This is a genomic window from Paenibacillus alba (assembly GCF_013204855.1).
In the GTDB taxonomy this organism is placed as follows: domain Bacteria; phylum Bacillota; class Bacilli; order Paenibacillales; family NBRC-103111; genus Paenibacillus_E; species Paenibacillus_E alba.
On record NZ_JABMKZ010000021.1, the window covers coordinates 57,672 to 115,342 of the forward strand.

Sequence of the window (57,671 nt, forward strand, 5' to 3'; positions counted from 1 at the left end):
GGTATACGAGGCACGGTCATTGTGAAATCGTTGTGCCAGTTCCAACTTCAAATCACCATATATTTTAGCGTCCTCAGGATGAGTTCTCAAATAATCCCGAAAAATAATATGACGTTGATATTGGTCGTTTTCTACCGTGCATACGTACAGGTGATGCCAAGTTATGCCAGCTGGAGGAATAAAAGCCTCTCACCCTGCAGCTCCTAAATCGCCTTCATGTACGTACCCAAGTGTGGCAAGCCCTAGAATTGCAGTCTGGACGTCTGCCTGCTTAGATACAATAACGTCGATATCAACAATTGGTTTAGCTGCTAATCCTGGAACGGCCGTGCTCCCGACGTGCTCTATTCTGACATTGAGATCGCTTAAAACCGGAAGTACGAAGTCTCGTAACTGCTCAAACAACAGAACCCAACTTGGATCGTATTCTACAACTACTACACTGGAACCCATAGAAATCCTCATCGTTTTCCTTCACCCAGTAAACCTATATAATTTCCAGCTTCTCTTACGGTGAATCCATATATTTTTTGAGCTTTTCTAATTGATTTTCGTTTTTTTCCTTGAGCTACAAGTTTTTGGAGATCTTCGTCCAAAGGATTTCTTAACCCCATCTCTTTTACTATACTACGCAACAAATCATTTGTGGCTATTTGCCGTATTAAGACTATACTAACTATTGCGGATACCGAAATAATGATAACAATACTCCAAACCATTCCAAATAAAGAGTCCAGATGATCCACCTCCACTAAATAGTAATATGTAGATTCGAGTTTTTATTGCAGCGCTCCTAAGATGTCTTGGATAAAAATGTATTATAGCATAAAATACTTCTATGAATTCTTGGAAATACCTTTCCTCTCTACGTATCAATATATTTATGATAAGCTGCCCATACATAGAAGAGGCTGTCCCATAAGCCGAATTTTAGTAGGTAAGCGTCGATAGATGATGGGGTTGATTACTTTCATGTGGACTGAAGGGGCTTCAAGATCAGATCCGTTCACCCGAGTGTAAAAGCCTGCGAAAATACAGGAATTTCCGGGCGAATGCGATTAAAAAGTGGAAATGCCTGCAATTGTGCAGGCATCTTTATCTTTTTCAGCCGTAAATTCAGAAAAAGCCTCAAAAGCCTGCACAATTGCAGGAATTTAATAGTTCTGGCTATTCCAAGAGCAAAAAAGATGCATAATTGCAGGTTTAGAGAAAGAAACTGGAGCTAGAGTCAGAGAAAGTAGGAGGCTAATCAAGAGATTATCAGGACCCGTAACAGCTATGTGAAATAGATCCGGACGCCATATTCATACGCATGAAAGAAGATCACACGCAGAACGGGCATAACAGCAGTTTATGTCAGGTTACAATGTACAATCCGAGCTGCCGGTAATGGAATAGTAAAAGTAAGTTTGGTATAGGCACGATCGAGCCTCTCCGAATCCCAATCAAAAAGCAAAAAAGCTGTCCCTCAAGTAGGTTTATCTACTTATGAGACAGTCCCTTATCTTCCTTTTTCCGTCTCGGCTTCCCACTTGGTTATTTCCTCCCGAACACGGGGCGCTACCTCCGTTCCTAGCAGTTCAATGGCTCTCATCACTTGAGCATGCGGCATCGTGCTTAACGGAACATACAGCATAAAGCGTGTAACCCCTACGTTTTTGCGAAGGTGAATGATCTTCTGAGCAACCGTATCGGGATCGCCGACATACAGGGCTCCTTCAAAACTGCGCGCAGCATCGTAGCTTGAACGATCATAATGCGCCCAGCCCCGCTCTTTGCCTAATCTATTCATACCGGCCATGGTAGAAGGAAAAAATGTATCTGCAGCGCGTTCAGTATTCTCTCCAACAAATCCTATCGAGTGCGCCCCAACCTTAAGCCGCGATTCATCATGACCAGCGTGCGCAGCCGCTTTCTTATATAGCTGCACGAGCGGTGCAAAATCCGTCGGTTTTCCACCAATTATCGCCAACATCAGCGGCAGTCCTAACAGACCTGCACGGATAGCAGACTCCTGTCTGCCCCCGCTGCCAACCCATATCGGTAAAGGATTTTGAACGGGCCGTGGATACACGCCCAAATTGTTAATCGCTGGCCGATGCCCGCCTTTCCAGGTTACTTTTTCCGACTCTCGTATTTTAAGGAGCAATTCCAAATGTTCTTCAAACAGCTCATCATAGTCATTCAAGTCATAGCCAAACAGTGGAAAAGATTCAATAAAGGAACCCCGACCCGCTATAATCTCCGCACGTCCATTTGAAATACCATCGAGCGTAGCAAAATCCTGAAAAACGCGCACTGGATCAGCTGAAGAAAGCACCGTCACTGCACTGGTCAGTCGAATCCGTTTCGTCTGTGATGCAGCCGCAGACAGCACAAGTGCTGGTGAAGATGCTGCATAGTCCTTCCGATGATGCTCACCTATGCCAAACACATCAAGTCCCACTTGATCAGCAAGCACAATTTCCTCGACAACTTCACGCAATCGCTGTGCGTGACTCATCACTTCACCAGTCTGAATATCCGGCTTTGTTTCTACAAACGAAGTAATACCTATTTCCATGGCCATCTCTCCTATTCAAATTTTAATAACTGCGCGGTTGGTCATAGCCCAAAACAGAAGAGCTAAAGCACTAACGGAAGCCCCGAGCAAACATACTCCGTTCCAGCCATAGTGTGCATAGATATGGGTCGAAGCGATGGAACCGGAAGCACTTCCTATAGAATAGAAAACCATGTACCCGGCAGCTAGCCGACTGCGCGCCTCCGTACCTAATGAGAAGATCATACTTTGATTAGTGACATGCACGGCCTGAACTGCCAAATCTAGAAGAACAATTCCAATGACCAATGCGAGCAACGACTGTTCCGTACGGCTGATCAGCAACCATGATATCAATAATAAGATCAAAGCTATGCCCGTCGTCCTCTGTCCGTAACCTCGATCGGCTAGCTTGCCCGCTCTTGCTGCAGCTAACGCTCCGACAACTCCCACGAGACCAAACGCTCCAATTGCAGTGTGTGAAAGAGATAATGGCGGCGCGCTAAGAGGGAGTACCAATGGCGTCCACAAAATGCTGAAAGCAGCAAAAATAAGCAGAGCCAGAACAGCTCGGATGCGTAATAACCGTTCTTTTACGAGCAGCATAAGCACCGACCTAAGCAACTGGGGATAGGACAGCGACGTTCCCTTACGCTCAACATTCGGCATCACCCTAAATAACGCACAAACCATAAGAAACATCAACGCGGCGGAGACCAAATATACGGAACGCCACCCCGCAAAATCTGTTAATATTCCTGAAATGGATCGAGCAAGAAGGATGCCAATCACAATTCCGCTCGTTATCCTGCCAACGACACGTCCACGTTCAGCAGGTGCAGCCATCGTCGCCGCGAACGCCACAAAAGTCTGAGCCACAACGGAAAGTAGTCCCACTAATGCCATACCTGCGAATAATACCGTGCTGGATGATGCAGTGCCAACAATAACCAAAGCGATCATGGCTAAGAGCATCTGACCGATTATCAGCCGGCGCTGGTTCAGTAAATCTCCAAGCGGCACAAGCATTAACAGCCCTACTGCATAAAAGATCTGAGTAATGGTAATGAGAATGCCAATGGATGAATGCTCAATACCGAACTCACTCGACAGATTATCGAGTATTGGCTGTGCGAAGTAGATATTGGCAACAGACATCCCGCAGGCAACCGCAAACAATAGGGTCACATAGCGAGTCATAGAAGAACTAACTTTAACCTCCTCCATTTTGTACACACCTTACCTCTCTTAAATTTTGACATCGATTATTTATCGTACCGATCGGTACAAATAATGCCTGGTAAATATAACGTATAGAAACGTTTGATGTCAATGATAAAAATAAATACAATGAGTTGAATCTTCAGAAACCATCCTTCCTAGTTAGAATGAGCTAGAATTATATTTGACAATACAAACGGTAAACTATATAATTTATCATACTTATCGGTACGTTAAAATCAAGGCATTTACATCTGATCGGAATTTAAAATGAATAGTTACGAGAGGTATTGCTTATGGGACGAACCCGCGAATTTGACGAAGAAAAAGTATTAGATGCAGCTATGCAACTATTTTGGGAGAAGGGGTATGAGGCAACTTCATTAAGCGATTTAACATCCAGAATGGGAATTCAGAAACCAAGTATTTACTCAGCTTTTGGAGACAAAAAAGAATTGTTCGAAGCCGCGCTGCGCAAATATATGATGTCCCGGGCTTCACATGTCCGAACCAAATTGCAAAAAAATCCATCTGTAAAAGAAGCATTTCGCGCTTTTTTTGAAGGAGTGATCGCTGAGGAATATACGGAGAATCGCAGTCGAGGATGCTTTTGCATCAATACGATGGTCGAACTTGCGCCTCATGATGAAAAATTTGAAATTCTTACAAGGGAACATCAAATGTATCTATCGGTCATCTTTCAAGAAGCCATTGAACGAGGTATACAATCAGGAGAGCTTGCAATCGGTGTGAATGCGAAGGCTTTATCACAGGCGCTAATCGTTTCGTTAATTGGACTAACCGTAATCATGAAATCTCGTCCAGAGCGATCGTTTGTTGATAATTCGTTAGAGGTGACACTCACATTGCTTAAGTAAGAGGAATAGTGACAGAGGAGCTATGCTATTCGAACATACGAGAGAAGAATTAGTGATATGATTTCAAGTGGTCCAGGTGTCGAGCGCTTCTTTATCAATAGGCGTTATTGCAATACTGCTCGTAGCTTAATTCAATGAGCAGGCCACCGCAGCGCCTGCTCATCCATCTGTATGACTCAATCGTTCTGCGTTTAATCATGTATAGAGTGGACCCATGCTTCTTTCTTACATTTTACAATTATAAATGGTACGGGTGGTTTATTTTTCATGTCCTTACTTGGCTCGTCAATTTCTGAAAACTCTACCAGTCCATATTTTTCAAATTCTTGTGTTATGGAGTCAGAATCATAAAAAAACAATTTCACGCCTTCCATCATCTCGAAATAGTCTTTATCCAATTGTTTGCCCTTTCCAAACATTGGGGCTTTTTTTGAAACAGCTGTAAAAATCATATATCCATTAGGCTTTAACTGATTATAGCAATCTTTAATAAACTTCTCTCTCTCACGATTATTCAATAAGTGAATAAGTGCATAGCAAAATATACCGTCATAGAGTTTGTTTTCAAAAGGCATATCCGTTACTGAACCATGAAAAATACGAATATCAATCCCGTTTTGCCTCGCCAAATCAATCGCTGTTTGTGAAATCTCAATACCCGTTACTTTTATTCCATTGTCAATAAAAACCTTTGCATTTCTGCCATATCCAATACCCGGCACCAGGATATCCTTAACATTCCTTTCAAGGAAAAAGTCCTTTGTCACGATTGCGGAGTCTGTTGGTGCATATCCCCACATCCATTGTTTCTCTATAAAACTTGATTCCCAGAATTCCGTCATTTCTTTATCTCCTTTATGGGGTCCCGCCAAATCGAGAGTGTTCAGTTGCATGCTGACGGACGACTATCTTCATCATGCCGCCCCTTCATTTTCTGTTTCCGGCGATTTCGCCTTGCGGAGGAACAACCCGATAACGAGGGCAACGAGCGCGATGACAACGCCGACCCAGAACGCGTTGTTTATGCCGTTTGCAAGCCCTCTGACTATTTCTGCTGGAGACTGCGGGTCGCTCGATCCTCTCAAGTAATTTTTCTGTCCACCCGACATGAGACTGATGTACAGGGCAGTGCCGATCGCACCGGCTACCTGCTGCAGCGTGTTCAAGATCGCCGTCCCGTGCGGGTACAGATGGCGCGGCAACTGGTTGAGCCCAGCCGTCTGTGCAGGCATCATCACCAGCGAGACACCGATCATCATCGCGATGTACACGGCGACGAGAAAGCCGGTACCCGTCGTTTCGTCGAACCGAGTTAACAGCCACAACGAGACGACTACAATAACAAGTCCGGGGATGACAAGAATGGGCAGTCCGAATTTATCGAACAGCTTGCCCGAGACCGGAGCCATGATCCCATTCGCAATCCCCCCGGGAAGCAGGATCAAGCCAGACTTGAATGCCGTCAACAACAGCACTCCCTGCATAAACATCGGAAGCAGGATCGCCGACGAGAAAAACGTCATCATAAGCATGAAGAGCAGCACCGCGACAAGCGCGAACATCGGATACCGGAATGCCCGTAAATCCATGACGGGCTCCTTTAGCAGCAGCTGCCGCAAAACGAACAATATCAAAGCGATACCACTTGCCACAATCGTCCAGATCACCTCCGGCTCTGACCAGCCGTGTTCCCCAGCTTTGCTGAACCCATAGACGATTCCACCGAAGCCGATCGTCGAGAGCCCGATGGACAACAGGTCCACTCGCGGTTTCGTGATATCCGACACATTCTTCAGGACGGCGGCTCCGACGATAATGGAGATCAGTGCCAATGGCAACACAAGATAGAACAGCCAGCGCCACGATAGCCCGTCAACGATCAAACCAGAAAGGGTCGGGCCAATCGCCGGCGCGAACATGACGACGAGCCCGAACATCCCCATCGCGACTCCCCGCTTTTCCGGCGGATACATCACCATGATCGTGTTCATCGCAAGCGGCAGCAGTATGCCAGTGCCTATCGCCTGAATAATTCGCCCGACCAGCAGCACGCCGAATTCCAGCGCCACTGCCGAGGTGATCGTGCCGACGAAGAACAAGCTCATCGCCGCCAGAAACATCTGCCTAGTTGTAAACCATTGCTGCAAAACCGCCGTCACTGGAACAAGCACGCCGACGACGAGCATGAAGGCGGTAGCCAGCCACTGAACCGTTGCCGCGGACACTCCGAACGATTTCATCAGTTCGGGGAGAGCATTTCCCATTAACGTCTCGTTTAAAGCGGCAACGAACATTCCAATGATAAGGGCAAACATGATCGAACCCCGCTTGAGGTTTTTCAAGTCGATCGATGTTGACGCCGCGTTTGCCTCAGACATGTTCATTCGGTTTCCTCCAAGCCTCTGCATTCAGTTCATTGTTCATGGCGGCGGCGGCCAATGCGCCCATAGAGGCAGCTGCAATAGCCTGATGCATTCGCGATGCCGCATCTCCGGCGCTATAGACGCCCGGAATGTTCGTTTTGCCCATGTTATCGATAGCAACCGTTCCCATTTCCGTGATGTGGCAACCGATGGCTCGCGGTAAGTCAGATCCTATAACCAAATCTGGCTTGAAAAAGATCCCTCGACATGGAATCGTCGTACCATCTTCAAGAACGACTTGCCTCACGATCCCGTCGCTTGCATCGATGCGCTGAATTGGCGAGTCGAACATAGGTACTTGATGAAGCTGGAGCTCCTCACGCTGAGCATCCGTCAGCTCGTCAGGACCGTTCGTGCAGATCGTAAAGCGGTTCGTCCAACCGGATATCACTGGAGCGAAATGCATGAGTTCTTCCCCTTTGTTAATGATGACAAGCGGCTCGTCTCTTAATTCCCAGCCATCGCAATACGGGCAGACGAATGCGCTTTTCCCATAAACCTCCGCAAGTCCAGGAATGTCCAGTGGCCGATCTCTCATTCCGAGGGCAAATAATAGTTTTTTGCATGTAAAGGTATTTCCAAGCGCAGTCGCGATTTGAAAATGTCCGTCCGTTCCCGCAATCGACACAACTGTATCCGCCACGAAAAACACGGAGGGATAGGCGCTAATCTCTTCCTTCGCAATTTGCCGGAATTCACTTGGGCTTACTCCATCGCGGGTGAGAAATCCGTGAGTCTTGCGTGTCACCGCGTTGCGAGGACGACCTTCATCAATCACTGCTACATTTTTTCGCGCCCTACCCAGCACTAGAGCGGCGTTCAACCCTGCGGGTCCTCCGCCAATAATTACTGCATCAAGTTGTTGATTTTTCATCATTATTATCATCCTCTATAGATCTATGTTATCCATAATTAAAGTGCAAGAAGCATATCACTTCTTGTTTACCTCATGATTGCAGCGCTTGAAAGCTTCATCCATTACCCACTGGATCGTGTGCTCCCGCAAATATTGGTGCAGATGCTGCTCGGCGCCGTCCATCACCTTCTCAACCAAACATCCGATCTTTTTTGGACGTTCATGCTCCTGTGGTACATCGCCAGCTTCCGCTAACAACTGATGCTGCTGCGAATTCGAATTCGAGCATTCGAACAAATGCTGTCTTCCTTCAATTACTTGAATCACATCAAGAAAAGTAATCTCTTCCGCCGGTCGTGCCAGCTCATAACCGCCGTTCACCCCCGGTACCGCCCGTACGATACCATCCTGCCTTAACTTGGACATGATTTTGGATAAATAGCTTTCAGAAACGCCAAGTGTCACAGATAATTCCTTGATTCCAACATTGTTGTGACGATCCGACTGTCCCAAATGAAGTAAAGCGTGTAGAGCGTAATCTGTACTTTTAGAGTACTGCATGGTTTCCTCCTCCCTTCCTAAGACTCTTTTAAATATGGACCCATGATGTCCATGATAAATGATTCAACTTCAATTTGCAATGATTTTTAATCAACTTGTCACGGTTCAATCGAAAATAGAGGCTGGTTTGCTGGCATAAAAAGAATCGGCTCCTTTCATACGGGCAATATGTCGAAATTTTATACTCATTTGTAAAACTCCTTCTATTTCGGATACGCATTATTTCTCTATTGAAACAGTTGTTTCCTTTTAGTTGGCAGCGAGCGCATGTTTGATTTTCTTGATATTGGTGTAAACCTTTGTTGTACGATGGTCAGCGGCACAGAACACTAGCATATAGAAAGTCCTTTCGTGAATAACTCGCTCAATGAAATGGGAATCGTATACCATGGACTGACTTAAATGGAGAGGGAGTGAGCTAGAGATGGGAACCATGACAGAGGTCGGCAGCTCGAACCCGCAGACTGGAACAGCTCAAAAAACACTTGGCCAGTATTTGTTCGATTGCCTGAAGCTGGAGGGCATTACGGAAATTTTTGGCGTTGCCGGCGACTATAATTTCACGCTATTGGATACGCTCGAACGTTATAACGGCATCCGTTTTACTAGTGGACGGAACGAATTGAACTCAGGTTATGCGGCGGATGGCTACGCAAGAATTAAAGGTCTGTCTGCTCTTATTACGACTTTCGGGGTCGGGGAGCTCAGTGCCTGCAATGCGATAGCGGGAGCTAACAGCGAACATGTACCCCTGATTCACATCGTAGGTGCGCCGCCCGAGAAGGATCAAAAGGAACACAAGCTGATGCATCACACGCTAATGAATGGAAATTTTGACGTCTTCCACCAAGTGTATAAGCAGATTACGGCTTATACCGCTGTGCTGACGCCTGAAAACGCCGAGATTGAAATTCCTGCGGCGATACGCATTGCGAAGGAAAAGAAAAAGCCGGTATACCTGGTTGTGGCGGATGATTTAGTGACCAAGCCGATCCTTGCACATAGAGAGTCGGTACCGCTGCTTCCAACGTCCAATCTGAAAACCCTTCAGGCAGCAACGGAACATGTCCGCCAGCTGCTGGAGCGGGCCCATCGGCCGGTCATTCTGGTTGATGTCAAAACAATGCGTTTCGGCCTCGAGAAAGCGGTTCGACATTTGGCCGACGCCTTGAACATACCTGTTGCGACAATGATGTTCGGAAAGGGCGCATTCGACGAAACCCATCCGAATTATATCGGGATGTATGGAGGCTCTTTCGGAAGTTCTGAGGTCCAAACCAAGGTAGAAACTGCCGATTGTGTCATTGCGATAGGCATGGTATTGGCGGACAATAACACCGCGAACTTCACTGCGAAGCTGAACCCACTGGTGACAGTCGATATTCAACCGGACATGGTCAAGATCGCAGAAGCGGAATACCCAAATGTGTTGGCGGTCGACATGCTGCTTGCGGTGCAGAAGGTTGGGTACAAAGGCCAAGGTTTGGCAGGAAAAGCGACATTCCCTTACGACCAAATAACTGGCGGTACGGATGAGCTATTAACTGCTGCTATTTATTATCCTCGTTTTCAGCAGATGCTGAAAGAGGGGGATATTGTGATCGCTGAGACCGGCACGTTTTACAATGGGATGGCACAAGTGAGACTGCCGCGCAATGTAACGTATATTGCTCAAGGAGGCTGGGAGGCCATCGGTTATGCGACCCCCTCTGCATATGGTGCCAGTATCGCAGCGCCGGATCGACGCGTGTTGTTATTTACAGGTGACGGCTCGTTGCAGTTGACAGCCCAAGAGATCAGCTCCATGCTCTATTATGGATGCAAGCCCATTATCTTCGTCTTGAACAACGATGGGTATACGATCGAGAAATATTTAAATGTCAAAACAGAGAATCAGCTATATAACAAAATTCCGCGCTGGTCATACACCAAGCTGGCCGAGGCTTTTGGAGGCGATGCGTTTTCCGTGACTGTCCGAACCTCTGGCGAGCTTGACCAAGCCATAGCCCAAGCTGATAAGGAACGAGCCGGGAGACTCTGTATCATTGAAATGATCGCCGCGGATCCTATGGACGCACCGGAGAATATGCGCCGGATGCGCAACTATTTGGAGATGCAAGAGAAGCAGCGAAGCCAGAATTAGAAGCAGCGGGAATCTCCAACGCTTTCACCAACCGGAACAGCGGCGGATGCCCTAGTCGCGGGTATCAGATTATTAAATCAGTTATTTTAGCAGCTTCTACGCCAATCAGAGTCCTGATTTTCCATAAGCCTATGCATAGCGCAAGAGAACCTGCAAAAGTGCAGGAATTTCCCGGTGAATTCGGTTCTAAAGTGGAAATGCCTGCAATTGTGCAGGCATTTTCATCTTTTCCAGCCTCTGATCCAAAAAAAACCTGAAAAACCTGCACAAACGCAGGAATTTCATCCTTGAGACTACTCCAAGAGCAAAAAAGATGCACAATTGCAGGTTTATAAAAAGCAACTGGAGCTTGAGCGGGACTGCATCAAGGATAACCCTGCTACCAACTATATTTTCCAGAAAACTGCCGAATTTCAATAAAAAGGAACTGTCTCAAGCAGATTTACCTACTTATGGGACAGCTCCTTCTTTGCAATCTTCCTTCCACTACTTAATCACTTTTACAATCATCGTATCGCTGGATTTGGCCATAATTCTGGCTTGTAAATAACGCTCGATAAGCTATGGGTACTTTCTATCTATCTTCTCCGTCTAAGTTGCATTAACCGGTTTCTTAGCTACATTGACTTTCGGTTCCTCTTCTGCCTGACCTACACGTTTAATGAAGAAGGAAAGCACCAAGCCAACAACGCCGATGCCAATAATAACAAGATAAGAATCATTAATTCCCTGAATAGACGCTTCTTTGATAAGTTCCTTGGAAGCAGTCGCTGTTTGGCTTGCCGTCATCAGGTCCACGAGATGAGATTTGGTTCTGGTCGTCATAACCGTAACCAGTAGTGCCGTGCCTACGCCGCCTGCCACTTGTTTGATGGTATTGGAAATTGCGGTACCATGCGCATTCAGCCTTGAAGGCAATTGATTGAGGCCCGCCGTGGTGATTGGCATCAAGAATAGCGCCATCCCGAAGCGGCGTCCTGTGGACATTAGCACTAAATACGTATAACTGGTAGAATCCGTCAAATTGATGAACCCCAGTGTGGTTACGATTGTTATAGCCATACCAACAATGGACAACCACTTCGCTCCAAACTTATCAAACAGCTTGCCAGCCACTGGCATCATGATGCCCATGAGCAGCGCCCCAGGGAGCATAAGAATACCGGACTCCAACGCGGTATATCCGCGAGCATTTTGCAAATATAGCGGAAGCAGCATCATATCCGCATACATGACCATCGTAACTGCAATGTTGATTAACGTTGTCAGGGTAAACATATTGTACTTGAAAGCTCTGAGATCAAGCAGCGGGCTTTCGATAACTAGTTGACGCCATGTAAACAAAATTAATGCGACTACACCTACGATAATAGATACGATTACTTCCGCGCTTGACCAGCCTTTGCCACCAGCACTGCTGAAGCCGTAAAGAAGGAAACCGAATCCGATTGTTGAAAGAACGGCGCCCCATGCATCAATTTTGGGATATTGACGTTCAGAGACATTTTTCAAATAAATAAAAGCAACGGCAATAACAATGACAACAAAAGGAATGATGCCATAGAAAAGGGTACGCCATGAATAATGCTCCAAAATATAGCCAGCAACAGCAGGTCCAACAGCAGGGGCAAAAATGATAGCCAACCCAACCATCCCCATAGCTGCTCCACGCTTATCAGGCGGATAGATCGTCAGAATGACATTCATGAGAAGCGGCATTAATATTCCAGCTCCAGCTGCTTGAATTAAACGGCCAGTCAATAACAATTCAAAGCCTGGCGCCACGGCTGAAACAATGGTTCCAATGAGGAAAATAAGCATAGATGCTTGGAAAAGCTCACGCGTCGTAAAGCGTTGCATCAGGAACGCTGTGATCGGAATTAAGACACCGTTAACTAGCATATAACCCGTGGTCAGCCACTGGCCAGTCGAAGCGGTAATATCAAATTCGACCATGAGCTTCGGTAAGGCAACACTCATAATCGTCTGATTCAGAACGGCAATGAATGCTCCCAAAATCATAACAAACAACAAAGGACCTTTCTTAATGGAACTGCTATCAAATACTACGCTTTTACTCATTTCACTCACTTATTCCTTTCAAATCAATTTCAATCTAATAGACAATGTGTTGTATAATAAACTTAATGTAAATAGTATTATAGTCATCTATCCTAATGTTCACAAGTAACAGCTTTTTTATAAATGTTTATTAGATGACAGTTTCTACGGATATGTAGTCTATCTCACACATAATCTACAAATCTTGAGGAAGTTGTCGCAAATCCTATTTAAGGAAGAAGGAAGTGATTGCTCAATGTCAACAAAATCACAACGGATAGACCCGCGTGTACTTCGTACGCGTCAATTGATTCGGGATGCATTCATAGAGTTACTTCAGGAGCTGGAACTGGAGAAAATAACCGTGAATCGCATCGCGGAGCGAGCGACGATTAATCGTGTCACCTTCTATCTTCATTATCGAGATATTTCAGATATGATCGAACAATTGGCTGATGATATGATTAACGAAATCCACGCCATCTTGAAAGAGGCTCCGGACCCGCCCGATTTTAACATTGAAATCCTCATTAAAATGCTTGAGCATATCGAGGGAAATTCGAAGTTTTATAAGGTTCTGCTCGCTTCCAAACGTATTCCCGTATTTACGGAACGACTCATGAAGCTGATCGCTGATTTTATGTCCAGTCGAATAAACAAGCTAGAGGAATCCTTAACTTTGAACGTTCAAAAAGATATCGCGATCTGGTACGGCTCCTCCGCCATCATTGGTACGATTGTTTTCTGGCTTCGCAATGATTTACCTTATAAGCCGGTTTTTTTGGCTGCACAGCTTTCAGAATTGCTCCATATCCCAGAGTCCCCATCTCGTTAAATCCAATCAAGAATAGTCCACAAACAAAAAAAGAGCTTCCGTGAGGCAAGCTCTTTCACCATCGTTTTATTTACATACCATCAAAATCCCTCGATTTCACCGCCAAATCATTTCCACATGATTCTCCGTTTCCCTGCCCGCTCAAATGCTTTTTCACCTTAATAAGCTCTATACCCGCAAGCAGCACAATGCCAATTCCGTGTGTATCATTAAGCTGCCAGCTTAACTGGTCTTTATAGTAATAGGAATTAAAGGAGTAGCCCGAACCGCGGCAAACGCCGTATACATTTCCATTTTTATCAATGCATGACCGGGTCAAGCCTTCCCAGCCCTTCAACACCGCTTCTACATACGTTTCCGAATCCTCTAACCAACCAAATCGAATACCGCGGGCGAAGGCATATATGAACATGGACGTGCAGGATGCTTCTTCATAAGACGCTGGGTCCGTCAGAACCTGGTGCCATAGACCATGAGTACCCTGCAATTGCCGGTAGCCCTCACACAGCTCGCAGAAAAACTTCAGTAGCTCTGGACGATGTTCATGTTTCTCTGGCATCACAGCAAGCAGTTCTGTCAATGAAAACAGCACCCAGCCATTTCCTCTTCCCCATGGAACGCTATTCCCTTTTTGAAATTTAAAATCGTAAACATGGTGCATAATTTTAAGCTCTGGAATAAAAAGTAGTTGTTTATAGAGGAGAAATTGCATCGCCGCATCATTCAAATAGCTGCTTTCTCCCGTAAGTTCATAGTACTTGCTAAGAAAAGGCGTACTCATATACAAATCGTCACACCATACCGTGTCTTTCATAAAATCAGTCGTTCCTCGCATTCTGTACAAGGCTCCATCCGCTAATCGGCTCTGCTCCATCGTGATGTATTGAGCAATCCGAGTGGCCGCCGAGCTGACGCCAATCAGCTGCCTCGCTTTATTGGCCTCCAGCATAGCTGCTCCGAAGGAGCCGCAATCGTCTAAACTGTCGATTAGCGCCAGTTGATGATTCATCCCCGGAGAACCGTACTGCTTTCGATCCCACAGGCTATAGGCATGGAATGAGGTGCATAACTCGATATGATCCATGGCATAGCTCGTGAAATAGGAATTCTCAAGCTGCAATCCCGTCTTCAAAATACCATAAAGCGTCACGCCTAACGGATAGTTCCACTTGCCATAGATCGCATTCTCTAAATAAGGCCGCACCCACGCTGCAGGTAAATCCACACGCCAGAAAGTTTGCTCTAGGTCTGTTCCTATTAATGTGTCCATACGTATAATCTCAGATGCCTGTGGCGCACTTTCTACTAGGAATGTCCCTGCATATAGCCAATGATCGGACATGCCTTCTACCTGGCAAGGCTTGCTCAACTTTACATTTACGTATTTATTTTCTGTGGCCAGCTCCATCGTAAATCCCCATGCCGGATTCACACATGCTGAGCGAATAACGATATCGTGCGTCCCGAAAGCAATCGGCAAAGCAAGAACAAACGAACCTGCCTTTTGTCTCTCCTCATGAACCAGTTTGCCGTCAAGATAGATCGTCAGAGGGCCGTTATGCGCAACGTTCCAGTGAACAGATTGCTCGTTCGGGCTTCTGCTCTCCAGCTTTGTCCAAGCATATGCGATGCTTTCAGGTTGATGTCCGAAGATTCGAGCGAAACATCCCAGGCTCATCTCCTCTGGCGACCACACCGCCTTTGGGTGCCACTGGCCGAAAAGTGCATCGGTTTCCTCACCAGGCAGGAGGCTCCAAACGACAGCTTGAGGCTCGCTGTACACCCAGCCCTCCTGACCTTGGCGCTCCGACGTTGGGGCTAGAATGTGCATAGGGAACCCCTTCACGCTTCCAGTTCCGAATTGGCCTCCGCAGCCTGTCTCTGTTTTCACGAATTCAAGAAGGATGTGATTCCAGCCTTTGTGAAGCTTGGAGCGGAAATGTTGGATGCGTTCGGGGAATACATCATCATTAAGGTTCGATGCAAATTGCAGCGATTGGTTAAGAAACACGCGTACGGGGCTGAAACAGCTCACACTAAACGGAAGTTCGGCTTCCACGTCGCTCCATAGCTTTCCCCATACGTAGACATATTGCCCGTTCTCAAGCTCCGGCCATCTATGGACCAAGTTCATTTCATACCTGTAATCTTCGCCGCGCCTGAAGCCATTCGTCGCATGTATGCGATAAATAGGCCGATGCTTCGGATGAGAGCCGATGAATCGTCCTGCAACGGCTGCCAATATCTCTTCCTCATGATCGACTTTGCCTGCTATAGATTCGTTTTTGTGGAAATATGGATAATCTTTCATAGCTTCCTCCATTTACAACATAATCTCCCCGCCAGGATACAGCGTTGAGCTGGACAAGCGTTTGGGCTGAGGCAGAGGGCTGCCTGCAATTTTTGCTTTCAGATCCATAGGCTGGCTAGCATAAATGGCGGCAGTTTCATCATTGTAAATGATCACTTGCTCCGTCTCGCCGCCGATTAAAGCGGCATGCACGGCATAGCCCTCGGTTGGAAATTCAACAACGGCATTCATATGACCGTCATATAACGTTGGGAATACACCGCCTCCGCGGCGATAAGCGAGAATATAATCCGCGGAATCCTTCTCCCAATCCCGAAGAGTCTCAATAATGGTCAGCCAACCGTCTGTGGCGCGGTCTTCTTTCCAAAGCTCTTTCCCGTCGCTTTCCAGTAGGAAAAGCGCATCCTTGCCTTTCAAGCCTTTGCCATCATCCTCGCGGATAAGGCGATCCAAGCCAGCAATTTGCAAGCCCGGCAAATCGCTCCGAAACCTCCCTAACGCGATATGCTGTGACTCTATGGAGCCTTCATAACGCCACAGCTCCTTCCCCCAGCGATCATACATAACGGTGACGCTGCCGCCGATAACAAGCTCCGGCTCGCCATCCCCATTCACATCGCCGATCCAAATGCAATCGGCATGATCATCCAGATCATGACAGCTCCATAACCGGCTTCCATCGTGATCAAGCAGATCGTATCCAGCCATGACTTCATCGAACCCGTCTCCATCCAAATCATACACCCAAGGAAAATGCCCTGGATTTCCTTCATGGGTCCATAGCAGATTGAACTTACGGTCAAGCGCCCACATCTTGTGATAGCGGTCCTTGAGAATGATATCGCTTGCCGAGCTTCCTCCTGTCAGATTAGCCACGATGATACAGTCATGGGCGTGGGGACTGGGCAGAACATGAGCCGCTTTCACTTGTCCATTCCGTCCATCCAGAATTAAAAACCGATCATCCATGATGCACACAACCTCCAGCAGGCCGTCCCCGTCAATGTCGACGATTTGGGCTGGATAGTCAGAGCCTGGACCACCCGCTTCCGAGCTTGGCTCGCCTGTCTGCCAGAGCAGATTTCCTTCCAGATCGAATGCGGTCAGACACTGCACTTGATGTGGAATGTAGCGCACATCCTGTCTATTGTCGGGCTGCACCATAAGCAGCTCCATACGGCCGTCTCCGTTCAGGTCGCCTAGTAACATTTTGCAGCGTTTGCCCGCAGCTTGCGTATCCATTTTTCCTATCAGAAATGGTTCCTTGAGTGTTTGCTTCATTTCCAATCCCTCCAAATCTCAGCTATACGCTAGCCGCCTGAGCATTTACTTTCAGTGACATCGTAATCCAGTTTGAGACTGCGTTCAATCGAACATTTTTGCCCGTTTTGACCAGGGCTTTGCATTTTTTTTCCGACTTGCCACTTTCTTGCGCAAACAACGAAAAAAGAGGAAATGACGATAGCTTGCTTCGTCATTTCCTCTTGTTAGTTCAACTTCTTTTGCTCCCCGCTTTTCACTTCCACCACTTGATCATCTGCGCGCAGCCAAACGCTCAAGGCTGAAGGATTATAAACGAAATCCAAGCCAGCGGAAAATTTAAGCTGCTCGAAAGCTTTTGTATAATCAACAATTTCGATATTTGTCGCATACCAGATATCCGAGTTGCCGCCGGCATACGCGCAAAATTTTTCTATCAAATCCCAGTTGTTATCAGTATCAAATTCATAGCTGTGTCCCCAAACATACATGAGGTATAGATATTGGGTCTTATTCAAATGAACAAATGTTTCTGCCTGTTTCATCAGATCGACATTATGATGACAGGTAGGCTGCCATTCCAGCCAATCATGCGGCATTCCGAAGTGCCCAGTCCCTGAAACAACTCTCGCATACTCAATGCCAAGGCCAGGCAGCAAATCTTTAATCCGGTTGTTGTAGGAGCCATTCGGATAGGACATCCCTCTTACAGTGTATCCCATGATCCGCTCCAGATTTTTACGGTCTTCCATGACCTCATGAATGATTTGTTCGTTCGGACAACGGGCAATAGTAGGATGCGTCAGGGTATGTGCCGAAACCTCATGTCCTTCATAATGCGACAGAATCTCATCTTCGGACAAACGGTCGGGACTATCGAATAATCCTGAATTGATATGGAAAGTCCCCTTGATCCCATTCCGGTTGAAAATATCCACCAGCCTTTTGTCCGCATTCCTTCCGTCATCATAGCTCATCGTCAGAGCTTTATGCCGTCCCCTTGGATAACACATTAATATTTTCGCCAAATTCGATTCCTCCCCTTTTCCAGCCATCTAAATAATACCATTTCATTCATGGCTCTGGAAGAAAATCTGCAATGAATTCCAGTGCAATCATTGTATTCAGCGACCACTGCGCAGCCTCGTTTGTATTTATCCAATCAATTTCCTTGAGCGTATCGATATGGGTAACCAGAGCTGCCTCCTTCTGCAGATCAACAAGGGCGAACGGGTTCGCAAGCAGGATAGACCAACATGTCCGAGCCGTTTCCTCGTCTTTCCTATAATAGGCGCCATATGCCGCGATTGCAGCACTGAGTACAGGATGTTCGAAGTGATTCGTGTTGATACTGCCATTAGTCAGCTTATCTTTGTCTTCCTGCGACAGATTGTAATACACCCCGAACTCGGCCAGCATGTCTTCCCACTCTTGATCCTTCAGCATAGCTGCCAGCTCAAACCATACTTGGGGAGCACCCATGCTAATTGCCAAATGGCGGCCCCAGTTGTCGTCGCCCATTGGGCTCAGAACTCCAGTTTTGGGATCATAGCCATAAGTAGGACCCGAAATCAATCTATACTTGGCTCGTTTGATAGATGCGATCCCCACTAAGATTTTATCTCGATAGGCCGTGTCTTCAAAGCGCTCCCAACGGGTCATCCAGTTAGAGCTAAAGGCTGCCCAGTCTGGGCCTACCCGAACATGCGTCGGATGCTCGTCTTTGGGGAAATAGGCCCTCATCGGATCTATATTCACAGTTGTATAATCCGAATCTCTCACTTCGTTCATCATATCGCCAAGCCGCTCATCGACCGTCAAATAGTAATAGTAACGGTGCAGTCCTGCCATCGCGATCCGAGCTTCTTTGCAGCCGCAGCCCCAATGTACAACATTATGTCTGGATCCTAGCCCAGCATATTCGCCGAAATGATACACATCCACCTCGCTTGTGTGCCTGGTCATTGCCTCTGCCATCCGGAAAATATCCGCTCTGCCGGTGCGGAGAAACTGCGTCCATAACCACATATTCGGCGCCAGCTCCGTATTTTGCCAAGCGCAGCCGCCCAAATCGTAGTTCCATACATGCCTCACAGGGTCATAGCTGTGCATGTAATCACCGTAATCCCAGAAGCCGTACCATTTCCGCTGCTCCGTTTCCTCTTGGTAGAACGTGATGATGCCATCCAGCCGATTTTCCAATTGCTGTTTGATGGCGCTGCTCCGGTCCGGCAAGCTCCAGTAGCCGAAAGCCCTTGACCTGTGATAATAAGCCGGTTCGCAAACCAATAAGGAAGGATTTTGAGATTGTTCCTGCATGCAGCGAAGAAGGTCGTCATCCGGTGTTTCCTTCGTACACCATAAGGTCATTTCACTCGTGTTGGCAATGCCATACGGAGTCGCACGCAGCTCTTCCGCTCCTTCATAGGAGGATTCTACATGCGTTTGTGTATCATAATGACGAAGATCCATCGGACCGCCATCTGGCGACCAGAACCATACCGTGAACGCTGCCTCCGATTCGGCTATGCCATGCACCTCAAAGCCGGAAGGGTGCTTCTGCCAGAAATTGCGCAAGCCCGCAGCCAAGCCACCTCCGTCTCCGCCAACGTAGCCCAAGCCCCCAGCGCGCCGCCCGTCTACAATCTTCACCCAGCTGCATCCTGCTTGGGTTCGCTTCCATAGCCGATAATGCTCGGACGAATCCTGCACCAGCTTAAAGCTGCCCCACGTTGCCGAGTCATCCAGCAACCCAAGAAAATAGGCATCTTCTTGAGCATCGAAGCTAACGGCTTCACCACGCGTCTGGCGCTCAAACAGCTCCCGATATTTCCCCTTTGTCCGCCTTGTATGCAGCGTTTTCGGCGATTCGCTGAAGCAGCCGCGATCTCCCGCAAACCGCACATGCCGATTGTAGTGAGCCCCTCTCATCGGGACGATAAAGCGAATCCCCAGACCTTTCAAGCTATCTTCATGTGGATTGCCATCATAGTGAAACGTATGTACAAGTCGAATGGAGTCCATGCCGGCATAGACATATAAGCGCAGCGAAAAAGGAAGCCATTCACGTGTGCCTTCCATGGCCCGCTGTCTGCCATCCAGCTTGACGACTGCCCGGACTGGTCCTTGCTGTTCAATAACAGCTTGATAGATCCGGCTCTCGAAAGCTTCCTCTCGAATCGTTCTTATCCCGGATACATCGCTGACATCTTCCTTCAAGCAGATTAAATCACCACCGCTGCATATTTCTGCGCCATGACGAGTGATGCTTCTAAGCAGCTGCCCCTGTTTGCCCAGCGTGCATATCACGATGCCTGTATTCAGCGTAATCGTATCGTCGGTTTCAGTGACCACAACGCGATGTTCCGAAGCTGGTCCCTTCCCTTTGTCGACGGAATATCCGTCTGCCGCACCTTGAAGATTTGCCGCCGCATGTGCAGACCATTTGACACTACCGTCGGGCCAGAAGGCTGTTGGCCAGCTTTGCAAAGGTATAGCTTGATTCCCATCCAAGCTGTTCAGCCGCAGGGGTTCCTCACGCTGAAGCTCGCCTTCCCTCCACGGTATCCCCCAAGTTACGCCAACCGGCATAGCTGCTTCTTTCGTTAACCAACGCAAAGCAATTACCGTTTCTGAAGCCAACTGATTCATCTCCTCTCGCAAGATAGTCACATTGTAGAGAGGAATAAGCTTGCCGGCAATGCAACATTTTTGGTTCGCAAAGGAGGACCCTTTGTACTTTTTCAAACGCTTTGCACATTGTTGTTTACGAGGTTCGGCTAAGCTCCCGGTAGCGGGTCGGCGTCATTCCCTCCAGCTTTTTGAAAATCCGGTTAAAATAGCTGTGCTGGTAGCCGACCTGCTCGGCAACATCGTTGATTTTCATGACAGACTCGCGCAGCAGCTCCTTGGCTTTATCCATGCGCAGCTCGGTCAAGTAATCAATAAAGTTTTTCCCGGTTACTTGCTTAAAGGATTTGCTTAGGAAAAATATATTGGTCCCTGTATGCTCCGCGCAATTCTCGAGGGAGATATCCTTCATATAATTTTGCTGCAAATAAATCATGGCTTCCTCGATAATTCGTTTCACTTGCGCATCGGTTCGTCCAGACAGCTCATTCAGAAAAGGAGTTAGCACCTTTTCCTGGAACCATTCCAAAATCCGTTTCGGCTCTCTGATTTGCGAAAGCTGCTCATACAGATTCGCGCCCTTGAACAACCGGTTCGGGTTGATACCCGATACCATAATGGCGTGCTGAACGTTGCCAAGCAGGTGCAGCATGCCCTGTTGTACATCAATTCCCTTTGCTCCTTTGCAGGATAAGGCATGGAGGAAAGATGTCAATAATTGTTGCGCATCGTCTTCTCTACCCGTCCGCAGCGCTTGAACAAGCTCTCTTTCCAGTGTAAAAGGATACTGGGGCTCCGCTTCCGACTCGCCCTCCAGAGTATCCTTTTGCATATCAATGATTTGGTTGGCAAACTCAATATTGCGATAGCTGACTGCTTGTTTAACTCTTTCGAAAGCGAGAGGAACTTCAGAAATATGCGCAATGGGACGACTGATCGCCAATGTGATACGCATTTTCAGAATGCGATTGATAGACTGCATTAGTTCTTCGCTGAAAGCCTGACATGCTTCCGAATAGGTTTGATTCTCCGGAATGATGAGAACGATCCCGGCTGTCAGATCATGAAAGTTGAGCGTGTTGCTCTGTTCGAAATGCTGGGAAGCCAGTTCCTCCATCATGTTAATCGCTGCAAACGTAATAAGTCCTTCATCCCCATCCCGAAAATTCCCTTCCATAGTCGTCATTCCGATTAACTGAGCATAGAGGACAATAAAATAACGCTCCCTAACATCCCACTTGAACCGCTCCATCCGGCGCAGCAAATCCTCATCCGAGAAAGCTGTCAAATAACCTTGTAGCAGCTGATGCAGAAAGCTGTCCTTTACATGTGGAAGCTGTTCCGCAAGCTTCGTGTTCAGCTCTAAACTTTCGTTATGCAAATTACGCCATACAGGCAAATAGATGCGCCGCGAAGCCAGCCAGGATAGAAAGGCTGCCAACAACAAAGCAACGAGACTTACCATGATAATCAGTTTGGAAATAACAAGAACAGGCGAGGTTATGCTTGTAATCGGAGATGCGGATACGAACATCCAATCTTCCGCAATGCGGGACAAGCTTCCAAAAGAAACCGTGTACGTGGATTTTTCCCAATCAAAAAAGAACGAACCTTTACTTGTACCTAATGAATTGATCTTTTCCCTAAGCGCTAGGACAAAAGGCGAAGTGGAAGCGCTTCCACTTGTTGAGACAAAAAGATCCCCCGATGTTTGCAGCATAAACGTTTCTCCGTCGTTATAAGGTGTCATCGTTTTCAGAAGATCGGCTATTTTCTCCTTGTCGAATTGAAAGAGAAGTACGCCAAACGGATGCAAGCTTCCGCCGGGAATGTGATGAACGAGGGTTAAATCTTGGGTGTCGGCACGTTTGGTATCGAGCGTCCATTGTGTCCAGTACGTTACGTTATTACGCGCAATCAGTGGTTCATAGATGTCCGATGACGCGCGCTCATCAAGCACGGAATATTCGGGATTAAACAAAACGGAACTCTTTCCGCCTACATAAAGCTCCGCTTTCTTCACCATCGCATTGGAGCCTTGCATAGCGACCAGTGTCCGCGTAATATCTTGCGTTCTTTCGAAGTTTTTGACAAAATCAAACCCGTTTAAGCTGTAATCAAATTTATTATCAAAAGCCCAGTGAGAAAGCAGCAGCTCGAGATTGCCCAATTGATCGTCAATATTTTGAGAACGCTGCTCAATCAGACGGTAATGCAGCTGAAGAAGCTCTCTTTCCACACGCCCCCCTGCCATCCAGTATATGAGCGCCCCCAGAATGAGCCCTGGAATACCAGAGACGATAAAGATCGTGATTAGGCTTTTTTTATAAAAACGCCCTTGACTGCCGACTGCTCGGCCCCGCCTTTTAGCAAGTCCCGCTCTTACTTTACTCAGCATGATCTCACCTACCGCTTCTTAAGTTTTGTTTCAAGCCATGACCCTCACTTCGAGGTTATAACGGCAGACGGGAATATGGAAGTTAAAAAACAGACTAAATCCTTTGAATTTCCGACATTTACCTGTATTCCTTGTAAAAGGACAAAAAGCCGTGTTGATACACACGGCTCTTCTAGGATAGCCCCCTTATTTCTTGGAAGCGACATAAAGCTCATTCATTTCCTTGACAAGGTCATCCCCGCCTGACTTTTTCCAGGTTTCAAAAGCAGCCAAGAGCGCGGCTTCATCACTTTGCCCAACAATGAATTTGATGCGGGCGTCATTAATGACATTGTCCAGCTGCTGCCCTTTCTGCGAATACACCGAAGAGATGAACGGTTCTGCGGGATTCGCAACGACGAACTGCTCTGCTTCCTTCTGGATTTTGGCCGTTTGAAGACGAAGCGGTGTTTGCTTCACTTTCAGGCCGCGATCCTCTGGAATGAACGGCAGCATCTGGTTCAAGCCTTCTACTTCTGACTCCAGAAGGGCTGTGTCCTTGCTTGCCACCACAGCATCGCCATCCTTCGTATAGTGCTTTCCTTCAATGCCGTAACCAGCCAATGTGGTAAGTTCCGGTTCGTTCATCTGATCCAGCATCTTCAGAACACGCTTCAACTCTTCTTCCGTCTTCACGGATGATTTGGGAATCGCAAGGAGTCCGGCAAATCCAGAAGTCGGCAGCGCTTTCAATCCATTCTTGCCTGTAACGCCAATCATATTATCAATATAGTGGACATCCGGTTTATCTTTGCCTTCCTTGGCAAGCACCTGATGAATTTTATCGTCCAAGCGCGCCGCATTATCGGTTACATCGATGATAACACCGGCCTGATTATTAACAACGGGATCATTCCATTTAGCGGAATCAAATACGGCAAAATCCTGATTGATCAGCTTTTCATCATACAGCTTCTTCATAAACTTCAAAGCTTCCAAATATTCCGGTGTCTGATGCTCCGGTACCAGCTTGTCGCCAATGACGCCCCATTTGTTCGGGGAGCCGAACCACAGCTTGATAATATCGAAGCTGCTTGCCCATTGGCCGGTCCATTTGACCATCACCATGCCATACGTATCATCCTTGCCGTTTTTGTCCGGGTCCTTCTCTTTAAATGCTTTGAGCATATTATAAAAGTCATCAATCGTTTTGGGCGGCTGCATACCGACCGCTTCCAGCCAATCTTTGCGGTAGTTGATGCCATTGCGCCCTAAGGCGCGGCCTCGGTAAACACCGTAATTTTTCCCATCGACGGAGGAGTTGTTCAAGATAACTTGATTGGCTTGGCTCAGCGTCGGGAAATCCTTCATGTATTTGCCTACTTCCCAGAAAGCGCCGGACTTCACTGCATTCACGAAGCTCGGATTTTTCACATCCGGCACGTAGATAATGTGAGGAAGCTTGCCCGAAGCGAGTGTGATGTTAAATTTATCCGGATACGAGGAGTTCGGGACCCATTCGAGGTGGATATTCGTATTGGTTCTTTTTTCGATTTCTGTTACTACGGGTCCATCGTCTTTGGGATAATTGGTCTTAAAAATCGGAAGCATGATGTTTAGATCCAGCGGGGCTTGCGGCTGCGGGGCCTTGGTTTGTGCCGCTTGGCTAGGTGCAGACGCTGCCGTAGATGCTGCGGGGCTCTGTTTGCTGTCGCTGCAGCCGACGATGGTCGTCATCGCCACCGTACCTACTGCCGCAACGGACATCCATTTTTTCGTATTTTGTCTCATGTTCTCGTGCCTCCTCTAAAATAATGACTTGCTTGTATCGTAATCCGTGTTACCCCTTGACCGATCCGATCAAGACCCCCTTGGCAAAATGCTTTTGCAAGAACGGATAGACGAGCAGGATGGGAATGGTCCCTACCACGATCACAGCCATCTTAATCGACTGCTCCTGGTCTTTGACGAATTGTGGATCTACGGTACTTGCATCCCCGGCAGCCATCTGCGACAACAGCACGATCTGTCTGAGCATGACCTGAAGCGGCCACTTCGCAGGATCATTGATGTAAAGCAGGGCAGAAAAAAAGTTGTTCCAATGACCAACCGCGTAAAACAACGTGAAAGTAGCGAGCACCGGCATTGATAAAGGCAGGACGATTCTCCAAAGCAGCCCCAACTCCGTACAGCCGTCGATTTTGGCCGCTTCTTCCAGCTCTGGGGGAAGCTCCTGGAAAAAATTTTTCACAATAATTAAATTAAAGGCACTGATTGCTCCCGGGATCATCAATGCCCAGTAGCTGTCTAGCAAATGAAGCTCACGAACGACTAAGTACATAGGAATCAGTCCGCCCCCGAACAGCATCGAGAAAACGACCATATTTAAGACAGCGTTTCGCCCTATTAACCCTCGTTTGGATAGCGCATAGGCCATTGTCACAGTAAAAAATAGATTCACAGCTGTACCGACCACCATGATATAGAGAGATACCCAGATGCTCTTCATAATCGTGTCCGTTGAGAAAATAAATTTGTACGCCGATAAACTAAAAGTTTCCGGAATGAGGAAAACCGTTCTTTTCGTCAATTCTGCATCCGAGGCGAAGGAGCCCGCAATGACATAGATGAAGGGGAGAATCGCGGTCAAGCCGATCAACCCAAGAACAAGATAGTTGCCTACATCAAAAATGGTGCCTGAAGTGCTTCTGTACTTCTTGGACAAATCCGTTGTCCTCCTTTAGGTAAGATGTCCGAATGTTAGTAAATACCCGATTGCCCGAATCTCTTCGCGGTCCAATTCGCTCCCAGAACAAGGATGACGCCTACGATTGATTTGAACAAACCAACTGCCGTACTGTAACTGAACGCACCTTGTGTAATTCCCATCAAATAAACGTAGGTATCGAACACTTCGGCCACCTCTCGATTCAGCGGATTGCGCATAAGGAAAATCTGTTCGAATCCGTTGTCCAGGACATCCCCCATTCGCAGGATAAGCAAAATAATGATGGTACTCCGGATAGAAGGCAGCGTAATATGCCACATTTGCCTCAAGCGATTGGCTCCATCCATAATTGAAGCTTCATATTGTTCAACATCTACCCCTGCCAACGCAGCCAAAAAAATGATCGTTCCGAATCCGCATTCCTTCCACATCGTTTGAATAATAATCATCGGGCGAAACCAGTCGGGACTCGCCAAGAAATTGATTTTGGCGCCTGTATATTTCTGTAAAATTTCATTCACAAGCCCGCCCTCTGTCGTTAGAAAGACGTAGGTCAAACTGGCGACAATTACTAATGAAATAAAGTGCGGCACATAGATGAGCGTTTGAATTGTTCTCTTATATACATTTATCCTGATTTCATTCAACAGTAATGCCAGAATAATCGGGGCAGGAAAAAAGAAAACCAGATTATAAAACGACAGCAAAAGCGTATTGCGCAAAAGCATTAAAAATTCAGGATTTTCGAAGAAAATACGGAAATGCTCCAAGCCAACCCAATCGCTTTTCCAGAATCCCAAAAAGGGCTGATAGTTTTTGAAGGCGAGCAAAACGCCCCACATCGGCACATATTTAAAAATAATGAAATATAACAAACCTGGGGCCAACAGCACGTATATCCATTTATCCTTCCGTAATCGCCCTAACACTCGCGCTCGGCGCAGCCCTTGGATATCGGTCGTTGATGCTGCGCGCTTATTGTTGGGGGCAATCGCCTGCTTCATCCCCTTCACCTCCTCATTCCTCGTTCGCCTCGTAAGCGGTGTAGCCTTATTATGCATTTGCCAGCGTTTTCCGCCAATTAGACATTTTTGAAAACCCTTCCATTTGTGCTATTTAACCCTTTTCAAGATAATGCAAAGTTGTTAAAACTGTTGAAACGCTGTGAATTTAGGGGACTGTTCTAAAAAAGTAAAAAAGCGAGCCCCCATTAAGTAGCAGGGACTCGCTCAGGTGAAACTCATGCTTAGGAGGTTTCCTTCATCCAGAAATACCATCCAATCGAAAAAATCATGACGGCTAACAAAAGCAATGTACTACCGAAAATTACAGGGCTATAGGTACAAGCTCTTATTGTCTCTTGAGATATGGACCAGCTCGTCTGATTTTCAGGTCTTGAGAACTCAGCCGCATATTGATTCCCATTCACAAAACCATTAAAGACAAGAAGCCCCCCACTTACAGCACTTATTGCCGAGACGAGAAACGAAAGCAATATTTTAACATGGAGCTTCAACCGATCACCGCCTCCTTCCTCACATCGATCCTTTTATTCAGACGTAACGCTTCATATACTCAGCATACGCATGTAGATGTATTTCCATGGCTCGCTTTTGCGTCTTTTCTTTTACTTCTGGTACATTCTCCGCCTCAATATAGTCAGCGAGTACATCAATGACATCATCCAGCAGCTTTGCCCTAAAGTAGAATTCCATCCTTTCAACAACTTCCTGCCCGGCTAATTGGCTGACGTATTCTTTCCAAAACGCCCAATCCTTCGTCTGATATAACGGCCACAAGAAGACGGAATAATCCATTGCAGCATCCCCGTTTACGGTTAAATCATCCCAATCAATCAGCCAAAAATCATCACGATCATTAACTAAGATATTCTGCCAGTTGATATCATTATGTACGATATCTGTTGCCTGCTTTTGAAAAGAGGGCATCTGACTCACCTTTTCTCTTAAGGCATCCACTTCCGTGCTAAACCAAGCTAACGACTTATCTGTCACAAAATTCAACTGATGTTTTTCCGATCTAATAATGTCCAAATCTTCTTCGAACCGAGTAATATACGCCTCCGTAAAGGCATCTGAATACGAACAAGCTTGCTCAGTAGCAATAAGTTTTGGAATCTCTTTATCCGTATGCAATTGATTTAGTTTTTCTAACACGTTCTGAATCACGGACTGGGGATTGGCAGCGAGGCTTAATGGTTTCCCCTCAATAAACTCAAACACCAAACCGTAAGGATACCCAGGCAATATTTCCTGGTTCACTTCTAGAACAAGACTAGGAGCCTGATAATGCTCGGTAAGGTATTCACTAATCGCAGCCCATTGCTTCAAAAATGGCGCTTTTGCCGCTTGTGCGAATTTGACATGCCGAACCGTTTCGCTATCCGATATTCGATAGGACTGGTTAACAAATCCTCCCGGATTCCAAATATAAGCTGCTTCTATGCTCGAACGACGAAATCCAAGTTCATCTGAACACGCTGTCGCCCACTCCATTACCCGTTTTTCTGCTAAAAGAAGATCCATTCTCATGGCCTGTCCTTTCTTGTTTAGACTTCCTGTGCGTTTAGTTAAATTTTCGCCTTTCAAAGGCCAAATCCCTCTACGTTTTTACATTTTTGAGCTAATATAGAAAAAATAAATCATCATAATTCCTATGTCAGCCAAAGAATGACTAAGGATAGAACCCCATAATGTACGGAAGTGTACAACCATCCGCCCCCAAATGATTCCAGCAAGGAAGACTGCACAGAAAAAGATTGCAGCGTAAGGCGCCTTGAACATCGGCAGTAATACAAGAAAGTGGTACAAGCTATAAAATAAAGAAGAGATCATTACTTTATGCTTTACTTGATCAAGTTTTAGAAGGATAAACCCTCGCCAGTACAGCTCCTCCAAAAAAGGATTAACGATGATTAATACACAAACAAGAAGTCCCGTATATTCTCCTGAAAACTTCCAATCCTTTAACAGGAATTCAATCTGTGAGGAATCGAACAGTTCATGCTGCAGCAAAGCTCCTCCCGTCATAATAAGGACGATACTCCCCACGCCTAGGCCCACTCCTACAGTAATATTTAAAAGCGAGCCCTTGTCCATTAGTTTTTTCAAGCCTTTCGGTTTGTTGAGGAGGGGAATGAGCAAGAGCCATCCATAAAACAAGGCGAATGTAACAGGCACATTTTGAAACGTATACAAGCCTAAATAAATAAAAATTGTTGGCGCAATCAAAAATGCAAATAGAGTCATGTTCAACCACCTAAGAATAGTCTAGGACATTGTAGCTTCATCGTCCTCTATAGCCATCTTATCGCTAACCCTAGCTCCTATTAAGTACTAACTTTGCCTAGTACCCTACACTGCTCCCAAAATAAAAAGGAGTCGTTGATGCCATAAAATCATGACAACAAACAACTCCTCTTACCTAGCCGTCGACGTTCTTCAGCCAGCGATCCAAAAACAAATAAGCCATCATGCGAATTCCTTCGAGAAAATCATGCCCGCCTGCACCGATATAAGACTGAAACCGGGCCTCTTTCCCCAGCAAGTTACTTTCGCGGTGGAAATTGTCCTATTTGCGTGGTGAAACTGCTTTTTTGACTGGCTCAGAGCAGATGCGGGGCTGTTTCCCTGCTGAGACTGCCTCTTCGGCAAGCTCAGCTTACTTTCGCGGGGAAATGCCCTTTTCACGCGTCGAGACGGCCTTTTCCGCTCGCTCAGCGCGGTGACGGGGCTGTTTTCCTGCTGAGACTGCCTCTTCGGCAAGCTCAGCTTACTTTCGCGGGGGGAAATGCCCTTTTCCCTCGTTGAGACGGCCTTTTCCGCTCGCTCAGCGCGGTGACGGGGCTGTTTTCCTGCTGAGACTGCCTTTTCGGCAGGCTCAACTTACTTTCGCGGGGGAAATGCCCTTTCCCGCGTCGAGACGGCCCTTTCCGCTCGCTCAGCGCGGTGACGGGGCTGTTCTCCTGCTGAGACTGCCTTTTCGGCAGGCTCAGCTTACTTTCGCGGGGAAATGCCCTTTTCCCTCGTCGAGACGGCCTTTTCCGCTCGCTCAGCGCGGTGACGGGGCTTCTCTTGCTGAGACTGCCTTTTCGGCAGGCTCAGCTTACTTTCGCGGGGAAAATGCCATATTTGCGTGGTGAGACTGCGTTTTTGACTGGCTCCAAGCAGATGCGGGGCTGTTCTCCTGCTGAGACTGCCTTTTCGGCAGGCTCAGCTTACTTTCGCGGGGAAATGCCCTTTTCCCGCGTCGAGACGGCCTTTTCCGCTCGCTCAGAGCGTCGAGAAATCGCAGCCAGTACCGGGATGCTTTTATCCAAGTAGTAGGCGTAGGATCGCATGCAGGATCCCCAGCGCCCGATGTACCGAAGTCTATGACGGTGCTAGCCAGCGTGTTTAATCATTAATTAGACGTTCGTTATGTACGACATGCAGGGGCAGCCAAATTTTAAAAACAGACCCTCTCCCTTTACAACTAGCCACCTCAACCGATCCTTCATGCATGTCCAAAATCCACTTGGCAATGGATAACCCTAACCCCGTGCCAGGGGTTTTCCCTCTTGAAGTGTCGGCTCGATAAAACCGTTCAAAGATATGAACTAACTCGTCGTCATCCATGCCAATGCCGGTATCTTTGATTACTATAGCTATTTTATTCCCCGTCCTTTCAACATCCATCTTCACGGATCCTTCAGGAGTGAACTTAAAGGCGTTATCAATAAAAATAAATAATAACTGCTGCAAATAATCTGCATCACCCGAAATATACAGATTTCGCAAAAGCTCTATATGTTCTGCTGACCACTTCACGGACACAGATTTTGGAAGGAACTCAGCCTTTCTTACTACTTTCTCGACGATAGGCTTTAATTCATGTATTTCTTTATTAATTTGAAGACCAGCATCCACTCTTGCCAGTGATAGAAGATCGTTAACAAGTCTCCCCATTCGCCTAGATTCATCCGTGATATCCTGCAGCGCTTCAATAGAAAGTTCAATTTCCTCTCTTTCGGCTTGATGAGCAAGTTTCAGTCGTAAAGATTGCCACATTTTATAAAGCAGCTCAGCGTTTCCATGAATAGTTGTAAGTGGAGTTCTCAGTTCATGTGAGGCATCTGCTACGAATCTCCGCTGTGTCTCTGAGGATTTATCTAACTCAACATAAATGGTTTGGATGCGTTCAAGCATTTTATCCATCGTATCGCTTAGAAGACCAATTTCATCTAATGGCCCTTTATAGTTTATTCTAATTCCGAAGTCTTCACTGTTTTTTATATTCTTCGTTGCATGGATTAAGGTATAGATCGGTTTTAGCGCTTTTCGCGAGAAAAGCCATCCTAAATACGTCGCAAGAGCTACGACAAATAGGGACAAGATACTAAGAATCCATCGCAAATTCGTAAGGAAGCTCTCAATAACACCAACATTATAGGCAGCTTGCAAAACACCAACTAATTTCCCATTTAATAGCAATGGATCATTATAAATTAAAAAAGGCGTATTATGAATACTTTCAATGGAGTAATAACCCACTTTATTATTTTGTAAAAACTCCGTTGAAAAAGGAAGGTCTACCTTCCTTAGATTTGATGATTTGGTCTTATATCCACTGGTAAAGTTAGTAATTTGCATAAACATGCCCGAGCTAACGGTATCAAAATCATCAAGCTGAATAAGCAAATTCCACCCTTTGGGAGAAAGCTCCAGTTGATACGCAACATTTCGCTGGATCTGAGTTGTTTGAGCTCTAAGTGTTTTTTTAAAATCATTAAACATATAAAACTGCAGGAAAAAATATAAGGATAATCCAAAAATCAGTAAGACAAATCCTAAGATACCTGAGTAAAGTAAGGTTAATCTTAGACGAATGGTCATTTCATTTTCACATCCAATTCCAAAATAATATCCCTAACTATCCATTTTCTGATAAATATGACCTTAAAAAAAGACTGTGGATCGGCTAATTGAGCCGACCGACACAGTCTTTTTTGCGATTGTTAGTTATTGGCAAGCAGTTTAGTCACTGCTGAGGCATAATCTTGTTTAAGCTTAGCAGCATCTTGCTCGGACAGCCCACCGCCAGCCACGAAGCCGTTAATCTCCTCATTCGCATGCCGCAACAGTTTAATTAGAAGCGAATCGGCGTCAATGCCTACGGCTTGCTGCAAGCTCTTGCCGCCTGCCATGCTTTTGAGCAGATCGAAACTTTTGATCTGTGTTGCATCAGCGGAATCGGCGCTTTTCGTCTCCGTTACATCAGCAGCGTCGTCGACGATTCGATTCAGTCGGTCGGTCAGGTACTGCTTGGTATCAACAGAGGCTTTGTAATTGCCGTTCGTGATGGCGGCATTGAGCAGCCCGTATGCTTCTGTTTTCGTCGGCTGTTCATCCGCTAGTGTGAGCCAACCATTCTGAACAGCAGTATCCAGGAATGTGTCGATCCGTGATTGCAGCATACTGGTCAATTCCGCGGGATCCACAGACGTCGCATTGACTAAGGGCTGACCGTCAGCCAGCTTATCACGCACATCCGAAACGGCCACGCCTGCATAGTCTGCTATGTTCCCAACTACGGAACGAATACTCTCGGCGGCGAGTGCCGGGCTGCTTGTTCCGGTTGCAGTTTGCGTTCCGAACCCGTTCTGGTCAACTGCTTTTTGCAGGGCATCCGCCGAATTTTGCTCTAGCTTGGTGAGCAATTTTACTGACAAGTTGCCAGCTTCCCATTCTTGCTCCAACGCATCGTTAACGTCAGCTGTCAATTGCGAAGTCAGATCGGCTTCGGACATTCCTGCTATTGTACTTAGACTTTGACCTGCTAAAAGTGCGGAATGAACATCATCAATGTCTTTGCCCGCGAAGATCGCTGCCTTCTGGATAACGGAGCTAGGATCGAGTTTATCCGCCAGCAGTCGCTGTCCATATTGTTCCATCCACGGTGTCGTTGCGGGATCGTAGCCTGGGGTGCTCGCCGCGTCCCATAAGGCTGAGGCTCCGTCCTTCTCCGCATTCTCCAACTGGTCAGAAGGAAGTGTGCCATTCTTCACAGCAGCTTCCAGATCCTGATTGAACAGTGCTGTAAGCGCATCGTTCAAGGCGGATGCATCCATGCCTGAAGCTTCTACCAAGCTTTTGCCGCTGCGCAGCGCTTTGCGCAGGTCAATTGTGCTAACTCCTGACGGCAGCGATGCATCATCGGCTATTGTACTTAAGTGGCTATGTAAAATGGCTGCTCCGTCCGTTTGAATAACCGCTGGTTGGCTGTCCGTCGACCATCCGCTGCTAACGAGGTCGGCGATACGCGGGTAAGCCGTTTCTTCCAACGCCGCGGCCTCCTGTGCCGACAAATTGCCTGACTGCACTTCGCTAGCCATATCCTCCGCGAACATCGTCTTCAATTTATCGATTAAATCCGATGGATTCAGCTTCGAGGCTGCCATCAAAGTCGCTCCCGATGCGAGCGCATTTTGGAAATCGTCGGAATTCGCGCCCGCTGCCGCCTCAGTGTGGATATCCAGCTTGCCAAGCCAATTGTTCAGCAGCAATGTATTGTAGTTGATAGCTGCTCCTGCCGCCGATGTGCCAGATTGCGTATCTGCCGTTGTCGCTACCGATCCCTCAACGGACGTCGTTGTCGTTCCGATTTCCGCCGCATACGCCGACTTTACAGGAAATGCCGTACCGCTTGCTCCTGTGACTAATAACGCTGCACCCATCAGTACTGCCAGTTGTTTTCTCATCTCAATCTCCATCCTTCCGTTTCGTGGCTCCACGTCTGTTGTTGCTTACAAATCAAAGTATAGAGATGCTTCCTGAATTTTTCATGAAACCGCCCTGAAAATTGGATGATTTTAACATAAAAATCAGCTTAATTTCCGCTGAATGAAAGCTAAAAGTGTTGCGGTCGGGAAACTTTACTGTGGACTTCGTTTGGTGCAGGCCCCCTTTGGGGAGAGACATAATCGGAGCAGTCTTCCATCTAATTTCAATACAAATAGGTTGCACTCTATATTCATTGTTAGTCCAAACCTCCTCTTGGCAATTTCATAAGATAGAATATTGCATCGGGAGGTGTTTAACTTGGGGGAAGCCGTATGTTTCAAAAAAGTTACAAAAAAGAAAAGAGCGCTACGAAAACAGCAGCCTAAAAAGAAAGTACGTGGAATATCGAGATTGAAATTAAGGTGTACTTGTACGAGGCGAAAAAGAAACAAAGAACCTAAAAAAGTTATTACATTCAAAAAGAAACCTTGCTTAACCGGTCCACGAGGACCTCAAGGACCTCAAGGAGCTCCCGGCGTGCAAGGCGCTCAAGGGCCTTCAGGTCCACAAGGATCTCAAGGACTTCAAGGACTTCAAGGACTTCAAGGGCTTCAAGGGCTTCAAGGGCTTCAAGGCATACAAGGCCCCACAGGACCACCGGGGTCTGTCATAATCCCCGACATCATCATTTTGCCAATTGCTCAAAGATATTTTTATATAGTGACCTCAGATATTCAGTCCCGTGTAACCATCCCTGCTCATGAATTCACAGACGATGAGGGAGTTCCCATAACCGCATTTCCAAACAATGGTCTAAATAGCTATACGAATCTTTACATCAATGGGATGTTGCAAGAAAGCAGTATCTATCTTTTAAATGAAAGTGCCTTGCTCATTAACCTCAACAACCAAACTATTTTTTCAAATACACCTATTATTCTTGAATCTATTCGTTTCTCGGCTCAAATAATCTCTTAAAATAATCAATTATACGTTATGGATTAGCCGTTCCTATTATCTATCAATAACATAAGCTAGTTGAGAGAAGAGAGGTGATATTCATGCCAATTACAAAGCCTTTTATGGCTTCGAGAAGATTCAGTGCTACAGCAGCAGATGGAACAGGTGTCGGGGTTGCTTTTAATATTCTTGCTACAGCAACCACCAATGACACAGGTACTCCTGCCACTGCTTTTCCAACGGCGCCAGCGTATTATAATCTGTACATTAATGGACAGATTCAAACAGCTGATACTTCAACTGTTACTACTACGGCTATTACCATTCCAAATGGTGATGCACTCGATCCTGCGACTCCGATTGTCATTGAGTTTGTTGTGAACTAATTTTATTAATGACGAGATGCGACAATTGATTTGGAACGTCAGCATCTCGTCAATTCTAAACATCTATAAGGTAATATTGTTTTGTACATATACTTTTAAGATGCATTATATCAATTAGGAAGTGATTATACATGGCGATCATATTACCTATCGGTCCCCCGATAATATTCGGATTTATTTATAATCTTAGTGCTCAAACTGTTCCCATAGAGTCCGATGTTGTTTTTGATACAAATGGCATTCTATCACCGGGAATTACGCATACGCCCGCAACCACCCAAATTGCGGTCAGCAATCCGGGCAACTATGAGGTTACTTTTCACGTGTCAGGTGTAGAGCCCAACCAATTCGCCCTATGTTTAAATGGTGTTCCAGTTGCGGGAACCGTGTATGGTTCCGGTGCAGGCACTCAGCAGAATCAAGGGCAAGCTATCGTTGCTCTAGCCGCCGGCGATATTCTTACTTTGCGAAACCATAGTTCAGCTGCTGCTGTTACCCTTCAGACTTTGGCAGGCGGCACTCAAACAAACGTAAATGCTTCTATTGTTATCAAGAAATTAAGTTAGCACATGAACTGAACAAGCCCGCTAGCTCAACAAGGCAAAAAGGCCCACACAACGCGTGCGGGCCTTTTTGCCTGTTAAATTATTTATACAAGTAATTTGCTTGGTTCGCGCCGCTTCTGCGGCACAGGGAAATAGCCAATATGTACAGCGTAACTAATTAACTTCTGAATGAAGACAAAGTCGGATGCAGCACATTTGAAATCTGAATCGCCTAAGTAGGACAAGGTAAGCTCACAGCCATACTGGAACTCCGAATCTTTGGCTCCGTCGCCTTCCAACTGCGCCATAGCCAGCGCAAGAGCCTCCTGATTTTTCACATAATTCGGATCAAACAGCCATCTTGTATACGTATCGAAGGGCATCGTTTCTACTTGATATCCCATTTCATTGACGTATTGGATGAGCTTCGAATACGGAATAGGATTCGGATTGCAAATATGAAACATATGACCAATTGCGTCTTGCTTCAGAACAAGCTCGACAATCGAGCTGCTGGCATAATCAATTGGCGTAAGGTCCACAAGCCAATCGGCTTCAGGCGCCTTGCCGAGCAGGAGCATAGCTTTCAACATGCGGTAAAAAGCATTGCTGTCGATGTTCGTCTGAAATTTGCCTGTCACCGAATGGCAGGTAAGATTCGCCGGGCGGTAAATGCTGACGGCCAACCCTCGCTTAGCTGCAGCCAGAACCAGCTTTTCGGCAGCCAGCTTACTGCTGGAGTACACACTCTCAAGATGCAGATTGGGTGAGAAATCGTTCAACTTCTCAACCGAATCCCACAGATGATTAAGCGCTAGGTCTTCAGGGATCGCAATGGTTGAAATATGATGGAATTGAATGCCAGGCTTCGATTCCGCGAGCTCGATCAAATGCTGGGTACCTCGCACATTCGTCTGCTCAAACTGTTCCGCACTGCCAAAATGTCTAACGTCAGCTGCTGCATGAATGATCGCATCCGTTTGACCGCTGATTCGCTCCCAGTCTTCGGTCGACAAACCTAGTCGTGGTGTTGACAAATCACCTTCAATAACTTGAACCCGCTCTTTCAGCAGTTCTAGCAAACTGTCCCCAAAGTAAGTCAACATCACGTCCTGAAGCCTGCTGTAGGCTGATTGTCCCGGTGAATGACGGATGACAGCGATGATCTGCGCTGAGCTTTTCTTCAAGAGTTCATACAAGATATGTGATCCCAGATAGCCGGTGGCGCCGGTTAACACCATGCACGCCGCTGCTTTGACATTGGCAGGATTCTTGGATGCACCTGCCAGTTGTTCAATGCGCGGGTACTCATGAAGCACTTTGATCGCTTTGGGACGGGAGCGCTCACGCACATACTGGACCTCTTGATCCAACTGCTCCATCCGCTTAGCAAGCTGCTCCATCGTTTTATACTGGAACAAGTCTTGAATCGCTAGCTGCAGGCAGTATGGCTTCAAGTGCACAAGCACTTGAATAACGCCTAGCGAGTCTCCGCCAATTTCGAAAAAATCATCCTCAATGCTAAGCTGTTTCTTGCCTAGATTAGCTTCCCAAGCAGCAGCAATGAGCTTTTGATATTCGGTTGCAGGCCTCTTAGTTTCATCTATGAAGGTTTGCTCTTCATTTTGTTCAAACTCATAGCCAGCAAGCTTCTTCCGCTCCACTTTTCCTGTTGGAGAAAGCGGCATTTCCTCAAGCTGCACCAGCCATTTGGGAACATAGTACGCTGGCAGCTTGTCATGCAGGAACGTTCGAATTAACGAGGCAGGCAAAGGAGATCCATCCTTTGTCGTGTAGTAGCCGACCAACGCTTGCTGCCCGCCGGGCTCCTTCACGGGAATGACGGCCGTATCCTGGATGTTGGGGTACTTGGTTAAGTAATCCTCGATCGCTCCGATTTCAATGCGATGACCTCGAATTTTAACTTGCGAATCTCGCCGTGTAACATACTCAATCGTGCCATCTTCCAGAAGCTTGACAATATCGCCGGATTTATACACTATTTCATCGGGATTAAATGGGCTCGGAATGAAAGCTTCCGCTGTTTTGAGCGATTGATTGAGATAACCCTTGGCTAGGCCGACGCTGGCAATCAGAAGCTCTCCGGGAACATTCAGCGGACACAACTGCAGCTCCTGATTGACGATGTATACCCTATAATTCCCATTCGGCGTTCCGATCGGTATATGCGTCAGTTTCTCAGGGATAGGCTCGCTGATCCGGTGAAAAGTCGTGCCGACCGTGCATTCCGTAGGACCGTACAAATTGTAAATATCGATCTGACCATTCGATTTGGTTTGGAACGCTCTGACTTGTTCACCATATAAGGCTTCACCGGCTATCATAACCGCTCTCAAACTAGCTAGCTTACGAAATCCTGCATCAGACAAACGAACAGCCAGCTGATTGAAGAACACGGTAGGCACGGCCGGAATGATCGTCGTTTGCGCTTTAGCGACAGCATCGGCGAAGGCTTCGATGGAAACCCGTTCTTCCGCCGATAATAAATGCAAATGCGCTCCCGCATATAATGCACTGATGACTTCCCATACAGAAGCATCGAAGCTGAACGTTGCGAACTGGGTCAGCACGTCCTGCTCTGTGATCGCGAATTTGTCGCAAATGAACGTGCCCAGATTGACAGCGCCTCGATGCGCCAGGAGCGTGCCCTTCGGCTGACCGGTGGAGCCCGATGTATAGATCACATAAGCTAGATCGTCCGGATCGACGCTTACCTGCGGATTATCCGCAGCGTAAGCGCTCAAGTCGCCATCGACCAGCATAATTTCTTTCACGGTTCCAAGACTTGCCGTGAGCTGTTCAGAGCGTTCGGCATGGATCTGCTTAGTCAGGATATAGCCGGTTTTCGTATCGCCAATAATGTAGCGAATGCGTTCTTCGGGATATTCCGGATCAACGGGTACATAAGCCCCTCCAGCTTTGAGAACGCCCAGCAGGCTGATGATCGTATCAAGGCTGCGTTCCATGAATAAGGTTACGAAATCCCCTTTACGCAGCCCTTTGCTGAGCAGCATATGCGCAACTTGGTTGGCCCGCTCATTCAAGGATTCGTATGTATACGACCCCTCTTCAGAAGAAATAGAGGGGCGGCTGCCGAATCTGCCAGCAGCCTGTTCGAACATCCGATGAACCGTGAATTGTGTTGGATAATGGAACGCTGTATCGTTCAACTGGTCGTAGATCGCAAGTTCCTCATCCGACAAGAGAGGCACCAAGCCGATATGAACAGCATCATCAGCCAATACAGCCTCGAGCAGTTTAAGATAAGCTTGTCTGAAACGTTGAACTGTAGGTTCTTTAAAAAGCGAAACATCATATTCCATGCACATGCTGAGTCGTTGATGATTATGTGTAAACGACCAGTTCAAGATCGAATGATCCGGGGTTTCGAGTTGTTGATTGAGAGTGAGAAACGTCTCTGGGTGACTAATACCTTCTGACGATGGTCTGTCCAGTTGTCTGCGTACGGCGCTATACAGGTCTCGAAACATTTTGGCGTGTTCTACAGAAACTAGGATTGAACAAGCTGGAAGACGATCTGCGATAGTACCGACGACGATATCATGCTCTCCGGAGAAGCGATAAATCCATGCCGCATAAATGCTTAAGAATAATGCTAAGCGATCCTGCTGACTTGTATACTGCTTGTCGATCATGCTCCGCAAATGGGATGGCAGCTCCATTTGCAGCCTTGCATACTGATATGTTCTGGACTGGCGAGCAAAGTCTAACGGAATTTGAATCACATTGTACTCGATCTCTTTTCTCTGATCCGATGGGTTCATTCTCTCTATGGTCATATAGGGTATCCTCGCTCTTACAATTTTTTAACTTTAAATTGCTTGATAAGTTCCTTAAGATCCTCTGCTGTTGCTGAAAGAACATTGGATGATTGAACGATGGATTCTAAATGATGTTTCTGTTCGTCGATGGAGTGACTGATTTCACTTGCATTGGTCGCTGTCTTGCTAACGGCAACACTGAGCTCGTCAGCATTCGCGGATATTTGTTCCGTGCCCGCCGATATTTCCTGTGCAGCACTGGATACATCCTGAATTTGTGCCGACACATTTTTGGTTGCATTTAAAATGTCCGTAAACAAATGCCCGGTTTCCTCCGCCATGACCACTCCTTTTTCAACAACGTGAGTACCTTCGTTGATGGATTGGGACGCTTGATGGATCTCCGTTTGCACTTCTTTAATCAACGAAGAAATTTGATCTGCGGATTGATTGGACTGCTCTGCCAGCTTGCGAACTTCTCCAGCAACAACGGCGAAACCACGCCCGTGCTCGCCTACGCGAGAGGCCTCAATCGCGGCATTCAATGCCAACATATTCGTTTGACTGGCGATACCAGTAATGACGCCAAGAATGTTCCCGATTTCCTGCGAACGGCGGTCTAACAAACGGACCGTTTCAGAAGTCGCATGTACGAACTGATTGATGAGCGCCATCTGCTCAACCATGCTTTTCACGACGATGTCACCTTGCACAGACTTGGTCTCTACGTCGTTTACTTCGTCGGCAACGGTCGATGAGCTGTGTGCAATCGTTTGGATCACACTTGTAATTTCCGAAATGGCCCGCGAACTTTCCATACTGGATTGCTCTTGATGCTGGATATTGCCCGTAATCATTTTGATATGCGAATTAATGGTTTCCGCATGCAGATTATTCTTTTCTGTGGTCGTATAAAGACCTTTCGCCGATTCAGCCACATGAACAGAAAGCTCTTGTACTTTGACAATCGTATTGTTCATCGTGCTGACCATATGATTAAATTTCTTGTTAATCGTGCCAAGATCGTCCGTACCTGTCCGAAGCTCGACATCCAGATTGCCAGCGCTGACCTGTTCAATGCCTCTGATTAATTCCCGGATCGGGGACAACGTTCTTCTGACAATAAAATATTGCACCGTAATGATCACGATGAGGGAAACAATCAGGATCGTGAGCCCGTATATTAGCAGCTTATTTAAGCCCTCAGGTATAGCACGAGCATCTGTGTCTACGGCGAAATAGGCATAGATCGCACCGCTTTGATCTTTGATCGGATATGTAATCGTTGTCCATGTCCCATAATCGTCTGCATATACGTCCGAGAACGTTTCAACTTTGGAACCCAGCATGTTTTTGACCGTTTTGGCTATGACTGGAGGCTGCTCATACATGTCTCCGATTGTTAATTTGGCTTCCTCGAGCGGCTGAATGAGATGCGTCGGAACAACGCCTAGCGATGTTTTATTGCCGTCCTGCAGCTCAGTGCCGAATATGTAAGCCTGCGCAATCGTCGGATTGTATTTACTAATGTCATCCATCAGCGCTCTAAGCTCTGTCTGGACAGGACCTTTAAAGCTTTTCTCCTTCATCGCCGTTTGAACTTTACTTGAATCCAGTTGCTTGAACCAGGTCTCTGTGACCGTTTGAATTTGATTGTGAAGCTGATTGATCAGAATTTTCTTTTGAATAAAATAGCTGGAAACGATAAGCAATACACCAATCAAAAAGATATTAAAGGATGAAAGCAATAAGTTCTTTGTAAAAAAAGACATACTGATTTTTTTGCCCATAATAATTTAGCCTCCATTTTCTTTTAACTAGAATGAATCTAATGGACCTTCAAGGGCAGCACCCTCTTTCGAGAAATAAGAGTAAATTATTGTATATATTCGACATCATTTTATCCGAAAATCGTTGAATTGTCGAATCTTGGAAGTAAATAACCTTATTTTATGCAATTAGAATTGTTAAATATTTTTTTAGTAAAAAAAGGACGATTTTATGGAACGCTTTCATAATTTCTAGGGAACGAAGTAAAATGACGAATCTTGTCAAAGTTTACAATCCTTTTACCTTCCAATAATACGGGTATTAAAGTACGGGCTTATAATGAAGACAAACTAACGCTTGAATGGGGAGACTATATGACATCGGATCAAATTTCACAATTTGAAAAGAAAGTGATTATCCGCAACATTGAAGCCGCAGATTTCCCGAAAATTATCGCCTTGCAGCACATTTGCTTTCCGAATATGAACCCTTGGAAAATAGCGCATTTGGAAAGTCACATCCGCATTTTCCCAGAGGGACAAATATGTGTTGAGCTGGATGGCGATATCATCGGCTCGTGTTCGAGCTTGATCGTCAATTTCGACGATTACTTAGAGCAGCATACGTATTCAGAGATTACGGATAAAGGCTTTATTCGCAACCATAACCCGCGCGGTGAAAACTTGTACGGTATGGAGGTCATGGTCCATCCAGACTATCGCCGTATGAAAATTGGCAGGAGGCTGTATGAAGCACGCAAGCGTCTGGCCGAGAAGCTTAATCTAAGGAGTATTATCGTCGGGGGACGCATTCCCGGCTATCATAAGCATAGCGATGAGATGTCGCCAAGAGAATATGCGGAAGAAGTGCTTCAGCAGAACATCTATGACCCTGTTCTTACCTTTCAAATGATGAATGGCTTCACGCTGAAGCGTATTATTACGAATTATTTATCCGATGACGAGGACTCGATGAACTTCGCGGCTTTGCTCGAGTGGAACAATATTGACTACAAGCCAAGCAACAGCAAAACACACTATAAGCTTTCGTTCCCCGTCCGCATCTGCGTCATTCAATATATGATGAAAAAAATTGATTCCTTTGAGGAATTCGCTACACAATGCGAGCATTATGTGGATGTTTCTGCCGATTACAAATCAGACTTTGCCGTATTCCCGGAAAATGTAACGATGCAGTTGCTCTCCTTCCTGGAGGAACGCTCGCCGAGTCTTGCCGTTCGGAAGCTAACGACCTACACGAAGCAGTATGTTGAGTTGTTTACCGAATTAGCGGTTAAATATAATGTAAACATTATCGGCGGCTCCCATTTCGTTGAGAAAAACAACCGTATTTATAATGTCGGTCATTTATTCCGTCGCGACGGCACGATTGAACAGCAGTACAAGCTCCACATCTCGCCGAATGAACGGCGCTGGTGGGGCATTAACGGGGGCTCGAAGCTGGAAGTATTCGATACCGACTGCGGGAAAATCTCGATCCAGCTAAGCAGCGATATCGAATATCCAGAAATCTCGCGTATTGTAGCCGAGGAAGGCGCTCAAATTATTTTCGTGCCTTTCTGCGCGGAAGATCGTCAAGCCTTTCTGCGTGTTAAATATTGTGCGCAAGCACGTGCGATTGAGAATCAAGTTTTCACCGTGACCTCGGGAACTGTAGGAAATCTTACACATGTAGACAATGTGGATATTCAATACGCGCAGTCCGGTGTATACACACCTGCTGATTTCTCCTTCCCGCGCGACGGGATCGCTGGAGAATGCAGTGAAAATACAGAAACGGTCATTATGGCCGAGGTGGATATGGAAATTTTGCAGCGTCATCGCAAGTCGACGGATGTCCTCACCTTTCGGGATCGCCGGACAGATATTTATTCCCTTCAAATTCGTTCTTAGTCAAGGGAGGCGCTTAAGCCCATGTTCATGCAAACTCTTACCGTTGCAACCGCTCAGTACGGTCTGCAAGATGTCCAATCCGACGACGCATTCTGGTCCCGACTAGGGAGGAAATTACGTGAGGCAGCGGAGAATCGCGCTAAGCTCATTATTTTCCCCGAATATGTCACGGCACATTTGCTAAGCTATCAGCAGGTGATGACACATGAAGAGGCTTGCTCTCATCTAGACACATATACTAGCGCGTATATCACCTTTTTTCAGCGTTATAGCCGTGAATTGAATGTTATCATTCTTGGCGGTACCCATATTTGCCGGGAGGAAAAAGGGTTCGTCAATAAAGCCATTCTCTTCTTCCCAGATGGCCGCATGGAGGAGCAGAATAAGCTTCATTTGACGCCTGAGGAAAGGAACCGCTGGTCCCTTGTGGAAGGAGACAAGCTGAATATTATTGAAACGCAGTGGGGACGTTGGGCCATTCTGACATGTTATGATATTGAATTTCCCGAACTTGCCAGACTGGCTGCTGAAAGCGGTGTGGAATTAGTTCTCTGTCCCTCCTACACCGATACGGCATTTGGCTATCACCGCGTTCGCTATTGCTGCCAAGCCAGAGCGATTGAGAATCAATTTTTCGTCGTACTAAGTGGTATGGTCGGATCCCTTCCGGAAGACCGCCCGCAGGTTGACCAAGGGTACTGCCAAGCTGGCTTATTCACACCGTGTGATACGCCTTTCTCAGAAGCAGGGATTATCCGCGCAGGTGAGTTGAACCAGGATATGTTTGTGATTGCCGAGCTGGATTTCGCTAAACTTCATGAGAATCGCAAGCAAGGCGTAGTTGCTCCCTTTTATGACCGTCGACGTTTATACAAGAGAGAATTGCGCAAAATCCGAATAGAGGAGTGCTGAATGATGGAATATTCGACGTATGGACGTCATGTTGCTGTGGATGCTTGGGGAGTTGCGTTTGCTCACTTGAATTCGGCTGACTTGTTATGCAAGCAAATGGTCCAGGCTGCGGAAGCCAGCGGAGCCACGATTCTTTCCATCCAATCCAAACAATTCGAGCCGCAGGGAGCTACCGTTCTCCTTCTTTTATCAGAGAGTCACATGTCCATTCATACATATCCAGAAAAGGGATTCGCTGCACTCGACTGCTATACCTGCGGAGAAACCGTCGATCCGCAAGTAGCGATTCAAGCGATGCTTGATTTCCTGCAGCCTCTTTCCACTTCACTGGCAAGAATGACAAGAGGCATGGGGGCGCTCCATGTCAGCACGGCATCAGAAGCTTCCGATGCCTCCGGTGCTGCTGACACACGCAAATAAGGGTTGAATCACCTAGCAAACACAAAAATGCGTTGATTGAGAAGAACATTCTTCTCAACCAGCGCATTTTGTGTATCCATATACCGCGAGTGCCACTCATTCAATTGATACTGGGTGATATTTGCTCCAATAGATCTGATACATCCTCTTGAGTAAATATCCCATCTTGATTAACATCAAAAAGCCGAGATGGGTGAATAATGATCTGTACAATATCATCAATACCAATTCGATGATCAAGCGAAAGATCCAGATTGTTGAATGTGATAACAGGTCGCCAAGGAATAGCATGGTTGAATTCATTATTGCTCGTTTTGAATGCACTGCTTTGTATAGACAATTGAACTGCCGTGGCATTCCATAGCACCGGTGAGGAAAAAGTGAGTTTAATCGTTTGATGACTGCTATCTGTTTCATCGTAGACAGCATTCATGACAGATACAGAAGCTTCATCTTCTGCAATCATGAATTTATCTGCCTGTAAGACATACGTGATGTCTAGAACCGAAGATAATTTTATCGTGATCGTATGTCCAGCAGCGTCGCCAAAAGCTGACAAGATTGCCACATCTATGGCTCTAGGAGGAGGGACAGCTTCCAGTGCGGTAATGGCTTCTTCCGCCGCTAGTAGTCGACTTAGATTCGTCACAAAGCCTTTCTGACTTGGAGCGAGCAGCTCATACGCCGCACGAGCTGCTGTAATCGCAGGCTTATCCGATAATACGACTTCGGCTTGACTCGGCAAATGTTCTATTTGCGTCATCACTTGCATGATTGCCTGTTCTTCCTCTTCCGTGTGATGCAAAAAAACTTCAAGCTCCACAAGGCCAACATACGCATTGTTATTCGTAAATACAATTTTTAGTTTACTCGAGGTGACGACATCAAAATTGACTGTATTTAAAAAGGCTTCGGGTATCGCCGGGGTTCTCGTTTGATTCGTTAGATCCATCCAACCGCTGCTGTCATCCCAATACTGGATCAGATAATCTGCCGGTGGCTGAACACCTCCACCATCGTCAAATACGTATAATTTGACTTGATTAAACGTTCTAGCCGAACCAAAGTCAATAGTTAGCCAATCCTTTTCATTGCTGGAGCCATAATTGGTCCATCGGTCACGCGGATCTTCCGTGTAAGAAATCACACCGTTCACTGTACTCCATACACGATCACAGCCACAGGTATAAGATGCTGAAACGCTTGGAAATAAAGTGGTCTCGGAACCCTCCCCACGAATACTACCAATCATATACATTCACTATTTGTTTAGGTGGAGCGATTCTCTTTCGTGTGCGCAATGACATGATTGATAAATAGGGAAAGCAATTTCCGTATAGAACGGGTATCGATCTTCTTCATCATATTGGCAAGATGATTTTTGACTGTTTTTTCACTAATCAGGCACTGTTCCGCGACTTCACGATTGGAATAACCGTATGCGGCGATCAAAATGAGAATTTCCGATTCCCGCTGCGTAAAGTGATAGGTATCTGAAAATAGCTGCATGGCGTGCTCCGTTCTCTGGGACAGAAGGTCATTCAATTGCTTGTATTCCCTTGTCGCATTGTTCAAGAGCAGCGTCGTTCTTCATACAAGGTTTTCATGCTGTCAGGTGGCAGCTCCGCCTGTTCAGACTTTCTTTCCCTTATTAAACCATTGACAATCAGCATAATAGAAATAAAAAGAAAGCAACCTATTGCGTTCCAGATAATCAGAAACATTGGTAAAGGACCCCTTTTAACTCTATTTCATATACGGATGTTAGGATAAGTACAAAGTTCCATTCCGCTTAAAGTCTATCTTCATTATAAATAAAACCAATGACCTATTGTAGATGAAGAACTTCACCAATGGACACGAATTACGGCTATTTTTCGACATTAATTTCCAAAACATATGACTTAAGTCATGTTTATGATAAAATAAGGAGAGTACATATTCCTATTTCATGCGAGGTCTACTTTGGATGCACAATTAAATAATCGAATAAAACTAATCTTGACGACGATCGTTATCGGAACCACGATAATCTTACTGTTCCACACACCCGATTTTTCATTTGAGTTATGTTTGTTGTCAATTGGCTATATGGTTGCAGTTTTGATTCGGGACTACATCATGAAGATTAACCTTCAGCGCCCGAAGGGTCTCTTATTTTTATTTTTTCAATTGGCATTGGCTATCGTTATTTCTGTCTTGTCGGAAGATTTTTTTGCACAAATCTATATTCTGATTCTCATTGGAGAATTTACTTTTTATCGCTCCAGAAACCAATCTATCTTATTTACAATTGCCAGTTATCTGATCTGTGTTATAAGCCTTCGAATCTATCACTATTTTCCACCCTTCGAACAAATCTATTATGTTTTGCCTCGCATCATTGAGTACTTTGCTATTTTTGGGATTAGTCTGCTCGCCAAAATTGCTTTTCAACAAAAGAATCAATTAGCCAGAGACAACGAACAACTACGCATCGCCTCCATTGAGTTGGAAAGAAGGGCCAAATTACAAGAACGAACTCGAATATCTCGCGAAATTCATGACTCTGTTGGACATACGTTAACATCTGCGCTAACCGGTTTGCAGGCTGCGTCTCATGCCATTGGCAAAAACCAATATTCGATTGCGGTAGAAATGATAGATCGAACCAAAGAGAATATTCTCAGCGGTCTGGATGATGTGAGAACTTCCGTGCATCTATTGCGTGAAAACATCCCAGGTCACCAGTTTATACTCGAGCTTCAAACGTTGATCCATGAAACTACCAAACAAACCAATGTTGAAATTGAAAGCCATATTGACGCGTTGCTGCCTGATCTGTCACCGATGATCGAGATCACCATTTACCGGGCATTGCAAGAGGGATTAACAAATGGGATTCGCCACGGAGCCAGCACCCATTTCCAGTTCTCATTGACTTTACATACCGCATTCCTTCGATTTGTATTATCGGATAATGGCAAGTCCCCCATTCACATTATTCACGGATTTGGTCTGAATGCGATGAAAGAGCGGGTTGAGGATGTAGGCGGTGAGTTATCCGTATCAACCAAAGAACATGCCCGCGGTATCATATTGGAGATAACTATACCTGTTCAGACGAACAAGATCGAACGGAGTGAGCAACCCTGACTAAAACAACGATTCTTATCGCAGACGATCAGCCCTTAATTCGCGACGGTTTAGCAGCCATTCTAAACATGGAGGACAACTACACCGTAGTAGCGAAAACAGGCGATGGGTTGGCAACCATAACGCAAGTACAACAGCATCGTCCGCAGCTCGTTTTGATGGACATTCATATGCCGAAGCTGGATGGCTTGGAAGCAACTCGGCAAATCAAATTGGAATTCCCTGACACGAAGGTGTTGATTTTGACAACTTTCGAGGATGAAGAATACATATGGGAAGCACTGTGCCACGGAGCAAGCGGTTTCTTAATAAAGGGGGTTGAAACGGAGAAAATTCTTTCTACGATTCAAGACTGTCTCGATGGGCGTATCAATTACCCCTCCAGCATCCAGCAGCGTCTTGTTCAGGCACTCCATGCCTCCGAACAACACAAAAAAAATTCCGCAAAGGACGTTGGCGCCCCCACTTATTCCGACCAGCCCTATGAAGATAAGTTGCACTTTTTATCCATACAGGAACGAAATATTGCAAGGAACCTCAAACAAGGCAAGTCTAATCAAGCAATTGCTTCCGAGTTATTTTTGACAACAGGCACTGTAAAAAATTATTTGAGCACGATTTACAAAAAGCTGAATGTTACCAACCGTTCTGAAGCCGTGGCTTATCTTCATGAGCTTAAAGAACAAAAAGAAGAAGCTTGACCAGCAAGCTTCTCCGCTATCGTCTACCTTTTATTTTCTTTGAACATGTAGGCTTTTACGGCAAATCGAGGCAAAATCAACTGTCTTCTCCATCTGGACGGTTGATTGATTAATCGATACAGCCATTCGACATTTAGCTTGCGCCAAGCAACTGGCGCTCTTTTTACTGTCCCGGCGATGACATCCAGACTTCCTCCAACACCAATAGCCACCCTAACATTCAATTTGCTTTTAAATTTATGTATCCATAATTCAGCCTTTGGAGCTCCAAGCGCAACGACCAAAACATCGGGACTCAAGGTCGCAATCTCTTCAACAATCCGTGCCTCATCCTTCTGATCAAAAAAGCCATGCTGTCTACCTATTAGGGAAATATTCGGGTATCTCAAGCTTATCTCTTCTGCGGCTTTGCTGCTCGTCATCTCACTCGCGCCCAGTAAATAAAATGACCAATGATTTCTGTTCCCTCTCTCCAATAAATGGATCAGCAGATCACATCCTGTAACGCGTTCAGGAAGTGGATTTCCTTTTAAACGAGAGACCATCACAATACCAGCTCCATCCGCCGTGAGGTGACCCGCTTCATCAATGATAGATCGAAGCTGTGAATCATGCTGACAAGACATCGTTATTTCTGGATTAAGCGTTACCACATGGAACAGTTCCGCTTTTTTATCCACAATGACTTGGTCAATGATTTCCACTGTTTCTTCCATCGTGATTTTTGGTACTGGAATTCCCATTATTTGCGAATAATTCATCGTTGAATCCACCTATAGTTTTACCCACATCTTAACATAAAAGGACCCAGTAAGAAAAACCGTCAAGGAAAATATCCTGACGGTCCTTTTGCGTGTAAACCCATACTTTTGTCCATGGGGAGGGAGGGATGTGATGTTCCAACCGCTGTTGAAATCGTGTTTTTTGAATTTATTATGCGGTATGCTTTCCACTTCCGAACAAGTCAAAAGACAGCCTTCACGCCGCCTGCCTTTCCTTGTGCTTGCGTGCACACTTGTAACTCACCCTTCCAGCACATCGGCCTCCAATTCGCTCGCAACCTCCAGCATCCTCGGAATCACAGCTTCATTGGTCCCGGATACGTAGATATCTCCCTGATAATGCCGAAAAGGAATCTTCGTATCGCCACAGCTCCACATGAAAAAATCCCCCTCGATTGACATGCTTGTGGCCCCCGTCACCGTAAACACGGACGTATAAGTGAAATCGGGTTGGGATGCGAAATACAGTTTACACTCTTCCAAAGAGATGGTGCTCGCTGCATCATCCTTTTCCTGCATTGCTCTAGTGATTCGATAGCGTTGACTCATTGCGATTCCTCCATGATTTAATTTTATAATATAAGTGAGTAACTGATGAGGCAATGAAGAACACCAGTGTTGAATAATAAATGCCAGACGAAAAAAGACTTAGGAATTAACCAATCGGCGAGCTATTCCTTATAATAACAACAAAAAGCTTGATTTCTCAAGCTTTAGTCAATAGAGTTATTGCATGTCTAGTCAGCTCAATCCGTAGAAAGAGGTTTATTCCGCGGCATTGTCCTCCCCACCGCAGCTACCGCTAGGCAGCTTAAGCAGCAAATACCAAAAAGTATTCGCATGGATACGCTGGTTTCCCCAGTCCCTCCCCCATCGAATCCCATGTGGCCGACCAAGAGTGTAGCTAAGCCAATTCCGGCAATTTGCCCCATGTAACGCACCATCGCAAGCAGACTTCCAGCCAGACTTAGCTTTGACTCGGGCGCAGCACTCATGATTTCCGCATTGTTTGTTGCGTGGAACAATCCCGTAGCGATCCCGAACAAGGCAAGCTGCAATCCGATTGCAAGCCCACTAACATTTGGAAAACATATGACGAACAGCATGGATACAGCTCCGAACAGAGCCCCTGACGTGATAGGGAAATACCCCCCATACAAGTCTCGAAACCTTCCTGCATAAGGGGCGACAATCCCCATAAGCAGCGGTTGCAGAATCAACAAAACACCTGTCATCCAAGTCGAGAAACCTAACTGTCCCTGCAAGTAAAATGCGATTGGAATTAACGTTGCCGTCTGCGCTAAATTCATTAGAAATGAGCTTGCATTCCCTACTAAAATAGTGCGATTATTGAACAATTCCCGATCCAGGATACCATGCGGATTACGCCGTTCATATAAAATAAGAGCAATTAAGGCAACGATGCCCACTATCGCTTCAGTCACAATAGACGTTGTAAAGCCTTGCTCTTTGCTCCCTTCAGCCGCAAGCATCAACAGAAACATAGCACCAGCAAGTAAAAAGGAACCCAATAGATCGAACGAAGTGTTAGTTCCATTATTCTTCACCCGAGGGAACCACCGAAGTCCCAGCACAAAAGCTATCAGTCCAATCGGTACATTGATCCAAAACAACCAAGGCCAGCTCACCCATTCCAGGAGGATGCCTCCCAGTGCTGGACCGCCCATCGTTCCGATGGCGATGACGACTGCGTTTATGCCAAGTGCACGACCTCGTTCATGATCGGGGAATACTTGGCGAACCATCGCTTGACTATTCGCCATGATCATCGTAGCACCGATACCTTGCAGGCAGCGTGATAGGATCATCCCTAAGAAACTGTCCGATAAAGCGATGCACATGGAGCCTGCGCTAAACACCAGAAATCCATAGCTGTAGATGTTTCTGCGATCCCATTTATCCGATATTTTGCCCATAAAAGGCAGTAAAGCGACCATCGTGAGCAGGTAAGCCGTCGCTACCCACTGAATTTGCGCCAAAGAAACGCCATACTGCTCTGCCATGGTAGGCAAGGTTACATTCACGATACCAACATCCAACGTTGATATAAGCGTGCCCATATTAATAATTTGCAAGATGCCCCATCTTTTGGGATGGAGTGTGGTTGTCATTGAATTCCCTTCTTTCACGTCTAGCCTCGTTTCCAACCATCTTATCACAGCTATTTCCGAATCTCTGCGGTTGCACAAAAATTGGTTAAATAATACATGTTGAGGTGCTTATTGTCCATGCAAATTCTACTTTTCCTCACAATGACCGCCCCATAACATCACGCTTGACGGCTTGAGTGCTAATATGGCTTGTGGGGCTGCACATGGCAATGGCACGGACATCCGAGAATGCGCGGCCGCATTTTGAAAAACCTGCGATTGTGCATCCTTTTGAGCTTACTTTAGCCGAAAATCAATAAATTCCTGCGATTGTGCAGGTTTTTGTGGGCTATTTCTGATTTCAGGATGAAAAAGCTGAAAAAGCCTGCATTATCGCAGGCTTTCCCAGTTTTCGGATGATTTTGTTGACAAAGGCTGCACTTTTGCAGGCTTTCAGAGTTCGCGAACCAACCTGCTTTGCCTCACCATGCTCGGAGGAGAGCAAAGCTACCAAGGGAGCCACCCAGCTTGTTTCGCCTCACCTGCTCTGAGGAAAGCAAGGTTACCAATAGGCGCAGGGTGCTGCAAGATGGTCAACCCCATGACATCATGCTTGCGGCATGAATGCTAATATGACTTACGAGGCTGCACATTGTTAATCGGAAGTGTTGAGTCATTAATCCCAAGCAAGGGCACGGACATCCGTGATGATGCGGTTGTGTTTTAAAAAGCCTGCGATAATACATCCTTTTGAGCTTACTTTAGCCGAAAATCAATAAATTCCTGCGATTGTGCAGGTTTTTGTGGGCTATTTCTGATTTAAAGATGATAAAGCTGAAAAAGCCTGCATTATCGCAGGCTTTCCCACTTTTCGAATGATTTTGTTGACAAAGGCTGCACTTTTGCAGGCTTTCAGGCTTCGTGAACCAACTACTCTTCTTTGCTTCACCTTGCCCGGTGAAAAGTAAAGCTATCAACAGGCAAGGGGCTGCAAAATGGCCAACCCCATGACATCTCTCTTGGCACTTGAATGCTAATATGACTCACGGGACAGCACATTATGCCATTTTTGTTACTTTGATCTTGTCTTATTACCTTCTACTTATCTTGTTACCTCACACTTATCTTGTTACCATCTACTTATCTTGTTACCTCACACTTATCTAGTTTCCATCTACTTATCTTGTTACCTCAAACTTATCTTATACCATCTACTTATCTTGTTACCTCACACTTATCTAGTTACCTTCTACTTATCTTGCTTCCGTACACTTGTCTTATTACCATCTACTTATCTTGCTTCCTTACACTTGTCTTGTTACCATCTACTTATCTTGTTACCTCACACTTATCTAGTTACCATCTACTTATCTTATTACCTCACACTTATCTAGTTTCCATCTACTTGTTCCCCCAAGCACATCCCACACTTCGCAGCGAAACGCTACGAATCTCTTTCGCGCCGATTACGCAGCGTGCGTCCGTAAACGCCAAGAATAGGGACGAGCAGCACAGCGGCCGCAACCAGCGATGTGCGCAGCGAGAAGCGCTTCCCGACCCAGCCGACCAGCGGTCCGCCGGCTGTCTGACCGAGCGCATCCGACTGGCTCATCATCGAGAGCACGGTCGCGCGCGACCGGCTTTCGATGTTCAAGTTGAGCCACGTGTCGTAGATCGGTCCGCTTAGCGTGCGTACGGCTTCGAAGAACAGTACGGAGACCAGCGCCCAGACGAAGTTGGGCGCAAGAGCAATTGATACGATGGCGCCAATGCGCGCCAAGGTTAAGACGAACATCCCGCGCAGTACGACCTGCTCATTCCCCATATTGAGCCGTTTCTCGGCGAAGGCCATGACGCCTAGGCTGAGCAAAGTGGACAGCAGCGCGATCGTACCGAACCAAACCGCTGCCGACAAAGCCAACGAATTCGGGAATCCGATATCCGTGATGAGATGAGCCTGCCAAAGCCGGTCATAGCCCTCGGAGGCAGCACCGCTGAACAGCGTAACGATCACGATCATGAGCAGAACGGGTTGAGAACGTATGACCTTCGCACCTGACAGCCATGTCGACGTCAGGCGATGCCAATTTGAAGCGCCGGCCGAAGGCTGCGGTTTCGTAAATTTCGTCTCTTTCATATAGACGAGCAGAATAACCCCCAGCAAGAGATAGATGAAACCGCCTATCACATAGGGCAAATTCGGTGCAAGCGCGGACAACCCTACACTCAGCGCGATGCCAAGCAGCGTAGCGGATAATCCGATGCGTCCTGCTCGCATAAAAATTGTCCCCGCATGCTCCTCGCCCACCTCGTCTACGATCCAAGCCGTGTCGGCGCCGCTAACGAAAGTCGCTCCCAGCCCGAAAATCACTTGCGACAAGAGCAGCCACATGAATGCCGAAAGCAGTGAGACCTCTGACCCCAGCCACATCGCGCTGCCCTCCAAAACAAACCCGCTTCCAAGAACAAACATACCGACAATGACAGACAGCCTTCTACTGTACGTATCAGCGATGACACCAGTAATTCCCTCAAAAACAAGCACAGTTACTTCTAGAACCATCCCAACCAGCAGCAGCTGAAGAGGGTTTAAGCCCATGGCAATAACCTGATAAACCGCATATGTGGTGAACATCGTGGCATTTGCAAGCGATGTCATCCATTTCATTAATGTGTAAATCCTTGACGCGTTATCCTTACTAGTCATTCCGATCCGCCTCTCTATGATGCGGCAGATCCGTTAGTTTGGCTTACGTTCTACCGCTCATTTCACCTTGCCGACAATTGAAGTTCGTAATTGGGATTAGAATTTTTAACATGTTCGAACACCTCCGAAAGTAATTGCTCCTATTATACTTTGCCGTCTGTTCAGCTGTGTTAGGTAAAGTTTTATTTAAATCATTTTCTATGTAAAAAAGGAACTGCAGCAGCAGTTCCTCTTTCGTTCATGCCTTTATTTGTTGGGCGTTCCTGACTTGATCTTCGTGAACATAACATAAGTAAGCGCCCCAAGCAGCAGGCAGCCTCCCCATATCGTAAAGAAAAATGAGGATGCTACGTAACACATCAATAACAGCCAAGAAGCTTTCTTCATTGCCCGTACAGGTGGCTCGTCATGAATGAATACCCCCATGCTAAACACCGTCCTTCCATTGTTAGCTTAATTGTATACCACATTTCCCTTAAAAGATAGTTGACTAGAGCTGAATTAATGAAGCTTTTGTGGAGAAAGATCGTCTTCTATCATTTTCATTAAGTTAAAAAGTTTGCTTATCTCGTTTATATGTGTTAGAATTACAGGAAATTAACTTTCCACATAAATTCACATATTGAAAAAGTGATCATTTGTGTTATGGTAACTTTTTCAATGTGTGATTTTTTTATTAAAAAAACATGTTAATTCGCATTTGGAGGTAATGAATAATGGAAACAGGAACAGTAAAATGGTTTAACGCAGAAAAAGGTTTTGGCTTTATCGAAGTGGAAGGCGGAAATGACGTATTCGTACATTTCTCCGCAATTCAAGGAGACGGTTTTAAATCTCTGGACGAAGGACAACGCGTTGAATTTAATGTCACTCAAGGCAACCGTGGACCTCAAGCTGAGAACGTTGTAAAACTGTAATCAACATCAAACTGCCCTTAACAACTGTTAAGGGCAGTTTTTTATTTCCTCAAGCTATTTATTTCATCCAAATGGGAGTGAATGCCTTTGCCAAAAACGATAGTTCCGGCTTCATCCGTGTAAGGATAGGTGATTTCAAATTCATCTGTTCCCATCAGTCCTTCGATGGCTAGAACCGCGTTTGTCTGCTTCGATTTTGCCGTCAGAATGGTGTGCATGGAGCCTTGGATATACACGCTTCCATCCTTGAGTATGTGCTTCATCAGTGTTGAAGTAGCATTGACGTATATGGCTATTTTTTGATCCCCATGAACCAATACACCGCTCCCAACCGGATAGACCTCTTCGCTATGGTTCACATCAATAGGTTTAAGGTGCAGGCTCAATTGTATTCTAGCCGATGGATTTAGATGATTAACAATGAGTTCAGGCATGACTCTTTTAACTTGTTCATAGCTTTCTTTATCTTCTTGCTTTGGCAGCCAATCCTTGACTTCTCCCGCCCATTGTATACGTTCAAACTTCGTTTTAGCTTGTGGTTCTTCATGCCTGGAAAAAAAAGCTACCACTAGGGCAATTAGAAGAAAAATCCGCGCCCAGAACCAAATTCCCATGTTTATTTGTTTCATCGCATGTCCTAACCTTATCGAATTCTATGCTGGTGATTTCTTTTCTCCAAAAAGTTGAGCCGTAACCACACCTACAGCTAATGCCCAAACAGGAGACGAAATGCCCAGAAGTGTTATGTTTGATATCGCAATAATAAACGTAAACAGCGTAGAAAATTTGAAATTTATAGCTGAAAAAGCAATTTGCAAGCTATTCATCAGTACCCCGACTAGAGAAAAGCCAGTAATAATTGCAACAAAGGATGAAGGAAGCAGCTCGATGATATCAATGATTAACCAAGCGAATAATCCAAATAACGCAACGAGTGTCCCTGAAACGATCGCCGCCCAAATTCGTTGATCTCGCGGACCCGCGTCTTCCCCACTGCAAAGCGCACTCATCATGCCGCCAATATTGGCAGCATGGCCTGAAAATAGTCCAGCTGCTGCTGAAAATAAGCCTGAAAAAATAAGCGTCTTATTCACCGGAGGATGATATCCATTATTTTTCAATGCAGCTAATGCTACGGCGATATCGTTACTTACAATTAGTATGGAAATTGGAATGGCAATAGACAGTAGAGCATCCATCGTAAACGCAGGCATGACTGGAAGTGGCACGATAAAGCTTGTATGCTGCATCTGCGGAAAATGATAGCTGAGAAGCAAGCCCGCAATTCCAAAAACAAGCACACCCATAAATGGCGGAATTGTTTTGGAAATGATGCGGGTAATGAAGAACCCCAACATAGCGAGTAATCCTACTATTGGCATATCCTTCACTGCCGGAACTATTTTCACAACATAATTTAGAATCAGCCCAGCAAGCAGTGCATCAATGAACGGCTTTGGAATGACATTGAGCACCTTATGGAAGAGACCAGTGAAACCAAGCAAAGCTATGATTAAGCCCGACAAGATAAACCCCCCGGCTAATTCATGAAGTGAATATTGCGCAGCCGTTGACGTCAAGAAGGCGATTGCCGTAATGGAATGAGCCCCGCCAAAAGGGATCTTGAACTTAAGCGTCATCGTGAGGTTCAGAAGTCCGCCGATAAAATAAACAGCAAACATCCAAGTAACAATTTCACTCCGAGTGAACCCTGCGCTTTGTGCTGCATGGATTACTAATAAGGCCCCGCCGCTGCATGCCAATAAAGATGACATGATGCCAGTCATGATATTTTGAATATTCACAACGCTTCTGACCTGCCGTAAACCTTCACCAATTCAATCAACATCGCCCCCATCCTCTCCAGCTCAGGCACAATGACTAGCTTCAAACCTTCCTCTTTCAAGGCTTCAGCTGTTACTTTGCCAACGGCAACCGCTTTGACATGTGTGGAAAATGACTGAAGAACGGTTTCGATCATTCCCTCACGCCGCGCATAGTCGAACAAATATTTCACCTGTACGGCTGTCGTGAAGCAAACCGCATCAATCGAATTTGTCTTAAGCTCCTGACATAAGGTTTCAAGTGTTGCTAGTTCCGGCTCAATATGCCGATAGGGCAGCAGCTGAATAACCCGAGCCCCACGTTCCTCCAAAAATTGGATCAATGCAGGCTGGACTTCTCCGTGCAGCTGGACGACTACCGTTTGGTTCGAGAAGTCATAGGAAGACAACTGATTCATTAACCCTTGCGTCGTCCCATCTTCATCGATGACCTCTGGCTTAAGTTCCAGCTTCTTTAGCAAAGCGTATGTCTTATACCCGCGTGCCGCAACCTTTGCAGCCTTCATTTGGTGTATCAAATCCGCATAAATGCCTAGCTGATCGGCTGCCCCGAGCAGTGTATCTGTTCCTGTACCTGTTGTAAGTACAAACCAATCTACTTTGTTGTTTACGCAAAATAATAGTTCTTTCTCTACGACCTTCTCATCCAAATAGACGAAGCCTTGCAAAGAACGAACTAGCGGGATTCCTCCCTGTTTTTCGATTAACAAGCTCATTTCCTCTGTTTTCCTAGAACCGGCAATTACGATTTTCTTGCCTCTCAATTTATCCATCTCTCTATGAATTCCCCTTTTGTTTGCTTGGAGAGAACTCCTGCAATCTTCGTCTTTGAAAATAGTATATAGGAAAGCGTCCCTTCATTCATCAGCCACTTTGCCATGATTACTCCCATCCAATCTGCCTTTATTTAAGGTTCTGTTTCGGTATTTCTCCCGCATAAAAATAGAATGGCTGCACCTGAATGTTAACAAAATGAGGAGACGTCCATGATCATTCTCACGGGAACCAACCAAATAACCTTCGGTGAAGGTACGCTGACTAGGCAGGAATTAACTATTTTTCAGAAAAAAAATAACAGCGCTGTAGAGTATCACTACGACTCGGTTGATACCCTCTTATTTGAACTAAACATGCGAACTCACATCATGGAGTCCGCGA

General features: G+C 46.1%; 44 protein-coding genes and 2 pseudogenes (2 of these 46 cut by a window edge). 13 read left to right on the forward strand and 33 right to left on the reverse strand.

Features of this window, described 5'->3' with window-relative positions; genetic code table 11:
- The 3 genes and pseudogenes from HQN90_RS38910 to HQN90_RS23405 all read right to left on the reverse strand — a co-directional run.
- A pseudogene (locus tag HQN90_RS38910) lies at positions 1–465 on the reverse strand (GrpB family protein); its annotated part reaches 27 nt to the left of the window's first position; the annotation flags it as partial.
- 1,036 nt (positions 466–1,501) lie between these two features.
- Positions 1,502–2,563, reverse strand: coding sequence for an LLM class flavin-dependent oxidoreductase (locus tag HQN90_RS23400; RefSeq protein ID WP_173223162.1), 1,062 nt, complete (start codon positions 2,561–2,563; stop codon positions 1,502–1,504).
- 15 nt (positions 2,564–2,578) lie between these two features.
- The gene (locus HQN90_RS23405) at positions 2,579–3,769 is read right to left on the reverse strand and encodes an MFS transporter (RefSeq protein WP_173223164.1); all 1,191 of its coding nucleotides are present in this window, start codon (positions 3,767–3,769) and stop codon (positions 2,579–2,581) included.
- 290 nt (positions 3,770–4,059) lie between these two features.
- On the opposite strand from HQN90_RS23405, the gene HQN90_RS23410 reads away from it, so the two are divergent.
- The gene (locus HQN90_RS23410) at positions 4,060–4,641 is read left to right on the forward strand and encodes a TetR/AcrR family transcriptional regulator (protein WP_173223167.1); all 582 of its coding nucleotides are present in this window, start codon (positions 4,060–4,062) and stop codon (positions 4,639–4,641) included.
- A gap of 191 nt (positions 4,642–4,832) precedes the next feature.
- On the opposite strand, the gene HQN90_RS23415 is transcribed toward HQN90_RS23410, so the two are convergent.
- The 4 genes from HQN90_RS23415 to HQN90_RS23430 all read right to left on the reverse strand — a co-directional run bounded on the left by HQN90_RS23415 (position 4,833) and on the right by HQN90_RS23430 (position 8,481).
- Positions 4,833–5,483: a class I SAM-dependent methyltransferase gene (locus tag HQN90_RS23415; protein WP_173223169.1), complete on the reverse strand. Its 651-nt coding sequence runs from the start codon at positions 5,481–5,483 to the stop codon at positions 4,833–4,835.
- Between the two features lie 72 nt (positions 5,484–5,555).
- On the reverse strand, positions 5,556–7,019 hold the full coding sequence (locus tag HQN90_RS23420; protein WP_420851076.1) for an MDR family MFS transporter: 1,464 nt from the start codon (positions 7,017–7,019) through the stop codon (positions 5,556–5,558).
- Positions 7,012–7,938 carry an NAD(P)/FAD-dependent oxidoreductase gene (locus tag HQN90_RS23425; protein WP_173223270.1) on the reverse strand — a complete coding sequence of 309 codons (927 nt, stop codon included), beginning with the start codon at positions 7,936–7,938 and terminating at the stop codon, positions 7,012–7,014. The genes HQN90_RS23420 and HQN90_RS23425 overlap by 8 nt, the downstream gene beginning before the upstream one ends.
- A 57-nt stretch (positions 7,939–7,995) precedes the next feature.
- A complete protein-coding gene (locus tag HQN90_RS23430) occupies positions 7,996–8,481 on the reverse strand; it encodes an RrF2 family transcriptional regulator (RefSeq protein WP_173223173.1) in 486 nt (161 codons plus the stop codon).
- Positions 8,482–8,905: 424 nt separating this feature from the next.
- Between HQN90_RS23430 and HQN90_RS23435 the strand changes: the two genes are divergently transcribed.
- The gene (locus tag HQN90_RS23435; protein ID WP_173223175.1) at positions 8,906–10,624 is read left to right on the forward strand and encodes an alpha-keto acid decarboxylase family protein; all 1,719 of its coding nucleotides are present in this window, start codon (positions 8,906–8,908) and stop codon (positions 10,622–10,624) included.
- Between the two features lie 591 nt (positions 10,625–11,215).
- Here the strand turns inward: HQN90_RS23435 and HQN90_RS23440 are convergent.
- Positions 11,216–12,706 carry a DHA2 family efflux MFS transporter permease subunit gene (locus HQN90_RS23440; RefSeq protein WP_173223177.1) on the reverse strand — a complete coding sequence of 497 codons (1,491 nt, stop codon included), beginning with the start codon at positions 12,704–12,706 and terminating at the stop codon, positions 11,216–11,218.
- 235 nt (positions 12,707–12,941) lie between these two features.
- Here HQN90_RS23440 and HQN90_RS23445 point away from each other — a divergent pair, with 235 nt between their 5' ends.
- Positions 12,942–13,520: a TetR/AcrR family transcriptional regulator gene (locus tag HQN90_RS23445; RefSeq protein WP_173223179.1), complete on the forward strand. Its 579-nt coding sequence runs from the start codon at positions 12,942–12,944 to the stop codon at positions 13,518–13,520.
- Between the two features lie 70 nt (positions 13,521–13,590).
- Here the strand turns inward: HQN90_RS23445 and HQN90_RS23450 are convergent, their stop codons facing one another.
- The 13 genes from HQN90_RS23450 to HQN90_RS23510 form a co-directional block, all read right to left on the reverse strand.
- A complete protein-coding gene (locus HQN90_RS23450) occupies positions 13,591–15,831 on the reverse strand; it encodes a glycoside hydrolase family 88/105 protein (RefSeq protein WP_173223182.1) in 2,241 nt (746 codons plus the stop codon).
- 12 nt (positions 15,832–15,843) lie between these two features.
- Complete coding sequence (locus HQN90_RS23455; protein ID WP_173223184.1) at positions 15,844–17,112, reverse strand: FG-GAP-like repeat-containing protein; 1,269 nt, start codon at positions 17,110–17,112, stop codon at positions 15,844–15,846.
- A gap of 206 nt (positions 17,113–17,318) precedes the next feature.
- Entirely contained in the window at positions 17,319–18,119 is an 801-nt protein-coding gene (locus HQN90_RS23460) for a polysaccharide deacetylase family protein (protein WP_173223186.1), read from the reverse strand.
- A 46-nt stretch (positions 18,120–18,165) separates the two neighbouring features.
- Positions 18,166–20,742: an exo-rhamnogalacturonan lyase family protein gene (locus HQN90_RS23465; RefSeq protein WP_420851077.1), complete on the reverse strand. Its 2,577-nt coding sequence runs from the start codon at positions 20,740–20,742 to the stop codon at positions 18,166–18,168.
- A gap of 115 nt (positions 20,743–20,857) precedes the next feature.
- Positions 20,858–23,119: a helix-turn-helix domain-containing protein gene (locus tag HQN90_RS23470; protein WP_173223188.1), complete on the reverse strand. Its 2,262-nt coding sequence runs from the start codon at positions 23,117–23,119 to the stop codon at positions 20,858–20,860.
- Positions 23,120–23,305: 186 nt separating this feature from the next.
- A complete protein-coding gene (locus HQN90_RS23475; protein WP_173223190.1) occupies positions 23,306–24,889 on the reverse strand; it encodes an extracellular solute-binding protein in 1,584 nt (527 codons plus the stop codon).
- Between the two features lie 49 nt (positions 24,890–24,938).
- Positions 24,939–25,823 carry a carbohydrate ABC transporter permease gene (locus HQN90_RS23480; RefSeq protein WP_173223191.1) on the reverse strand — a complete coding sequence of 295 codons (885 nt, stop codon included), beginning with the start codon at positions 25,821–25,823 and terminating at the stop codon, positions 24,939–24,941.
- A 35-nt stretch (positions 25,824–25,858) separates the two neighbouring features.
- A complete protein-coding gene (locus HQN90_RS23485; RefSeq protein WP_173223193.1) occupies positions 25,859–26,830 on the reverse strand; it encodes an ABC transporter permease in 972 nt (323 codons plus the stop codon).
- Between the two features lie 242 nt (positions 26,831–27,072).
- Entirely contained in the window at positions 27,073–27,342 is a 270-nt protein-coding gene (locus tag HQN90_RS23490; RefSeq protein ID WP_173223195.1) for a hypothetical protein, read from the reverse strand.
- Between the two features lie 37 nt (positions 27,343–27,379).
- On the reverse strand, positions 27,380–28,435 hold the full coding sequence (locus tag HQN90_RS23495) for a phosphotransferase (RefSeq protein WP_173223197.1): 1,056 nt from the start codon (positions 28,433–28,435) through the stop codon (positions 27,380–27,382).
- Between the two features lie 21 nt (positions 28,436–28,456).
- Complete coding sequence (locus tag HQN90_RS23500) at positions 28,457–29,095, reverse strand: CPBP family intramembrane glutamic endopeptidase (protein WP_173223199.1); 639 nt, start codon at positions 29,093–29,095, stop codon at positions 28,457–28,459.
- 1,146 nt (positions 29,096–30,241) lie between these two features.
- Positions 30,242–31,720, reverse strand: a complete 1,479-nt coding sequence (locus HQN90_RS23505; RefSeq protein WP_173223201.1) for a sensor histidine kinase — start codon at positions 31,718–31,720, stop codon at positions 30,242–30,244.
- Positions 31,721–31,842: 122 nt separating this feature from the next.
- On the reverse strand, positions 31,843–33,585 hold the full coding sequence (locus HQN90_RS23510; protein WP_173223203.1) for a hypothetical protein: 1,743 nt from the start codon (positions 33,583–33,585) through the stop codon (positions 31,843–31,845).
- Positions 33,586–33,925: 340 nt separating this feature from the next.
- Here HQN90_RS23510 and HQN90_RS23515 point away from each other — a divergent pair, with 340 nt between their 5' ends.
- From HQN90_RS23515 to HQN90_RS23525, 3 genes and pseudogenes are all read left to right on the forward strand, one after another.
- Positions 33,926–34,585, forward strand: a complete 660-nt coding sequence (locus HQN90_RS23515) for a DUF4183 domain-containing protein (RefSeq protein WP_246362796.1) — start codon at positions 33,926–33,928, stop codon at positions 34,583–34,585.
- A gap of 83 nt (positions 34,586–34,668) precedes the next feature.
- Complete coding sequence (locus tag HQN90_RS23520; protein WP_173223205.1) at positions 34,669–34,953, forward strand: DUF4183 domain-containing protein; 285 nt, start codon at positions 34,669–34,671, stop codon at positions 34,951–34,953.
- 167 nt (positions 34,954–35,120) lie between these two features.
- Positions 35,121–35,519: pseudogene (locus HQN90_RS23525) on the forward strand (BclA C-terminal domain-containing protein); the annotation flags it as partial.
- 83 nt (positions 35,520–35,602) lie between these two features.
- Here HQN90_RS23525 and HQN90_RS23530 read toward each other — a convergent pair.
- Together HQN90_RS23530 and HQN90_RS23535 are read right to left on the reverse strand one after the other, a co-directional pair.
- On the reverse strand, positions 35,603–39,319 hold the full coding sequence (locus tag HQN90_RS23530) for a non-ribosomal peptide synthetase family protein (RefSeq protein ID WP_246362797.1): 3,717 nt from the start codon (positions 39,317–39,319) through the stop codon (positions 35,603–35,605).
- Positions 39,320–39,336: 17 nt separating this feature from the next.
- A complete protein-coding gene (locus tag HQN90_RS23535) occupies positions 39,337–41,091 on the reverse strand; it encodes a methyl-accepting chemotaxis protein (RefSeq protein WP_173223209.1) in 1,755 nt (584 codons plus the stop codon).
- A 354-nt stretch (positions 41,092–41,445) separates the two neighbouring features.
- Between HQN90_RS23535 and HQN90_RS23540 the strand changes: the two genes are divergently transcribed.
- From HQN90_RS23540 to speD, 3 genes are read left to right on the forward strand one after another with little or no spacing between them, the layout of a single operon-like run.
- Positions 41,446–42,984, forward strand: a complete 1,539-nt coding sequence (locus HQN90_RS23540; protein ID WP_173223211.1) for a bifunctional GNAT family N-acetyltransferase/carbon-nitrogen hydrolase family protein — start codon at positions 41,446–41,448, stop codon at positions 42,982–42,984.
- A 21-nt stretch (positions 42,985–43,005) separates the two neighbouring features.
- A complete protein-coding gene (locus HQN90_RS23545; RefSeq protein WP_173223213.1) occupies positions 43,006–43,896 on the forward strand; it encodes a carbon-nitrogen hydrolase family protein in 891 nt (296 codons plus the stop codon).
- A 3-nt stretch (positions 43,897–43,899) separates the two neighbouring features.
- Entirely contained in the window at positions 43,900–44,316 is a 417-nt protein-coding gene (gene speD / locus HQN90_RS23550) for an adenosylmethionine decarboxylase (protein WP_173223278.1), read from the forward strand.
- Between the two features lie 100 nt (positions 44,317–44,416).
- Here the strand turns inward: speD and HQN90_RS23555 are convergent, their stop codons facing one another.
- The gene (locus HQN90_RS23555) at positions 44,417–45,472 is read right to left on the reverse strand and encodes a galactose-binding domain-containing protein (protein WP_173223215.1); all 1,056 of its coding nucleotides are present in this window, start codon (positions 45,470–45,472) and stop codon (positions 44,417–44,419) included.
- 113 nt (positions 45,473–45,585) lie between these two features.
- Entirely contained in the window at positions 45,586–45,825 is a 240-nt protein-coding gene (locus HQN90_RS23560) for a response regulator transcription factor (RefSeq protein WP_173223217.1), read from the reverse strand.
- Positions 45,826–46,281: 456 nt separating this feature from the next.
- Here HQN90_RS23560 and HQN90_RS23565 point away from each other — a divergent pair, with 456 nt between their 5' ends.
- Together HQN90_RS23565 and HQN90_RS23570 are read left to right on the forward strand one after the other, a co-directional pair.
- Positions 46,282–47,451: a sensor histidine kinase gene (locus HQN90_RS23565; protein ID WP_173223219.1), complete on the forward strand. Its 1,170-nt coding sequence runs from the start codon at positions 46,282–46,284 to the stop codon at positions 47,449–47,451.
- A gap of 17 nt (positions 47,452–47,468) precedes the next feature.
- Entirely contained in the window at positions 47,469–48,152 is a 684-nt protein-coding gene (locus tag HQN90_RS23570) for a response regulator (RefSeq protein WP_338042371.1), read from the forward strand.
- Positions 48,153–48,175: 23 nt separating this feature from the next.
- Here HQN90_RS23570 and HQN90_RS23575 read toward each other — a convergent pair whose 3' ends face one another.
- The 5 genes from HQN90_RS23575 to HQN90_RS23595 all read right to left on the reverse strand — a co-directional run bounded on the left by HQN90_RS23575 (position 48,176) and on the right by HQN90_RS23595 (position 54,178).
- Complete coding sequence (locus HQN90_RS23575; protein ID WP_173223224.1) at positions 48,176–48,913, reverse strand: WecB/TagA/CpsF family glycosyltransferase; 738 nt, start codon at positions 48,911–48,913, stop codon at positions 48,176–48,178.
- A gap of 261 nt (positions 48,914–49,174) precedes the next feature.
- Complete coding sequence (locus HQN90_RS23580; protein WP_173223226.1) at positions 49,175–49,483, reverse strand: hypothetical protein; 309 nt, start codon at positions 49,481–49,483, stop codon at positions 49,175–49,177.
- A gap of 197 nt (positions 49,484–49,680) precedes the next feature.
- Positions 49,681–51,066, reverse strand: coding sequence for an MFS transporter (locus HQN90_RS23585; RefSeq protein ID WP_173223228.1), 1,386 nt, complete (start codon positions 51,064–51,066; stop codon positions 49,681–49,683).
- Between the two features lie 1,423 nt (positions 51,067–52,489).
- Positions 52,490–53,752 carry an MFS transporter gene (locus tag HQN90_RS23590; RefSeq protein WP_173223229.1) on the reverse strand — a complete coding sequence of 421 codons (1,263 nt, stop codon included), beginning with the start codon at positions 53,750–53,752 and terminating at the stop codon, positions 52,490–52,492.
- A 246-nt stretch (positions 53,753–53,998) separates the two neighbouring features.
- On the reverse strand, positions 53,999–54,178 hold the full coding sequence (locus HQN90_RS23595; RefSeq protein WP_173223231.1) for a hypothetical protein: 180 nt from the start codon (positions 54,176–54,178) through the stop codon (positions 53,999–54,001).
- Between the two features lie 290 nt (positions 54,179–54,468).
- On the opposite strand from HQN90_RS23595, the gene HQN90_RS23600 reads away from it, so the two are divergent.
- Positions 54,469–54,669 carry a cold-shock protein gene (locus tag HQN90_RS23600; RefSeq protein WP_068669720.1) on the forward strand — a complete coding sequence of 67 codons (201 nt, stop codon included), beginning with the start codon at positions 54,469–54,471 and terminating at the stop codon, positions 54,667–54,669.
- A 41-nt stretch (positions 54,670–54,710) separates the two neighbouring features.
- Here the strand turns inward: HQN90_RS23600 and HQN90_RS23605 are convergent, their stop codons facing one another.
- The 3 genes from HQN90_RS23605 to HQN90_RS23615 are packed head-to-tail and all read right to left on the reverse strand — an operon-like array spanning position 54,711 to position 57,286.
- Entirely contained in the window at positions 54,711–55,298 is a 588-nt protein-coding gene (locus HQN90_RS23605; protein ID WP_173223233.1) for a hypothetical protein, read from the reverse strand.
- 24 nt (positions 55,299–55,322) lie between these two features.
- Positions 55,323–56,474, reverse strand: a complete 1,152-nt coding sequence (locus tag HQN90_RS23610) for a benzoate/H(+) symporter BenE family transporter (protein ID WP_338042370.1) — start codon at positions 56,472–56,474, stop codon at positions 55,323–55,325.
- Positions 56,471–57,286, reverse strand: a complete 816-nt coding sequence (locus HQN90_RS23615; protein ID WP_173223235.1) for a uroporphyrinogen-III synthase — start codon at positions 57,284–57,286, stop codon at positions 56,471–56,473. The genes HQN90_RS23610 and HQN90_RS23615 overlap by 4 nt, the downstream gene beginning before the upstream one ends.
- Positions 57,287–57,499: 213 nt before the next feature.
- Here HQN90_RS23615 and HQN90_RS23620 point away from each other — a divergent pair, with 213 nt between their 5' ends.
- A protein-coding gene (locus tag HQN90_RS23620) for a protein-glutamine gamma-glutamyltransferase (protein ID WP_173223236.1) crosses the window boundary here: on the forward strand, positions 57,500–57,671 show its start. The gene runs 626 nt beyond the window's last position; only the first 172 of its 798 coding nucleotides appear in the window; its start codon is at positions 57,500–57,502; its stop codon lies off the right edge, out of view.

Excerpts from the sequence above, each read along its gene's own strand:
- HQN90_RS23520 (WP_173223205.1), top strand. The coding sequence starts at position 34,669 with ATGCCAATTACAAAGCCTTTTATGGCTTCGAGAAGATTCAGTGCTACA.
- HQN90_RS23505 (WP_173223201.1), bottom strand. The coding sequence starts at position 31,720 with ATGACCATTCGTCTAAGATTAACCTTACTTTACTCAGGTATCTTAGGA.
- HQN90_RS23530 (WP_246362797.1), bottom strand. The coding sequence starts at position 39,319 with ATGACCATAGAGAGAATGAACCCATCGGATCAGAGAAAAGAGATCGAG.
- HQN90_RS23580 (WP_173223226.1), bottom strand. The coding sequence starts at position 49,483 with ATGAGTCAACGCTATCGAATCACTAGAGCAATGCAGGAAAAGGATGAT.
- HQN90_RS23435 (WP_173223175.1), top strand. The coding sequence starts at position 8,906 with ATGGGAACCATGACAGAGGTCGGCAGCTCGAACCCGCAGACTGGAACA.
- HQN90_RS23450 (WP_173223182.1), bottom strand. The coding sequence starts at position 15,831 with ATGAAAGATTATCCATATTTCCACAAAAACGAATCTATAGCAGGCAAA.
- HQN90_RS23415 (WP_173223169.1), bottom strand. The coding sequence starts at position 5,483 with ATGACGGAATTCTGGGAATCAAGTTTTATAGAGAAACAATGGATGTGG.
- HQN90_RS23475 (WP_173223190.1), bottom strand. The coding sequence starts at position 24,889 with ATGAGACAAAATACGAAAAAATGGATGTCCGTTGCGGCAGTAGGTACG.
- HQN90_RS23585 (WP_173223228.1), bottom strand. The coding sequence starts at position 51,066 with ATGACAACCACACTCCATCCCAAAAGATGGGGCATCTTGCAAATTATT.
- HQN90_RS23430 (WP_173223173.1), bottom strand. The coding sequence starts at position 8,481 with ATGCAGTACTCTAAAAGTACAGATTACGCTCTACACGCTTTACTTCAT.
- HQN90_RS23595 (WP_173223231.1), bottom strand. The coding sequence starts at position 54,178 with ATGGGGGTATTCATTCATGACGAGCCACCTGTACGGGCAATGAAGAAA.
- HQN90_RS23425 (WP_173223270.1), bottom strand. The coding sequence starts at position 7,938 with ATGAAAAATCAACAACTTGATGCAGTAATTATTGGCGGAGGACCCGCA.
- HQN90_RS23605 (WP_173223233.1), bottom strand. The coding sequence starts at position 55,298 with ATGAAACAAATAAACATGGGAATTTGGTTCTGGGCGCGGATTTTTCTT.
- HQN90_RS23470 (WP_173223188.1), bottom strand. The coding sequence starts at position 23,119 with ATGCTGAGTAAAGTAAGAGCGGGACTTGCTAAAAGGCGGGGCCGAGCA.
- HQN90_RS23420 (WP_420851076.1), bottom strand. The coding sequence starts at position 7,019 with ATGTCTGAGGCAAACGCGGCGTCAACATCGATCGACTTGAAAAACCTC.
- HQN90_RS23455 (WP_173223184.1), bottom strand. The coding sequence starts at position 17,112 with ATGAAGCAAACACTCAAGGAACCATTTCTGATAGGAAAAATGGATACG.
- HQN90_RS23465 (WP_420851077.1), bottom strand. The coding sequence starts at position 20,742 with ATGAATCAGTTGGCTTCAGAAACGGTAATTGCTTTGCGTTGGTTAACG.
- HQN90_RS23590 (WP_173223229.1), bottom strand. The coding sequence starts at position 53,752 with ATGACTAGTAAGGATAACGCGTCAAGGATTTACACATTAATGAAATGG.
- HQN90_RS23440 (WP_173223177.1), bottom strand. The coding sequence starts at position 12,706 with ATGAGTAAAAGCGTAGTATTTGATAGCAGTTCCATTAAGAAAGGTCCT.
- HQN90_RS23405 (WP_173223164.1), bottom strand. The coding sequence starts at position 3,769 with ATGGAGGAGGTTAAAGTTAGTTCTTCTATGACTCGCTATGTGACCCTA.
- HQN90_RS23560 (WP_173223217.1), bottom strand. The coding sequence starts at position 45,825 with ATGCAGCTATTTTCAGATACCTATCACTTTACGCAGCGGGAATCGGAA.
- HQN90_RS23615 (WP_173223235.1), bottom strand. The coding sequence starts at position 57,286 with ATGGATAAATTGAGAGGCAAGAAAATCGTAATTGCCGGTTCTAGGAAA.
- HQN90_RS23600 (WP_068669720.1), top strand. The coding sequence starts at position 54,469 with ATGGAAACAGGAACAGTAAAATGGTTTAACGCAGAAAAAGGTTTTGGC.
- HQN90_RS23500 (WP_173223199.1), bottom strand. The coding sequence starts at position 29,095 with ATGACTCTATTTGCATTTTTGATTGCGCCAACAATTTTTATTTATTTA.
- HQN90_RS23485 (WP_173223193.1), bottom strand. The coding sequence starts at position 26,830 with ATGAAGCAGGCGATTGCCCCCAACAATAAGCGCGCAGCATCAACGACC.
- HQN90_RS23445 (WP_173223179.1), top strand. The coding sequence starts at position 12,942 with ATGTCAACAAAATCACAACGGATAGACCCGCGTGTACTTCGTACGCGT.
- HQN90_RS23410 (WP_173223167.1), top strand. The coding sequence starts at position 4,060 with ATGGGACGAACCCGCGAATTTGACGAAGAAAAAGTATTAGATGCAGCT.
- HQN90_RS23575 (WP_173223224.1), bottom strand. The coding sequence starts at position 48,913 with ATGAATTATTCGCAAATAATGGGAATTCCAGTACCAAAAATCACGATG.
- HQN90_RS23545 (WP_173223213.1), top strand. The coding sequence starts at position 43,006 with ATGTTCATGCAAACTCTTACCGTTGCAACCGCTCAGTACGGTCTGCAA.
- HQN90_RS23535 (WP_173223209.1), bottom strand. The coding sequence starts at position 41,091 with ATGGGCAAAAAAATCAGTATGTCTTTTTTTACAAAGAACTTATTGCTT.
- HQN90_RS23400 (WP_173223162.1), bottom strand. The coding sequence starts at position 2,563 with ATGGAAATAGGTATTACTTCGTTTGTAGAAACAAAGCCGGATATTCAG.
- HQN90_RS23510 (WP_173223203.1), bottom strand. The coding sequence starts at position 33,585 with ATGAGAAAACAACTGGCAGTACTGATGGGTGCAGCGTTATTAGTCACA.
- HQN90_RS23540 (WP_173223211.1), top strand. The coding sequence starts at position 41,446 with ATGACATCGGATCAAATTTCACAATTTGAAAAGAAAGTGATTATCCGC.
- speD (WP_173223278.1), top strand. The coding sequence starts at position 43,900 with ATGGAATATTCGACGTATGGACGTCATGTTGCTGTGGATGCTTGGGGA.